Annotated in this window: 56 protein-coding genes; 2 read left to right on the top strand and 54 right to left on the bottom strand. The window is 41.0% G+C overall.

Going from position 1 to position 56,590, the window contains the following annotated elements:
* Window positions 1-51: 51 nt before the first annotated feature.
* From Q7P97_RS08480 to Q7P97_RS08280, 41 genes are all read right to left on the bottom strand, one after another.
* Window positions 52-663 carry a MotE family protein gene (locus Q7P97_RS08480; protein ID WP_303968774.1) on the bottom strand — a complete coding sequence of 204 codons (612 nt, stop codon included), beginning with the start codon at window positions 661-663 and terminating at the stop codon, window positions 52-54.
* Between the two features lies 1 nt (window position 664).
* Window positions 665-1,117 (bottom strand): flagellar export protein FliJ, encoded by a 453-nt coding sequence (fliJ, locus tag Q7P97_RS08475; RefSeq protein WP_303968773.1) that lies wholly within the window; start codon window positions 1,115-1,117, stop codon window positions 665-667.
* Window positions 1,114-2,454, bottom strand: coding sequence for a flagellar protein export ATPase FliI (fliI, locus tag Q7P97_RS08470; RefSeq protein WP_303968772.1), 1,341 nt, complete (start codon window positions 2,452-2,454; stop codon window positions 1,114-1,116). The genes fliJ and fliI overlap by 4 nt, the downstream gene beginning before the upstream one ends.
* A complete protein-coding gene (gene fliH, locus Q7P97_RS08465) occupies window positions 2,451-3,224 on the bottom strand; it encodes a flagellar assembly protein FliH (RefSeq protein WP_158232724.1) in 774 nt (257 codons plus the stop codon). Before fliH ends, fliI begins: the two co-directional genes overlap by 4 nt.
* Complete coding sequence (fliG, locus tag Q7P97_RS08460; protein WP_085428638.1) at window positions 3,217-4,230, bottom strand: flagellar motor switch protein FliG; 1,014 nt, start codon at window positions 4,228-4,230, stop codon at window positions 3,217-3,219. The genes fliH and fliG overlap by 8 nt, the downstream gene beginning before the upstream one ends.
* 14 nt (window positions 4,231-4,244) lie before the next feature.
* Window positions 4,245-5,846, bottom strand: coding sequence for a flagellar basal-body MS-ring/collar protein FliF (gene fliF / locus Q7P97_RS08455; RefSeq protein WP_303968771.1), 1,602 nt, complete (start codon window positions 5,844-5,846; stop codon window positions 4,245-4,247).
* A gap of 61 nt (window positions 5,847-5,907) precedes the next feature.
* Window positions 5,908-6,216: a flagellar hook-basal body complex protein FliE gene (fliE, locus tag Q7P97_RS08450; RefSeq protein WP_303968770.1), complete on the bottom strand. Its 309-nt coding sequence runs from the start codon at window positions 6,214-6,216 to the stop codon at window positions 5,908-5,910.
* A 30-nt stretch (window positions 6,217-6,246) separates the two neighbouring features.
* Window positions 6,247-6,708, bottom strand: coding sequence for a flagellar basal body rod protein FlgC (gene flgC, locus Q7P97_RS08445; protein ID WP_303968769.1), 462 nt, complete (start codon window positions 6,706-6,708; stop codon window positions 6,247-6,249).
* 2 nt (window positions 6,709-6,710) lie between these two features.
* Complete coding sequence (gene flgB / locus Q7P97_RS08440) at window positions 6,711-7,100, bottom strand: flagellar basal body rod protein FlgB (protein WP_303968768.1); 390 nt, start codon at window positions 7,098-7,100, stop codon at window positions 6,711-6,713.
* A gap of 518 nt (window positions 7,101-7,618) precedes the next feature.
* Complete coding sequence (gene codY / locus Q7P97_RS08435; RefSeq protein ID WP_099692667.1) at window positions 7,619-8,395, bottom strand: GTP-sensing pleiotropic transcriptional regulator CodY; 777 nt, start codon at window positions 8,393-8,395, stop codon at window positions 7,619-7,621.
* 86 nt (window positions 8,396-8,481) lie between these two features.
* On the bottom strand, window positions 8,482-9,870 hold the full coding sequence (gene hslU / locus Q7P97_RS08430) for an ATP-dependent protease ATPase subunit HslU (protein WP_303968767.1): 1,389 nt from the start codon (window positions 9,868-9,870) through the stop codon (window positions 8,482-8,484).
* 3 nt (window positions 9,871-9,873) lie between these two features.
* Entirely contained in the window at window positions 9,874-10,413 is a 540-nt protein-coding gene (hslV, locus tag Q7P97_RS08425; protein WP_303968777.1) for an ATP-dependent protease subunit HslV, read from the bottom strand.
* 8 nt (window positions 10,414-10,421) lie between these two features.
* Complete coding sequence (gene xerC / locus Q7P97_RS08420; protein ID WP_303968766.1) at window positions 10,422-11,321, bottom strand: tyrosine recombinase XerC; 900 nt, start codon at window positions 11,319-11,321, stop codon at window positions 10,422-10,424.
* 383 nt (window positions 11,322-11,704) lie between these two features.
* Window positions 11,705-13,018, bottom strand: a complete 1,314-nt coding sequence (gene trmFO / locus Q7P97_RS08415; RefSeq protein ID WP_303968765.1) for an FADH(2)-oxidizing methylenetetrahydrofolate--tRNA-(uracil(54)-C(5))-methyltransferase TrmFO — start codon at window positions 13,016-13,018, stop codon at window positions 11,705-11,707.
* Window positions 13,019-13,062: 44 nt separating this feature from the next.
* Window positions 13,063-15,141, bottom strand: a complete 2,079-nt coding sequence (gene topA / locus Q7P97_RS08410) for a type I DNA topoisomerase (RefSeq protein ID WP_303968764.1) — start codon at window positions 15,139-15,141, stop codon at window positions 13,063-13,065.
* A gap of 125 nt (window positions 15,142-15,266) precedes the next feature.
* Window positions 15,267-16,145: a DNA-processing protein DprA gene (gene dprA / locus Q7P97_RS08405; protein WP_303968763.1), complete on the bottom strand. Its 879-nt coding sequence runs from the start codon at window positions 16,143-16,145 to the stop codon at window positions 15,267-15,269.
* A 74-nt stretch (window positions 16,146-16,219) separates the two neighbouring features.
* Window positions 16,220-17,122 carry a succinate--CoA ligase subunit alpha gene (gene sucD, locus Q7P97_RS08400; protein WP_085428627.1) on the bottom strand — a complete coding sequence of 301 codons (903 nt, stop codon included), beginning with the start codon at window positions 17,120-17,122 and terminating at the stop codon, window positions 16,220-16,222.
* Between the two features lie 18 nt (window positions 17,123-17,140).
* A complete protein-coding gene (gene sucC, locus Q7P97_RS08395) occupies window positions 17,141-18,301 on the bottom strand; it encodes an ADP-forming succinate--CoA ligase subunit beta (protein ID WP_085428626.1) in 1,161 nt (386 codons plus the stop codon).
* A 134-nt stretch (window positions 18,302-18,435) separates the two neighbouring features.
* Window positions 18,436-18,723, bottom strand: coding sequence for an EscU/YscU/HrcU family type III secretion system export apparatus switch protein (locus Q7P97_RS08390; protein WP_303968762.1), 288 nt, complete (start codon window positions 18,721-18,723; stop codon window positions 18,436-18,438).
* The gene (locus Q7P97_RS08385) at window positions 18,720-20,951 is read right to left on the bottom strand and encodes a TP0910 N-terminal domain-containing protein (RefSeq protein ID WP_303968761.1); all 2,232 of its coding nucleotides are present in this window, start codon (window positions 20,949-20,951) and stop codon (window positions 18,720-18,722) included. Before Q7P97_RS08385 ends, Q7P97_RS08390 begins: the two co-directional genes overlap by 4 nt.
* Complete coding sequence (gene rnhB / locus Q7P97_RS08380; protein ID WP_303968760.1) at window positions 20,948-21,721, bottom strand: ribonuclease HII; 774 nt, start codon at window positions 21,719-21,721, stop codon at window positions 20,948-20,950. Before rnhB ends, Q7P97_RS08385 begins: the two co-directional genes overlap by 4 nt.
* 115 nt (window positions 21,722-21,836) lie before the next feature.
* A complete protein-coding gene (gene ylqF, locus Q7P97_RS08375; RefSeq protein ID WP_085428622.1) occupies window positions 21,837-22,691 on the bottom strand; it encodes a ribosome biogenesis GTPase YlqF in 855 nt (284 codons plus the stop codon).
* 18 nt (window positions 22,692-22,709) lie between these two features.
* Window positions 22,710-23,276 carry a signal peptidase I gene (gene lepB, locus Q7P97_RS08370; RefSeq protein WP_483315736.1) on the bottom strand — a complete coding sequence of 189 codons (567 nt, stop codon included), beginning with the start codon at window positions 23,274-23,276 and terminating at the stop codon, window positions 22,710-22,712.
* Between the two features lie 103 nt (window positions 23,277-23,379).
* Window positions 23,380-23,724: a 50S ribosomal protein L19 gene (gene rplS, locus Q7P97_RS08365; RefSeq protein ID WP_085133217.1), complete on the bottom strand. Its 345-nt coding sequence runs from the start codon at window positions 23,722-23,724 to the stop codon at window positions 23,380-23,382.
* 126 nt (window positions 23,725-23,850) lie between these two features.
* Window positions 23,851-24,588, bottom strand: coding sequence for a tRNA (guanosine(37)-N1)-methyltransferase TrmD (gene trmD, locus Q7P97_RS08360; protein WP_303968776.1), 738 nt, complete (start codon window positions 24,586-24,588; stop codon window positions 23,851-23,853).
* Complete coding sequence (gene rimM / locus Q7P97_RS08355; protein WP_303968759.1) at window positions 24,588-25,103, bottom strand: ribosome maturation factor RimM; 516 nt, start codon at window positions 25,101-25,103, stop codon at window positions 24,588-24,590. The genes trmD and rimM overlap by 1 nt, the downstream gene beginning before the upstream one ends.
* 77 nt (window positions 25,104-25,180) lie before the next feature.
* Window positions 25,181-25,414, bottom strand: a complete 234-nt coding sequence (locus Q7P97_RS08350; RefSeq protein WP_081244337.1) for a KH domain-containing protein — start codon at window positions 25,412-25,414, stop codon at window positions 25,181-25,183.
* Window positions 25,415-25,429: 15 nt separating this feature from the next.
* Window positions 25,430-25,702, bottom strand: a complete 273-nt coding sequence (rpsP, locus tag Q7P97_RS08345; protein ID WP_085428619.1) for a 30S ribosomal protein S16 — start codon at window positions 25,700-25,702, stop codon at window positions 25,430-25,432.
* A 92-nt stretch (window positions 25,703-25,794) separates the two neighbouring features.
* Window positions 25,795-27,150, bottom strand: a complete 1,356-nt coding sequence (gene ffh, locus Q7P97_RS08340) for a signal recognition particle protein (RefSeq protein ID WP_303968758.1) — start codon at window positions 27,148-27,150, stop codon at window positions 25,795-25,797.
* 12 nt (window positions 27,151-27,162) lie between these two features.
* A complete protein-coding gene (locus tag Q7P97_RS08335; RefSeq protein ID WP_303968757.1) occupies window positions 27,163-27,489 on the bottom strand; it encodes a putative DNA-binding protein in 327 nt (108 codons plus the stop codon).
* Window positions 27,490-27,552: 63 nt separating this feature from the next.
* Entirely contained in the window at window positions 27,553-28,575 is a 1,023-nt protein-coding gene (gene ftsY, locus Q7P97_RS08330; RefSeq protein WP_303968756.1) for a signal recognition particle-docking protein FtsY, read from the bottom strand.
* A gap of 11 nt (window positions 28,576-28,586) precedes the next feature.
* A complete protein-coding gene (gene smc, locus Q7P97_RS08325; RefSeq protein ID WP_303968755.1) occupies window positions 28,587-32,144 on the bottom strand; it encodes a chromosome segregation protein SMC in 3,558 nt (1,185 codons plus the stop codon).
* Between the two features lie 2 nt (window positions 32,145-32,146).
* A complete protein-coding gene (rnc, locus tag Q7P97_RS08320) occupies window positions 32,147-32,914 on the bottom strand; it encodes a ribonuclease III (protein ID WP_303968754.1) in 768 nt (255 codons plus the stop codon).
* A gap of 105 nt (window positions 32,915-33,019) precedes the next feature.
* Window positions 33,020-33,259, bottom strand: a complete 240-nt coding sequence (locus tag Q7P97_RS08315) for an acyl carrier protein (RefSeq protein WP_085133672.1) — start codon at window positions 33,257-33,259, stop codon at window positions 33,020-33,022.
* Window positions 33,260-33,369: 110 nt separating this feature from the next.
* The gene (gene fabG, locus Q7P97_RS08310) at window positions 33,370-34,116 is read right to left on the bottom strand and encodes a 3-oxoacyl-[acyl-carrier-protein] reductase (RefSeq protein WP_303968775.1); all 747 of its coding nucleotides are present in this window, start codon (window positions 34,114-34,116) and stop codon (window positions 33,370-33,372) included.
* Complete coding sequence (fabD, locus tag Q7P97_RS08305) at window positions 34,116-35,060, bottom strand: ACP S-malonyltransferase (protein WP_303968753.1); 945 nt, start codon at window positions 35,058-35,060, stop codon at window positions 34,116-34,118. Before fabD ends, fabG begins: the two co-directional genes overlap by 1 nt.
* Window positions 35,057-36,049 carry a phosphate acyltransferase PlsX gene (gene plsX, locus Q7P97_RS08300; RefSeq protein ID WP_085428611.1) on the bottom strand — a complete coding sequence of 331 codons (993 nt, stop codon included), beginning with the start codon at window positions 36,047-36,049 and terminating at the stop codon, window positions 35,057-35,059. The genes fabD and plsX overlap by 4 nt, the downstream gene beginning before the upstream one ends.
* 6 nt (window positions 36,050-36,055) lie before the next feature.
* Window positions 36,056-36,628: a transcription factor FapR gene (gene fapR, locus Q7P97_RS08295; protein WP_085428610.1), complete on the bottom strand. Its 573-nt coding sequence runs from the start codon at window positions 36,626-36,628 to the stop codon at window positions 36,056-36,058.
* A gap of 99 nt (window positions 36,629-36,727) precedes the next feature.
* Window positions 36,728-38,767, bottom strand: a complete 2,040-nt coding sequence (gene recG, locus Q7P97_RS08290) for an ATP-dependent DNA helicase RecG (protein ID WP_303968752.1) — start codon at window positions 38,765-38,767, stop codon at window positions 36,728-36,730.
* Window positions 38,768-38,883: 116 nt separating this feature from the next.
* Complete coding sequence (locus tag Q7P97_RS08285) at window positions 38,884-40,539, bottom strand: DAK2 domain-containing protein (protein WP_303968751.1); 1,656 nt, start codon at window positions 40,537-40,539, stop codon at window positions 38,884-38,886.
* An 18-nt stretch (window positions 40,540-40,557) separates the two neighbouring features.
* On the bottom strand, window positions 40,558-40,920 hold the full coding sequence (locus Q7P97_RS08280; RefSeq protein ID WP_303968750.1) for an Asp23/Gls24 family envelope stress response protein: 363 nt from the start codon (window positions 40,918-40,920) through the stop codon (window positions 40,558-40,560).
* A 214-nt stretch (window positions 40,921-41,134) separates the two neighbouring features.
* Between Q7P97_RS08280 and rpmB the strand changes: the two genes are divergently transcribed.
* The gene (rpmB, locus tag Q7P97_RS08275; RefSeq protein WP_303968749.1) at window positions 41,135-41,323 is read left to right on the top strand and encodes a 50S ribosomal protein L28; all 189 of its coding nucleotides are present in this window, start codon (window positions 41,135-41,137) and stop codon (window positions 41,321-41,323) included.
* A gap of 346 nt (window positions 41,324-41,669) precedes the next feature.
* On the opposite strand, the gene spoVM is transcribed toward rpmB, so the two are convergent.
* The 13 genes from spoVM to gmk all read right to left on the bottom strand — a co-directional run bounded on the left by spoVM (window position 41,670) and on the right by gmk (window position 54,194).
* The gene (gene spoVM, locus Q7P97_RS08270; RefSeq protein ID WP_303968748.1) at window positions 41,670-41,831 is read right to left on the bottom strand and encodes a stage V sporulation protein SpoVM; all 162 of its coding nucleotides are present in this window, start codon (window positions 41,829-41,831) and stop codon (window positions 41,670-41,672) included.
* A gap of 14 nt (window positions 41,832-41,845) precedes the next feature.
* The gene (locus tag Q7P97_RS08265) at window positions 41,846-42,499 is read right to left on the bottom strand and encodes a thiamine diphosphokinase (RefSeq protein ID WP_303968747.1); all 654 of its coding nucleotides are present in this window, start codon (window positions 42,497-42,499) and stop codon (window positions 41,846-41,848) included.
* On the bottom strand, window positions 42,496-43,164 hold the full coding sequence (rpe, locus tag Q7P97_RS08260; protein ID WP_303968746.1) for a ribulose-phosphate 3-epimerase: 669 nt from the start codon (window positions 43,162-43,164) through the stop codon (window positions 42,496-42,498). Before rpe ends, Q7P97_RS08265 begins: the two co-directional genes overlap by 4 nt.
* Window positions 43,165-43,166: 2 nt before the next feature.
* Window positions 43,167-44,048 carry a ribosome small subunit-dependent GTPase A gene (gene rsgA / locus Q7P97_RS08255; protein ID WP_303968745.1) on the bottom strand — a complete coding sequence of 294 codons (882 nt, stop codon included), beginning with the start codon at window positions 44,046-44,048 and terminating at the stop codon, window positions 43,167-43,169.
* A gap of 12 nt (window positions 44,049-44,060) precedes the next feature.
* Window positions 44,061-46,070, bottom strand: coding sequence for a Stk1 family PASTA domain-containing Ser/Thr kinase (gene pknB, locus Q7P97_RS08250; RefSeq protein WP_303968744.1), 2,010 nt, complete (start codon window positions 46,068-46,070; stop codon window positions 44,061-44,063).
* Window positions 46,067-46,825 (bottom strand): Stp1/IreP family PP2C-type Ser/Thr phosphatase, encoded by a 759-nt coding sequence (locus Q7P97_RS08245; protein WP_303968743.1) that lies wholly within the window; start codon window positions 46,823-46,825, stop codon window positions 46,067-46,069. Before Q7P97_RS08245 ends, pknB begins: the two co-directional genes overlap by 4 nt.
* A 28-nt stretch (window positions 46,826-46,853) precedes the next feature.
* Window positions 46,854-48,194 (bottom strand): 16S rRNA (cytosine(967)-C(5))-methyltransferase RsmB, encoded by a 1,341-nt coding sequence (rsmB, locus tag Q7P97_RS08240; protein WP_303968742.1) that lies wholly within the window; start codon window positions 48,192-48,194, stop codon window positions 46,854-46,856.
* Complete coding sequence (gene fmt / locus Q7P97_RS08235) at window positions 48,191-49,129, bottom strand: methionyl-tRNA formyltransferase (protein ID WP_303968741.1); 939 nt, start codon at window positions 49,127-49,129, stop codon at window positions 48,191-48,193. The genes rsmB and fmt overlap by 4 nt, the downstream gene beginning before the upstream one ends.
* The gene (gene def, locus Q7P97_RS08230; protein WP_303968740.1) at window positions 49,126-49,623 is read right to left on the bottom strand and encodes a peptide deformylase; all 498 of its coding nucleotides are present in this window, start codon (window positions 49,621-49,623) and stop codon (window positions 49,126-49,128) included. Before def ends, fmt begins: the two co-directional genes overlap by 4 nt.
* A 29-nt stretch (window positions 49,624-49,652) precedes the next feature.
* Complete coding sequence (gene priA / locus Q7P97_RS08225; RefSeq protein ID WP_303968739.1) at window positions 49,653-52,061, bottom strand: primosomal protein N'; 2,409 nt, start codon at window positions 52,059-52,061, stop codon at window positions 49,653-49,655.
* Entirely contained in the window at window positions 52,051-53,271 is a 1,221-nt protein-coding gene (gene coaBC / locus Q7P97_RS08220; RefSeq protein ID WP_303968738.1) for a bifunctional phosphopantothenoylcysteine decarboxylase/phosphopantothenate--cysteine ligase CoaBC, read from the bottom strand. The genes priA and coaBC overlap by 11 nt, the downstream gene beginning before the upstream one ends.
* A 77-nt stretch (window positions 53,272-53,348) precedes the next feature.
* Complete coding sequence (gene rpoZ / locus Q7P97_RS08215; protein WP_085428595.1) at window positions 53,349-53,573, bottom strand: DNA-directed RNA polymerase subunit omega; 225 nt, start codon at window positions 53,571-53,573, stop codon at window positions 53,349-53,351.
* A gap of 3 nt (window positions 53,574-53,576) precedes the next feature.
* The gene (gene gmk / locus Q7P97_RS08210) at window positions 53,577-54,194 is read right to left on the bottom strand and encodes a guanylate kinase (protein ID WP_085428594.1); all 618 of its coding nucleotides are present in this window, start codon (window positions 54,192-54,194) and stop codon (window positions 53,577-53,579) included.
* Window positions 54,195-54,474: 280 nt separating this feature from the next.
* On the opposite strand from gmk, the gene Q7P97_RS08205 reads away from it, so the two are divergent.
* Window positions 54,475-56,160: an Rqc2 family fibronectin-binding protein gene (locus tag Q7P97_RS08205; protein ID WP_303968737.1), complete on the top strand. Its 1,686-nt coding sequence runs from the start codon at window positions 54,475-54,477 to the stop codon at window positions 56,158-56,160.
* The last annotated feature ends 430 nt before the right edge of the window (window positions 56,161-56,590 follow it).

The following is a 56,590-nucleotide window of genomic DNA, read 5'->3' as shown; positions in this document are numbered from 1 at the left end:
CCCATTAATAGTCCTAAGTTCACTTTTTCACCTCCCTCAATTACTATTATACTACTTTGTAAGCATAGAAGTATATTTAGCGGCCTCTTCAGGGGACATTTTCTCTAGTATAGCAGCTAGTGTAGCGGGCTTTAGACTAGATAATATCTGAATGGCTTCTGCATCACCCATTTTGGTAATGACAGGAGCTGATGATTTGGCCGACATTTGCTCATATGTCGTAACAATTTCTTTGAAATCACGTTTGGATTCACTTTGTTCTAGTTTTAGCTTCTCGATCTCTTCATTCAGTTTTTCTTTTTCGATTACAAGTGTTTCATTAGAGTCTTTCACTTGAGTAAGCTCGTCTTGCACTTCAAATAATTGCGCTTCTTTTTCTTGAATTTCTGCTTGTAGAGAAATTACACGTTCTTCTAATATTAGATCTCCTTCGACTTTTTCATCAGGTACTTTTTGTTCCAAAAACGGGACTTTTGCTGTCCATTCTTTCGCCTGATCGAAAACGTTGACATCTGCTACTTTAGCTATTATTAAGACAACAGCCGTTGTGAACATGAGAGGAATGATGATCCATGCGAGTAAAATCTGAAAAAAGCCAATCGACTTTTTTTCTGATACTTCGACAGAGTCTTTAACCTCTTTTTTCTTTTTCGTTTTAGCCACTTTACCACCCGTCTTCTTTTGAACGAAACTTCATCGTCGATAGTTCGTCAATTCGATTTGCTTCCACATGTTCCATCTCGGCATCATGTTGTTCTTTACCGATTTCCTTCATCTTCTCAAACTTCTTTACTTCTATGTTCTTTTCCAACAGCTGCGTTTCATACCAATTCATTTTTGAACGGGATTTCATTACTTCTTGTTGAATGTGATCTATCGTTACATCAAGTGTAGTAATAAAACGAGAATAGTGGTGCAAGTCATCAATGGAAAAACCTGTAGTCATACGTTGTTGCTGTTCTTCCAAGATATTTTCTTTCTTTTTCATCTGGTCATACAACTGCGTGGCCACTTTTTCGAACTCTTCAATCGCTTCTTTATAAGCCATTTCCGTTTCATCACGCTCTTGTTCACGTAAATCTAAAACTTTATCAAAACGATAATGGAAAGAAGTCATTTACGCTCTCCTCCTCCAGAAGCTAACGCAACCATTTCATTTACCGTGTCTTCTAATTGGATATTCTCATTAAACTTTTGCTTTAGAAAATTGGTAATGATCGGCTCGTATTCAATCGCTTCATCGATTTCTCGTGACGTTCCTTTTTTATATGCACCTATATTGATTAAATCCTCTGATTTGTCATAGGCATAATACAATTCACGTAATTTCGCTGCTGCTTTCAGGTGTTCTGGATCCGCAATATGATTCATTAGACGACTGACACTTTTCAACACATTGATTGCAGGATATTGGCCTTTATTAGCTAGCATACGATCTAACACTATGTGACCGTCAAGAATTCCTCGCACAGCATCTGCAATCGGCTCATTCATATCATCACCGTCAACTAACACAGTATAAAAAGCGGTGATAGCACCTTTTTCATTCGTTCCACTGCGTTCTAATAGTTTGGGTAGAATAGCGAAAACAGAAGGAGTGTAACCCCTTGTTGCTGGTGGTTCACCGACTGCTAGACCAATTTCACGCTGCGCCATGGCTACACGGGTAACTGAGTCCATCATCAGCATGACGTTCAGCCCTTTGTCGCGGAAGTACTCCGCAATCGCTGTAGCTGTCATCGCACCTTTTATTCGCATTAGCGCTGGTTGATCGGAAGTGGCAGCTACGACAATTGTTTTCTTTAATCCCTCTGGCCCAAGATCACGATCGATAAACTCCCGAACTTCGCGACCACGTTCCCCAATCAGTGCGATCACATTGATGTCGGCCTCCGTATTACGTGCGATCATCCCAAGCAATGTACTTTTACCCACACCCGAACCAGCGAATATCCCGACACGCTGACCACTTCCCACCGTCAGCATACCATCGATTGCCTTTACGCCTACAGCCAACTTGTCATTAATAGTAGGACGTGTCAAAACGTTCGGAGGGCTGTTTTCCGTTCGTACTGTTGCCAGACCTTTAGGTAGGGGACTATTATCAATCGGTTTACCTAAAGAATCTAGAACTTGTCCTAGCAGATTCATTCCTACTTTTACTTCAAGTGGTTTACCTAACGTTTCCACTAAACAACCACTTGAAATATTACGAATATCCGTATAAGGCATCAGCATGACAATTTCTTCTCTAAATCCTACAACTTCGGCTTGAATTAAGGAACGTCCTTCTTCTGGGACGTTCAAGTGAATAAAGCATACATCACCTATCGATGACTCGGGACCTTCGGATTCTATTAGCAATCCTACTACACGAATAACGCGCCCAAACTTCTTTAACGTATTGATATTCGGAATGATTGGAATGAGATCTTCAGCTTTTTTCAAATTCACACACCATCTTCCATTATTTTCACCAATTGTTCTTTCAGTTCATTCAGTTGATCATCTACACTCACTACGATGCGACCATGGTTCGTTTCGATAAAACAATCTGTTGCATTGAAATCTTCATTGACAAAAATAAGGAACGGGGTTTCGGGTGGAAAAATCGAAGCGAGTTCCGACCGATGTGTCGTGACCATTTTAAACTGTTCAGTCGGTACGAATAATTTAATTTCTTTACTCTCCTGCGCTTCTTTAATGCCTTTTCGGACAATGGATAAATACGCCTCATCATCTTCTTCTATCACTCTATTAATAATTCGTTCGGCTGAGTGCATACCAATATCCAAAATGACGCGTTCTTGATTGATTAAATATTGGGTTGCGTTCTCGTAAGATAAAGTAGTAGTTTCGTTTGCAGCCTCTATCATTTCACGCATTTCAGCCATTGCTTTATTACGACCATCTTCATACCCCGCCTGAAAGCCTTCATCATAGGCTTGTTGCTGTAATTCTTCTTTTTCACTAGCCCAAGCTGCATGCATCGATTCAACATCTGCAGCCGCTTGATCTAATCGTTGTTTTATTTCGGTATCTACTATGCTTTTACGTTGCTCCATCTCCTGCAACAAGCGATTGCGTTCCATGAATACTTTACCCATACTTACCGGCTCTACTGTCTCTTCAACCGGTTGTGAAGGTTGCAAGTTACGGATTAAAATTTCTTTTGTAGGGCTTTGATTCATTACCGTACGCTCGGATCGAAACAGATTAGACAATGATGTCATCTCCTCCACCACGCGCTATAATGATTTCTCCTGCATCTTCAAGTCTACGGATGATTCCGACGATACGGGATTGCGCTTCTTCTACATCACGAAGTCGTACCGGCCCCATAACATCCATTTCTTCCTTGAATGACTCTGCCATACGCTGTGACATATTCTTGAATAATATATCTTTTACTTCTTCGCTTGATACTTTCATTGCTAAAATCAAATCTTCATTTTCACAATCACGAATAACACGCTGAATTGAACGGTTATCCAATGTGATGATATCTTCAAAGACAAACATTCTCTTGCGAATTTCTTCTGCAAGTTCAGGATCTTGAATTTCAAGCGCATCGAGAATCGTTTTTTCTGTCGAACGGTCTACACCATTCAATACTTCCACGACTGCGTCTACGCCACCCGTTTCGGTAAAGTCCTGCGTAACAGTAGAAGATAATTTTCGTTCCAGGACTGCTTCAATCTCACTGATTACTTCCGGTGAAGTAGATTCCATTGTAGCAATGCGTTTTGCTATATCTGCTTGCATTTCTTGGGGGAGTTGTGACAGGATCAATCCTGCCTGCTCCGCTTCCAAATAAGATAAAATCAACGCAATGGTCTGTGGGTGTTCATTTTGTATAAAGTTTAGTATTTGTGATGGTTCTGCACGTCTGGCGAAATCAAACGGTCGCACTTGAAGTGAAGAGGTTAGCCGGTTAATGATAGCTTGGGCATGGTCTTTTCCGAGTGCTTTTTCAAGAACTGTCTTGGCATAGCCAATACCGCCTTGAGAAATATAATCCTGCGCAAGAGCGATATTATGAAATTCTTCAATAATTTCTTCTTTTACAGAGGATTCGACTTTTTTCACACCTGAAATCTCTAACGTCAGTTGCTCGATCTCTTCTTCATTCAAATGCTTATAGACTGAAGCCGAAACTTCTGGTCCTAGAGAGATGAGCAATAGGGCAGCTTTTTGTTTACCTGACATGACTTTGTCTTTCTTAACCAACTAAAACCCCTCCGTTACTCCTTGGCAATCCATGTTCGCAATAATTTCGCGAATTCTTCCGGTTTATCTTTGGCCATTTTTTCTAGTTGTTTTCTTCTTGCGGTCGCCTCTGTTTCTGTTTCCAAGTTGATGTCATCAACTTGCACGGAATCTAATTGGGCCTGAGCTTGTTCCATTGCGAGCTCCTCTTCCATTGCCGCTTCATTACGTCTCTTGCGCAAGAACAGCACCACAAGGACAATTACGGCTAGCAGTAATACACCGCCAATTAAATACGCCCACCAAGGAATCATTGTCTTCGGATCTTCAAACGCAACATTCTTGCCTTTAAGTGGTTGAACGGAAACCGCGATTTTTTCGGCCAGTATTTCATCCGTTAATTCCCCAGCTGCTTCTTTATCCAAAGATGTACGTACAATAGTCTCTAAAATACGTTCGACATCTTGTCTAACTTCTGGAGCTAATGAAGTTGGATCATCTGCAGTTGGAGGTTCGATCATAACTTGAATACCAATATTGCTGATTTTGTACGGGCTCTCTACTATATCTTTTTTTATTCTGTTCACTTCATTATTAATTGTTTCTTCAAGACGTTCGTAATCTCCATCTCCGCCTTCACCTTCTACATAGGTAGTACGGTTATCCGTAGGGTCTTCTCCTTCAGGTGTTCCACCTACTGCCGGATTCGTACCCGAGAAAGATTCCGTGATACGTTGCACACTGAGAGCAATACCTTCCATGTTTTCGGGATCTACTGGCGTAACCAAGTTTTCTTCACGTTGTTCTTTTTTAAAGTCAATATCTGTCGTGACTGATACAACTACTTTGTCTTGTCCCATCAATGTACCGAGCATCATTTGAACCTGTCGTTGCAAGTCGCGTTCAATGGTCTTTTTCACGCCCATTTGATCCGTCACACTAGCTCCATAAGAGTCTCCTGAATCTTTTAGATCAAAGTACTCAAAGTATTGGTTCTGTATGACGATATTATCATTAGATAGGTTAGGTAAGCTTTTCGAAACTAGATTATAAAGTGAAGTGATTTGTTGTTCCGAAAAATTTTGTCCCGGATTCGTCTTCAACATGATCGCTGCACTAGCTTCTGATGTAGTATCGTTTACGAAGATCCCTTCTGTCGGTAAAGTAAGCATAACTTTTGCGTCCTTAATACCTTCTATACCCTTTATTAGATTAGCTAATTCTGTTTGCATCGCAGCAAGCTTAATCATATTGAATTCATTATCTGTAGTACCAAACCCTGCGTTATCCGAGAAGAATGAATAATCGATCAGTCCAGAATCTGGGAAACCTTCTGCCGCAAGTGAAACACGCAAGTTATCCAGTTGCTTTTCAGGCACAGATATCGCTGTACCGCCAGGCTCTACAAGATAAGGAACGCCCTGACCGTCTAGCACTTCTTTTATGCGACCGATTTCAGATGGTGATACTTCTGAATAAAGTGTTACATACGTAGTACGTGACAAAGCCACTGTTAAAAAAACCGCCAGCGCGATTACACTGGCCGCCGTCACAATATATATGATTTTTTGATTTTTTGTTCGACTTTCCCAGAAGGCTTTAAGATCTGCTCTGAGTTTTGTCAATCTTTCTTTCATTCTAATCCCCCGGTCAGCCTCACTAGGCACGATTCCACTTCTACCCAGTGCTTTCTATCTGTTAGACAGGCATTCTAATGATTTCTTGGTATGCTTCTACGACTTTATTACGCATTTCTACTGTTGCATTTAATGCGATACTCGCTTTTTGTGCCGAAATCATTACATTATGTAAATCGACATCTTCACCTTTAACAAGTTTAGCTGTCATAGTATCTGAGACTTTTTGTGTTTGATCCACTTGATGAATTGCATCATTTAACATTGATGAGAAATTCTGTTGAGCCTCGAAAGGTGTCTTTTGTACTTTCATGTCAGATTGTTGAATCGACATAGCAGGCATTGCACCTGTAATAGATTGAATCGCCATCTAGTTCACTCCTAATAAATTACTAGTATATTATCTTCCGATCTCCAACGCTTTCATCAGCATCGATTTGTTTGCATTCAACGCCGTTACGTTCGCTTCATACGATCGAGTGGCAGACATTAAATCAATCATTTCGCGTAAAGGATCAATATTTGGCATTTCAACATACCCTTCATCATTAGCATCTGGATGTGATGGGTCGAATACCAATTTAAATGGAGTTTCTCGATCTTCTTTGACACGTGTTACTGCCACACCATTTCCTGCATTGCCATGCGAATGAACTCCTTTAGCTACTTGTAGGAATGAGGAGAATTGACTTTCCTTCGGTTGTAACGTAACTGTTTTCCTTCTGTATGGTTGCCATTCGCCATCTACTTGTTTCGCCCTAGTTGAATCGATATTCGCCATATTGGATGAGATAACATCCATCCGTAACCGTTGAGCTGTTAATGCAGAAGTCGACGAATTTAGACTATGAAATATACTCATGATCAACGACCTCCTTTAATAACACTCTGTAATGAATTGAATTTGCCGTTTAATCGTTCAATCAAAGCAGAGTTGTATATTTGATTAGCTGCTAAATCCGCTTGTTCTTTGTCCATATCTACACCATTACGATCTTGTCGATAACGCAAAGCAGATACATCGAATATTTTACTCGATGCTGAGTGGGTAAAGTCTATATGTTTTGAGTCAGTTTTATAAGCTTCAAGACCTTTACTTTTTTCACTGGAAAATACTTCTTTAAAATTCGCATTCTTCGTTTTATAGTTCGACGTGTCTACATTCGCTATATTTTGCGAAATTGCCTTACCTTTCGCAGATGAATAGTCCAAACCTTTTTCAAGCAGGTTGATGGTACCACCATAAATCTCCATCGTCTCCCACCCTTCCCTCATTTAGTTCAATTTTCATGGTTTTTACTAGAGTTTTATTGAGTAATGTTATTCTTCACTAATAACTTTGTAGAAAAAGGTTATTTTTTATGATACTACTACTCTATTGTAGCGGAGATTAATGATTTTTGTCCAATCATTTCTAAAACAATTTATAGTATAAAGTAACCATTTTACTGAATTCAGAATAATGAACACAAATCAACTCGTTATTTTATATCATATAAATCAGTATTTCGATATACACATTCGGTCTGTTAATGAGTTAATTACATTATTTTGTCATATAGGCTAATATAATGTCGAAATATTGTTTTCAACGGAAAAAATTCTTTATTATCTCTGATTTTTAAATAATGACCTATCACTTTTTACTAGCATAGTACTTCCATACCAGAAATAATAACACATAATTATTTCTAAAATAAAAAAACTGAAGTAAAGTCCGTAGTTACGGATCTTACTTCAGTTCTTAGATATTTTTTTAGCGACAATATTTTTTAAGAATTATGCTTTTCAAGTTCTTCAAGGAATTTATCATTCAATACTTTAATATACGTACCTTTCATTCCTAAAGAACGTGATTCAATAACGCCAGCACTTTCTAATTTACGAAGCGCATTTACGATGACTGAACGCGTAATTCCAACTCGATCTGCAATTTTAGAAGCTACAAGTAGCCCTTCGTTACCGTCTAATTCTTTGAAGATGTGCTCGATTGCTTCGTGCTCACTGTAAGACAATGAGTTGATCGCCATTTGTACGACCGCTTTACTGCGTGCTTCATGTTCAATCTCTTCAGATTTCTCACGTAAGATTTCCATACCAACTACTGTCGCGCCGTATTCAGCAAGAATTAGATCATCTTCTGTGAATCCTTCTTTTAGTCTGGCAAGAATCAAAGTACCCAAGCGCTCGCCGCCACCAATAATCGGTACGATCGTAGTTAAACCATCTTGAAATAGTTCTTTGTTTTCGATAGGGAACACTGTATGTTCACTCTCGATATCAATGTTTGGAGATGTCTCATTAATCTGGAACAAGCGAGTCGTATACTCCTCAGGGAATTTACGATCTTCAAACATTTTCTTCATACGATCATTGTCGATTTGGTGATGAATTTCTAAACCAAGCAACTTACCTCTTCTACTTACGATGAACGCGTTACAATCAATTACGTCACTTAGCTCTTCCGCCATCTCTTTAAAGTTAACAGGACCGCCTGCACCTTTTTGTAACATTGCATTAATTTTTCTTGTTTTAACTAATAAACTCATTTCTATTGTTCCTCCTCAAGGATTTCTTCTGACTTTAATGAATATTCTAAAGGTTTTCAATCGTTAAATAAACTATTACGACTTCCTTATAGAATAAAATGTGACAAATCTTTGTTCTTTACAATTCCATCCAGCTTTTCGTCCACATAGGCTGGTGTAATCTTAATAGATGCAGGACCGATTTCTGCCGCTTCGAATGATAAATCTTCTAGCAACTTCTCCAAAATCGTATGCAATCTTCTAGCACCAATATTTTCTGTTTCATTATTTACCTCGTATGCAATTTCAGCCAGCTTGCTGATTGCTTCGTCTGTAAATTCAATTTCAACTTCTTCTGTCGCAAGAAGGCGTTCATATTGTTTTAATAAAGAAAAATCCGGTTCTCGCAGTATGCGCTCAAAATCATCTTTTGTCAATTTGTCTAATTCTACACGAATCGGGAATCTACCTTGAAGCTCCGGAATGATATCAGAGGGCTTCGACATATGGAATGCTCCAGCAGCAATGAACAAAATATAATCTGTCTTGACAGCCCCATATTTTGTTGTGACTGTAGAGCCTTCGACGATTGGCAAAATATCACGTTGTACACCTTCGCGAGACACTTCACCAGAAGACTTCTGGTTGCTACTTGCGATTTTATCCATTTCATCAAGGAAAATAATTCCCGCTTGTTCTGTTAATTCAATTCCCTTGCGTGCCACTTCATCTTGATCAATTAACTTATCCGCTTCTTCTGCTTCCAATACGATTCTCGCGTCTTTTACTTTCATGCGACGCTGAACTTTCTTCTTCGGCATGAGTGACGATAAAGCGTCTTGCATGCCTGACATTTGATCCATACCCGACCCTTGCAACGCATCAAATAAAGAAGGTTGTTGCGCTTGCACTTCTACTGTCACCATTTTTTCTTCTATTTGACCATTCGCTAGCTGATCTGCAATATCTGAACGCTTTCGTCTAATCTCAGATTGATCTTCTGTTTGCACTGGTTCAGGTTGTGTCTTTTGACCAAAAAACATTTCAAACGGATTTTGACCTTCTGTATTCTTTTTTGCTTCAGGAACAAGTAATTTCACTAAACGTTCTTCCGCCAGCTTTTGAGACTGTGTTTTAACTGCTTCGCGCATATCTTCTTTAACCATACGCACGCCCACTTCAGTTAAATCACGTATCATAGACTCAACATCTCGCCCTACATAGCCTACTTCCGTAAACTTTGTCGCTTCCACTTTTACGAAGGGTGCATGAATTAACTTTGCAATTCTTCGAGCGATTTCTGTTTTCCCGACACCTGTAGGCCCAATCATCAAAATGTTTTTGGGTATGACTTCTTCCTGTTCTTCAGGTGTTAATTGCATACGGCGGTATCGATTGCGCATAGCAACTGCCACTGCCTTCTTTGCTTTTTCCTGCCCAATAATAAAACGGTTTAAATACGCCGTGAGCGCTTTAGGAGTCATTTCTTGCTTCATTAGTTAAAGCACCTCCACGATAATATTATGATTAGTAAATACGCAAATGTCGGCTGCTGTTTCAAGTGAAATCTTTGCAATTTCTTCTGCTGTCAATTCACTGCTATGTTTTTTCAATGCACGTCCAGCAGCTAGAGCATAATTACCACCCGATCCGATTGCCAATACCCCGTCATCCGGTTCTATTACTTCGCCAGTACCTGAGACAAGCAATAATGTATTTTCATCCATAACAAGTAACAATGCCTCAAGTTTACGTAGTATACGATCCCCACGCCATTCTTTCGCTAGTTCAACAGAAGCTCTTTGAAGATTGCCATCGTATTCATTAAGTTTAGCTTCAAACAAATCAAATAACGTAAATGCATCTGCCACAGAACCAGCAAAACCAGCTAAGACTTTACCATTAAACAATCTGCGAACTTTCTTTGCTGTATGTTTCATGACGACTGATTCACCCATCGTCACTTGCCCATCTCCTGACATAGCACATTGCCCGTCATGATGAATAGCAAATATCGTTGTTGCATGAAATTTCATTATAGTTCCTCCTAAGCACGAGGGTGCGTTTGTAAATAAGTCTGGCGTAAGTGTTCATTTGTGATATGGGTATAGACCTGAGTTGACGACAGATGACTGTGCCCTAGTAGTTCCTGTACTGTCCGAAGATCAGCACCAGCACTGAGCAAGTGTGTCGCAAACGTATGACGGATCATATGTGGTGAAATATTGGTATGCAATGATGCCTTCTTCATCAAGTCATCTAGTACATAGCGTACCCCACGATCTGTTAATGGATCCCCACGTAGATTAACAAATAACTTCGCATGTTTCTTTTGCTTCATTAATCGTGGACGACTACTGTCTATATAGTTCTGCAGTGCTTCGCCTGCAAAACTCCCGAACGGCACAAAACGTTCTTTTCGTCCTTTACCCATTACTTTCACAATTCCTAAATAATGATCCACATCTTGCACTTCGATTTCCACCAATTCACCTACACGGATACCGGTTGCATAAAGCATCTCAAGTAGAGCGCGATCCCGTAATGACCGAAAATCTTCACCCATCGTGGCATCAAATAATTTCTCCAACTCTTGTTGATAGAAAAAAGCAGGAAGACGTTCTTCTTGCTTCGGATGATACAATAATCGAAATGCCTGATCTTCAATTCCATATCGGGCATTGATGAATTTAAAAAAAGATCGGATAGCTGATATTTTTCTAGAGATACTCGTTCTAACGTACGAACGATCATATAAACGGGTAACATACAATCTAGCTACAGGGTAATTAACATCATCGAACGTATCGATTTTCTCTTGCTGCAAGAACAATAAAAAATCTTGAAGATCTTTTTCATATTCTGCGACAGTATAAGATGAATAGTTTTTCTCCAGACGAATATAGGATACGTATTCTTTTGCTAGTTGTTCTATTTCAGGAATCATTTTATCACCTCGATACGAATTTATCATCGTACAACGTGCACCTGAAGCTTCGAAAGATTATTGGTTGCAAATAATTGGGAATAGAATATTTAATCTAAATGTTGTCCATAAAACACTATACAATAGCAAGGAAATTTGGGCAACTTTGAAAACTGATTCCTGATCATATCTGAGTTTATGAAGTATTTCCGTCACATAACGGTCAAATTAGTTTAACTTTCAACTATTTATCCATTATATGTACGATCGTTTCTTCCTAACTACAAGACGTTATAACAATGAAGAAGTTGCACCGTTTAAATACAACTCAAAAACTGAAGATAGAACTCCGATTAGATGGAGTCCTATCTTCAGTTTAACTTCAAACATATTAGATGATGTGATCAGTCTATATTTGTTGTTGATTTAAATTCTTGTAATGAATCTAACGCACGTGTCGCATGTTTGTTTGCACGTTCAGCTTTCGTTCTATATCGTCTATTTAGTTCAGGGAACAACCCGAAGTTAATATTAATTGGCTGGAAGTTATTCGGATCAGCTTCCGTGATATAGCGAGCCATGCTACCGAGGGCCGTTTCTCTAGGGAATCGAACAGGCTTTTCGCTCTTCGCCAATTGTGCGGCATTAATACCTGCTATCAAGCCTGAACCTGCTGATTCTACATAACCTTCTACGCCAGTAACTTGACCTGCAAATAGGATCGTTGGTTTTGATTTCAGTTGGTATGTGCAGTTCAATACTCTAGGAGAGTTGATGAATGTATTACGATGCATGACTCCATAACGCACAATATCTACATTTTCCAACCCCGGGATCATCTGTAATAGTTCTTTCTGCGCTCCCCATTTCAGATGTGTCTGAAATCCGACCAAATTATACAACGTTCCCGCTGCATTATCCTGTCGTAACTGAATAACGGCTTTTGGTTCTCTTCCTGTTTTAGGATCTTCAAGACCAACCGGTTTCAATGGACCGAATAACATCGTTTTCACACCGCGCTTCGCCATTTCTTCAATCGGCATACATCCTTCAAAATACAGTTCTTTTTCAAAGTCTTTTAAAGGGGCTACTTCTGCTGAAATTAACGCTTCATAGAAACGTTCGAATTCTTCTGCATTCATAGGGCAATTTAAATATGCCGCTTCGCCTTTATCATAACGTGACTTCAAGTACACTTTATCCATATCGATCGAATCTGCCTCTACAATCGGCGCCGCTGCATCATAGAAATATAAGTAATCTTCACCAGTCAGTTGTCGTATTTCTTCCGCTAACGCCGGAGATGTCAGTGGACCTGATGCAATTACCGTAATGCCTTCCGGTAATTTTGTTACCTCTTCATTGATCACTTCTATGTTCGGATGGTTACGGATCTTTTCAGTGACGTTGTTAGCGAATTCATGACGATCTACTGCAAGCGCGCCGCCAGCAGGTACAGCACAATCATCCGCGGCTTGAATGATCAAAGAATTGAATTGGCGCATCTCCTCTTTGATCACACCGACTGCATTTGTCAGATTGTTGGCACGTAGGGAATTGCTGCATACTAATTCCGCAAATTTATCTGTGTGATGGGCGGGCGTTTGCTTCACTGGGCGCATTTCAAATAGTTTCACCTGAACTCCCCTATTAGCTAATTGCCAAGCAGCCTCGCTACCGGCTAAACCTGCACCGATCACATTTACAGTTTGCGTCATTTCAACTACCTCTTTCTCATTATACTGAATTACTTTGATGTTTTTTAGCTTTGTGGTTCTTCTTTGTAATCACATTCTGTACATTGGATCTGAACACCTTTTTTCAAGCGTTTTTCTACCATTGTATTCTGACATTTTGGACAAGGTCTCGAAATCGGTTTATCCCATGATACATAATCGCATTCAGGATATTGATCACATCCGAAGAAAATTCGTTTCGTCTTACTCTTACGCTCGACAACTTCGCCTTCTTTACACTTCGGACATGTCACGCCAATCGGCTTAATAATGGCTTTTGTATTACGGCAATCTGGGAAATTAGAGCAAGCCATGAATTTTCCATAGCGGCCCATCTTATAAACCATCGGAGAACCACATTTCTCACAATCTTCACCTGCTGGTTCATCCTTGATTTCAATTTTCTCCATTTCAGCATCTGCAACTTCTACGTGTTTTTCGAAATCACGATAGAATTCATCGATTACTGTTCGCCACTCTATTGTGCCTTCTTCTACATGGTCAAGACGCTGTTCCATCTGTCTCGTAAATTCAATATCAATGATATCTGGGAAATATTGATTTACCGCCTGATGAACGATTCCGCCAAGTTCTGTTGGAATAAAGCGTTTAGCATCCAAGGTAACATAGCCACGTTTTTGAATGGTATCAAGTGTCGGTGCATACGTAGAGGGTCTACCTATACCTAGTTCTTCAAGTGTCTTTACTAGGCGAGCTTCCGAATATCTAGGTGGCGGTTGTGTGAAGTGCTGTTTCGGATCCACGTCTGCGTATTTAATACGTTCTCCTTCTTCAAGAGGCGGTAGAATATTTTCTTTTTCTTCTTGTTGATCATCATTGCCTTCGATATAAACTTTCATGAAGCCCGGAAATTTAACTTGAGAACCCGAAGCTCTAAATCGAATATCTCCATTTAAGAAGTCTGCGGTTACAGTATCTAAAACAGCTGGTGCCATTTGACTTGCAACAAGCCGTTCCCAAATGAGTTTATATAATCGATACTGATCTCTTGATAAGAACGCTTTCATCGCATCTGGTGTCCGCATAGCAGAAGTGGGTCGTACAGCTTCGTGCGCGTCCTGCGTCTTTGCTTTAGCTTTCGCCTTTTTGGTATTAGTTGAAATAAACTCTTCCCCGTACATCGTGTGGATGAATGATTTTACTTCTTCTTTTGCTGTATCGGAAATTCTTGTCGAGTCTGTACGCATATACGTAATTAAACCAACTGTACCCTCTTTTTTCCCAATTGCAATTCCTTCATATAATTGTTGCGCGAGCATCATCGTTTTTCTTGCACGGAAGTTCAGCTTTCGGGCTGCTTCTTGCTGAAGCGATGAGGTGGTAAACGGTAAAGCTGGATTGCGTTTACGTTCTTTCTTTACTACTTTCGATACTTCAAATTCATCAGGCTTGATTGAATTCACTATATCTTCTACTTGTTCTTGATTCGTCAGTTTGACCTTCTCAGAAGCATCGCCATAAAATTGCGCTTCAAAAGTTTTATCACCTTTAGTGAACTGGGATGTGATCGACCAGTACTCTTCCGGTTCAAATGCATTGATTTCATTTTCTCGGTCAATGATTAAACGCAATGCAACTGACTGTACTCGTCCCGCGGATAATCCTTTTTTTACTTTCTTCCAAAGGATCGGGCTAATATTATAGCCCACTAATCTGTCTAGGATTCTTCTAGCTTGTTGCGCATCCACTAAATCCATATTAATAGGGCGCGGATGCTTAAATGATTCTTTGATTGCATCTTTTGTGATTTCATTGAAGACTACGCGGCAATCTGATTCGATATCCACACCTAATTGATGCGATAAATGCCAAGCTATTGCTTCCCCTTCGCGATCCGGGTCAGCCGCGAGAAATATTTTTTTCGCTTTCTTTGCTTCTTTTTTTAATTCTTGAAGTATCGGACCTTTTCCACGAATCGTTATATACTTCGGTTCATAATTATTTTCGGTATCTACTCCCATTTGACTGCGGGGTAAATCACGTAAATGACCAAGTGATGCGCTAACTTTATACTTTTTTCCTAAGTAACGTTCAATCGTTTTCGCTTTAGCAGGCGATTCCACTATTACTAAGTAATCTGCCATATCGTTCCCTCCTCAGAGAGATTTCTTTATATTTATTCAGCAAAAGAATATCTGTTGCAAAATGTATAACAGTTTTCATGATAATGCAACCTTTTAAACATTTTACAAAAATAGGATACATCGATTCACTGTAGAGAATCAATAATTTGATAACCACTCCACAATGGCTTGGCTCCTTCATCTAAGAGCCTATTCGGACCTGCAGAAAGAGGAGAATCTATAGCGCCTGGCACTGCAAAAATTTCTTTTCCGTGATCAAGCGCATGCTCGACTGTACTCATCGTTCCGCTTCTTTCGACAGACTCCGTAATGACAAGCGCGCTGGATAATGCACTGATGATCCGATTACGCATAGGGAAGGTCCATTTTGCAGGTGGAAAGTACGGTGGGTATTCAGTTACCAGCAAGTGATTTCTCGCCATTTCTTCAGCTATTTGCTGATTTTTTTTGGGGTACATATGAGAAAACCCATGACCTAGTACACCGATCGTATCCCCGCCATATTCAATCGCTGCTTGATGTGCCATAGTGTCTGCTCCGTCTGCTAGCCCTGACACAATCGGTATGTGATGATCAACAAGTGGCGGAACAATAAACGCTAGCGCTTTCCTAGAGTAGTCAGTAGCTTTGCGAGAGCCGATTATTCCCACACGGGGATGCATTTTCAATAAATCAATATTTCCTTTGCCATATAGCACAGCAGGTGAATCGCATAATTGTTTTAATTCTTCAGGATAATTAGAATGACAATATGGAATAGGAAAGCATCCTATTCCTCTCAATAGTTCCACTATAGGTAGTTCGGATATTTCCTTAAATTTCATAGGAAACTCTTTAGTTTTCGCTACTGGTAAGTTAAAAATATACGACCAGTGAAGCGCAGAATAAGAATGTAAGTTTTCTAATGAAGGATTTTCTTGTAACAACTTAGTGAAACGATTAATTGGTACAGGATGAATATAATGTAAGTTAAGTAAATGACGTTGCTGATTAGTATATAGCATCGAATTCTCCTTTATTCGACACTACAAGCATGAGCACGAAAAAAAGGAGTAGCGATTAAGCTACTCCTTTCAGTTTACTTCGTTTTACATTTCTCGTATAGTCCTTTTTCTTTCAGAACCTTGATTAATGTTTCACCTATGACGGAAGGTGTCTCTGCAACTTGAACATCAGCTTCTTCAAGAGCTTTAATTTTATCAGCGGCTGTACCTTTACCACCGGAAATTATAGCTCCTGCGTGTCCCATGCGCTTACCTTCAGGCGCCGTTTGACCACCGATAAAGCCTACAACAGGCTTCGTCATATTTTCTTTAATCCAAGCGGCTGCTTCTTCTTCTGCAGTACCGCCAATTTCACCGATCATGACTACTGCATATGTCTCTGGATCTTCATTGAATGCTTTCAAGACGTCGATAAAGTTTGTACCATTTACCGGGTCTCCGCCAATTCCGACAGCTGTAGTTTGACCAATTCCTTCTTGTGTTAACTGATGAACCGCTTCATACGTTAGTGTACCTGAACGAGAAACTACGCCCACGTGACCTTTTGTATGAATATAGCCAGGCATAATACCGATTTTTGTCTCGTCTGCAGTGATAACACCTGGACAGTTTGGACCGATCAATCGAGTATTTTTCCCTTCCATATAACGCTTCACTTTAATCATATCAAGTACAGGAATGTGCTCGGTAATACAGATGGTCATTTCAAGTTCAGCATCTACACCTTCCATAATTGCATCCGCTGCAAATGGTGCAGGAACATAAATGATGGAAACTGTTGCGCCTGTTTCTTTAACTGCTTCTTCTACAGTGTCAAATACCGGCACGCCTTCCACCGTCTGACCGCCTTTACCAGGCGTTACGCCAGCGACAATTTTCGTACCATATTCCAACATTTGCTGTGTATGGAACAGGGCAGTGGAACCTGTAATTCCTTGTACAATTACTTTTGTATCTTTATTTACATAAATACTCATGATTTGTACCTGCCTTTCTTATCCTATCAACTCGACGATTTTTTTCGCGCCTTCTGCCATGGAATCTGCAGCAACAATATTGATGCCGGATTCTTTCAGCAAGGCTTTCCCGCGTTCTACATTCGTTCCTTCAAGACGTACAACAAGTGGCACTTGAAGTCCTACTTCTTTAGCAGCTTCAATTACACCTTCAGCAATTACGTCACATTTCATGATTCCGCCAAAGATATTAACAAAAATACCTTTTACTTTTGGATCTGATAAAATAATTTTGAAAGCAGCCGCTACTTTTTCTTTCTTTGCGCCGCCCCCAACATCCAAGAAGTTAGCGGGTTCTCCGCCGTAGAAATGGATCGTATCCATTGTAGCCATAGCTAAACCGGCTCCATTTACCATGCAACCGATATTTCCATCTAAAGAAATATAGCTTAAGTCATGCTTGGATGCTTCGATTTCTTTCGGATCCTCTTCATCATAGTCACGTAATTCCATAATGTCTTTATGACGGAATGTAGCATTATCGTCAAAGTTGAATTTCGCGTCCAATGCAAGTACACGATCATCTTTCGTTACGACAAGTGGATTAATTTCAACGATTGATGCATCTTTTTCGCTGAATACTTTATATAAACCTAAGAAGAAACTTACTGCTTTATTGATTAGATTACTTGGGATTTCCATATTGAAAGCCATACGACGTGCTTGGAAAGGAACCAACCCGACTACCGGATCGATCACTTCGTAGAAAATCTTCTCAGGGCTATTTTCTGCCACTTCTTCAATTTCTACGCCACCCTCTGCAGATCCCATCAATGTTACACGATCCGTTGCCCGGTCTACGACAAGGCCAATATAAAATTCTTTTTCGATATCGATTCCTTCTTCAACAAGAAGACGTTTGACTTCTTGTCCTTTAGGACCTGTTTGGTGTGTTACGAGTTGCGTACCGATTAAATCAGCAGCTACCGCACGCACTTCATCAAGACTTTTCACGATCTTGACTCCGCCTGCTTTACCGCGTCCACCCGCATGTATTTGCGCTTTTACCACAATAGGCTCTGTACCGATTTCTTTCGCTATTGTCATCGCTTCTTTTGGCGAAAATGCGACACGGCCCTTCGAAACAGCCACTCCGTAATCTCTTAATAGCTGCTTCCCTTGATATTCATGGATGTTCATACGTACTGCCTCCATTCGATTTACAATTGCTTGAAGCTCAACTACTGTTTTATTGTAATCAAATCGTCACACATTGTCCAAGAATCACTATTGTAAAACTAAATTCTATAATTTCCAATAATTCAAATGGACTCTTATTGTTTACCGCTTTTCTCACGATCTAAACGATATATATAAGCAAACACTTCGGAAACCGCCTGATATAATTCTTCAGGAATTGTTTCGTTAACATTTAATTGACCAAGTAACTCCAGTAGACTTGGATCTTCTTGTACAGGAATGTCATGCGCTAGTGCACGTTCAAGAATATTCTCTGCGATTTTTCCTTTTCCTTTAGCCAGTACTTTCGGCGCGTCCGAAACTTCAGGGTCGTAGGAAAGCGCAATAGCTTCTTTTCGTGTAAATCGCTGTTCTTCTTTCATATTCTGAAATCCACTCCTCCTTCATCCAAATGGAAGGGGTTAGTTGGCTTTTGAGCAATTTGTTGCTGTTCATTGAAGGGCTTAAAAGTAACACCAGATAGTTTATAACCCGCTCCTTCAAGACCTTCTTTTAACAAACTTTGGAAAGTTGAACCGATTGTTTTTAACGAAGGTAATTCGTTAAATATCGTCAAGTTAACCACTTTGTTTTGCACATGCATATCAACTAACGTAGTCGACAATGACTCCAATTCCAAATAAAACAATATTCGGGCGAATGCAGGATCAATTTTGCCATCTTCTTTCATACGACCATTCCATTGCAGAGTGGCATCGATTTTTTTGCCGAACATTTCAAGTGGTACTTGCATAATTAGTTGTTGTTGTAAGCCTGTATCTCCCGATTGGAGTACTGTGCCATTCATACGCAACACCATGGTCTCTGCTGCATCACGGAGTGGCGGTGATAAAGAAGGATCTTGTAGCATGGCCAGTAATTGCGGTTTTAATGTACTTGCTAAATTAGCTAAGTCAGGTTCTTTACCACCAAGCACTGCTTCATAATTCATACCTAATGTACTCAATACATGTTGCAGTGCTTCTTTCATGATAGGTCCGTTCATCGTTTGCGATACGCGTACTTCAGCTGCCTGAATCATTTGTTTCACTTGAGCATTTTCCGACTTTTCAGCGGACTGCATTAATGCACGAATGGCTTCATCAACTTTTTCAACGGGCACTATAAGCGATGGGATGGATTGTTGTACTTCCTTTGTGGCAGCTTGTTGCTGGAGAGGCACAGCAGTTGTTTCTTGTTTGCTGGCTTGTTGTACCACTGTCTGGCTAAGCTGTTCGACTAATGTTGATTTAGCCCCCTCTGTCATAGGTTGTTGCGCAAATTGATTCAAGACATTCTGCAATGCGGTTTTCATCGATTCTGGCATCACTGGACTAGAATGCAATTGTTGCATTACATTCTGCACAATCGCTTTGACCGCTTGGTGATCTGCAGCAGGCGTTTGGCTTAATTGTCCGATAGCTGCTTGTACAGATTGTACGGTAGCGGGGGCATTTGTAGCTTGTTGCGCTACGTTATTTAATGCTGCAGGTGGAGTGGTTACTGATGTGTTAGCTTGAGTAAATACTTTATTAAATTGCTCTACGATAGCTGCTTTAGAACTATCTGTCATCGGTTGTTGTGTTAACTGATTAATCACAGTCTGCAAGGCATTTTTCACAGGTTCAGGAAGTGCGGTAGTAGTTAATTGCTGCGTGATATTTTGTACAAGAGCTTTTACTGTTTGTTGATTTGATATAGGTGTTTGGCTCAACTGATTCAGTAGGGACTGTATCGTTTTACTCGTTTCCAATTGATTTGTCATGGGTCTTGCTGAGTTGGGAGATTGTACACTCGCTTTCGTTACTAATTCAGCCAACACTTGCGGTAAATTAGCCAATGAAGTTTTCGCTGGCAGTAAGTCGGCATTTTTTAATAGTTGTAACGCAGCAAATCGATCTGTTTTCCCCGCTTGTGGATCCAGCAACTGAGCTAAACTTTGATTAAGCAGTTCTTTTCCTACCGTTTGATTAAGAGGAGATGATAAAGCTTGCATCGTCGTTAAAAGCTCCTGCCGCATCGCTAGAGGCAGATTAGGTTCACTTTGGATAGCTGCAAGCAAAGTCGTGAGTTGTTGCCCAATCGTGCCTGTCTGCGTTTGTAGTAGCGATTGAAACACAGCGGGTGTGAAAGGCAGTCGCCCTTCAGCAATTTTCCCAAGCGTCGCGAGTGCGTTTGCTTTCATTTCAGTAGGTACAGATTTTAGAAGATTGACGGCTTCAAGCATATTCTCTTTCGTCATAGGAATTTTTTGCTTGATGATCGTAGCAAGAATATCTTTCATTTCTTGTGTTTTAGGTAAATTTAACGATTCCATTAATTGCGTCAGTTGAGCAGATTGACCTTCTCCACCGCGCATCGGGCCCGAAATAACCTGTAATTGTAATTCAGGTTCTGTACCGTTAACCTTGAAGTAATAATTGTCTCCTGCTTGCATAGGCACTTCCAGCTTTGCATACAACTGATGATTTCCTACTTGTACTTGTGCCATTTGACCAGGAAATAATTGTGTGATCTTTCCGTGTATCATTTGTCCTTCTTTCAGAGAAAGCGGTTGAGTTTCCGCAGCCGTAGCTCTTGCAGGTGAGGCGGACAAAGAGTTTAAATTCATTGTCGATCCCTCCACATTGTTTTGATTGGCTCAAATGTTTTACGATGATGTTCGCAATACCCATGTGTTTCAAGCCCTTGTAAATGTTTTGCTGTTCCATATCCCGCATTTTCATTAAATGCATACCAGGGAAACTCTTCGTGTAATTCATTCATCAGGGCATCACGGGTTGTTTTAGCTAATATAGAAGCGGCTGCGATAGTTAAGCTTTTTTCGTCTCCTTTGATGACGGAGTAACACGGACACGGGGTGTGTAAATTCATTGCATCAGCCACTACTGCATGAGGAGCTATCTCTAGTTGACTTACAGCTGTCTCCATTGATTGTTTTGTCGCTTGATAAATATTCAAATCATCTATCGCTTTTGCCGATTGAACGTGTATGGAGTATGCTACAGCCTGTTCTTTAATTAGCTGAGCGAATTCCTGTCGTTTCTCTTTAGAAATCTTCTTCGAATCATCTACTCCAATGAGAGCAGAACAATCTTCCGGTAGAATAACAGCTGCCGTTACTACCGGCCCTGCTAGAGGTCCCCTTCCCGCTTCATCAATTCCTGCCAATAACAAGACTTGTGTGGATTTATACGCATCATCAAAGTCTTTTTTCTTTTGAAATTCTTGAATGAGTGCCTGCTTTTTATTATATCGAGCGCGCCATTGAATAATCGCTTGCTGGACACCTTTTCTAGTGTCGTTTTCTAGCTCTGTAAGCCACTCATTCGGTTCTTGTAATTCTACCAATTGATCTTTTATTTGCTGTATCGTTGTCATTTACTTCACCTGTCCATCTGAAATATGTTTGTCTATATAGTATATCGGTTTCTAAATGATTTTTTCGACAAAAAAGCAACGGTTCGGAAACTGAGTTCCTAGCCGTTGCTTCTGATTATTCAAATTCCTCAGGAAAATCGAATGTTAATTTGCCTACTTGCTGGTCGCGGATATCTTGTACGATCATTTCTGCTACTTTATCATAATCAATTTCTCCGCCAACTCCATATACTTTTCTACGTTCACCGATTTTATCAAACAATGTTTGAATATTGTCCCCCACCGTTGTCATTTCGTAGCGCTGTGCTAATCTATCGGGGTAATGGGATTCTAAAAACTTAAGTGCATAGACCGCTAGCTCTTCCATATTTAATACAGAATCCTTGATCGCACCTGTTAATGCCAGTTTATAACCCACTTGTTGATCTTCAAACTTCGGCCACAATACACCTGGTGTATCAAGAAGTTCTAGTTCTTTTTCGAATTTAATCCATTGTTGTGCTTTTGTTACACCTGGTTTATTGCCAGTTTTCGCGATGTTTTTCTTCGCTAATCGATTAATTAAAGTAGATTTCCCCACGTTCGGTATGCCGACAATCATTGCACGGATTGCGCCAGGACGTATGCCACGTTGCTTCATACGGTCATACTTCGGTTGCAAGATTTCTTTTGCCGCTTTTGTAACCGTTTGTAGGCCTTTGCCTTCAAATGAATTGATCGCGACTGTACGTAAGCCTTGCTTCTCAAAGTATGTAATCCAACGCTTCGTTTGCATTTCATCAGCCAAGTCCATTTTATTCAAAATAAGCAGTCTTGGTTTATGCTGAGTTACTTCGTCTATCATGGGATTACGTGAAGAAAGTGGCAGTCTCGCATCTATTAATTCAAATACTATATCGACTAACTTCAGTTTTTCTGTGACTTCCCGTCTCGCTTTCGCCATATGGCCTGGAAACCATTGAATAGTCATTCGAATTGCCCCCTTTCGTTATTTCACAAGACCGAAATCTTTAATCGGCCAGAATACTACACTCGTACTACCGATTACTTCATCGATTGATACGGCTCCAATATGTCTAGAATCTTTACTCTTCCGACGGTTATCGCCCATTACAAATATGTGATCTTCAGGCACAGTTTGGGCATCGATTTGCGGCACGTCTTGCAGTGTGAAATCTTCCGTCAGCGTTCCATCTTGAACCTCTGATTTGTATTGATCCAGATATGGTTCTTCATACGCTTTATCATTTACATATAGTACATCATCTTTATACTCTACTGTGTCTCCTGGCAGACCGATTACACGTTTAATATAATCCTTCTGCTCAGGTGCGTGGAATACTACGATATCAAAGCGATGTGGTTCACCAATCGTGTAACCGATTTTATTGACGATCATACGATCTCCATGTTCCAATGTTGGCATCATGGAAATACCGTCAACAACGATTGGTGTGAATAAAAAGATACGAATAATGGCGGCTAATCCAAACGCTATTAACAGTGCTTTAATCCATTCTAATCCTTCACTTCTCGTTTTTTTCTCTTCCATCAATCCAGCCTCCTGCCTTGTCTGTTATTATTGTACAGTCAATTGTCTTTCTGAGCAAAAAGAAAGGAGGCCAAGTGCAAGGCCCCCTTCGTTTCTGTTTATCTTATTAGCGTAGTTCTTTGATACGAGCTGCTTTACCGCGTAGCTTACGTAGGTAGTACAACTTCGCACGACGAACTTTACCGCGACGAGTTACTTCAATTTGAGCTAGTTTAGGTGTGTGTAATGGGAATGTACGCTCCACTCCAACACCGTTTGAAATTTTACGTACTGTGAAAGTTTCGCTAATTCCGCCACCACGACGCTTAATAACGATTCCTTCGAATAACTGGATACGCTCACGAGTTCCCTCGATGATCTTCACGTGCAAGCGAAGTGTGTCGCCAGGACGGAATGAAGGGTGTTCAGTGCGTAACTGATCTTTTGTAATATCTGCAATTAGTTTTTGCATGTTTTTCTCTCCTTCTTTTCTGATGTTCTTGCACGTCTTGAATTGCAGCGGAACAACAGTAAAATAGGCGCTCTTAAAAAGCGCTTAGTAAATCATAGCATATGCCTGTTAACGAATCAAGCAAATTCAGCCTCTTTTATGCTTCCATTGTTGAAAGAGTTTTTGTTGATGTTTCGTTAATGGTGCATCTTCAAGAAGTTCAGGACGACGCTCTGCAGTGCGGAGGAATGCTTGCTCTTCTCTCCACTTCTCAATCTCTGCGTGATTGCCCGATAACAGCACAGGAGGCACTTCAAGGCCGTTGAATGTAGCAGGTCGAGTATATTGTGGATGTTCCAGCATCCCCGTCGAAAAAGAGTCGTGGACAGCCGACTGGTCGTTCCCAAGAACATCAGGGAGTAACCGTACTACACTATCAATGATTGCCATGGAGGCAACTTCTCCGCCTGTCAGTACAAAGTCACCAAGTGATATCTCATCAGTCACTAAATGTTCACGGATTCTCTCATCATATCCTTCATAGTGGCCACAGATAAACACTAGATGCTGCGCTTCGGCAAGTTCTTCTGCCTTCTTTTGCGTAAATCGCTCACCTTGTGGACACATTAAGATCACACGCGGTTTACTGTCGCTAGTGCAAGTGACGTCTTCTACAGCAGCAAAGAGAGGTTCGGGTTTTAATACCATCCCCGCACCGCCTCCATAAGGATAGTCATCCACTTTTCTATGTTTATTTGTTGCGTAGTCACGAAAATCCGTCACCTGAAAGGATGCGGCCTGTTGTTCTTGCGCTTTCTTCATGATAGAGGAATGAAGTACACCTTCAAACATTTCAGGGAACAAAGACAGGATATCAATTTTCATCATGAAAGTAATCCGTCCATTAGTTCAATTTTGATGACTTGCTCATCGATATCGATGTCTTTTACAACATCTTCGATATACGGGATATAATGCGGCTTACCTTCAGCTGGTGTTACTTCCCACACATCATTTGCACCTGTTTCAATAATTTCAGAAACCGTGCCGATCTCTTCTCCTGTTTCTGTAATCACACGACATCCAATGATTTCATGATAGTAAAACTCATTTTCCTCAAGTTCTGTTAATTCTTTCTCAGATACTTTAATTACGCCGTCACGAAACTTTTCGACGTCATTGATGTTTGGATAACCTTCGAACGTAAGCAAATCAAAGTTTTTATGCTTGCGGTGACTTGTTACTTTCACAAAAGTAGGAGCTTTTACTTTCGGCATGAAAATCGCGAGCTCACTTCCCACTTCATATCGCTCATCCGGAAAATCTGTTTTGGACATTACACGGACTTCACCTTTGATACCATGGGTATTCACGATCGTGCCTACATTAAACCATTCCATTATTTCGCCTCCAATGTATGAATAAAAGTATTTATACGTGCAAAAAAAGGAAGGAACCGGGGCTCCTTCCTTTTGGATCAATCCAAGATATCCAAATACACTTTTTTGCCGTGGTGGCTGCCTGCTGCTGAGTAAACAATCGTACGGATCGCTTTTGCCACACGACCTTGCTTCCCGATCACTTTACCCATGTCTTCCGCATTCACTGATAACTGATAAACGACTCGTTGAGATTGTTCTTCAGATACCACTTTCACGTCATCTGGGTAATCGACTAACGGTTTTACAATTGTTTCAATCAGCTGCTTCATGTCCACCCCTCCAAATTACTTGCTGTATTTAGCGTTATGGAATTTTTCCATGATACCTTGTTCTGAGAACAAGTTACGAACTGTATCAGATGGTTTAGCGCCATCTTGAAGCCATTTCAAAGCCAATTCTTCATCGATCTTAACTGTTGCTGGTTTTGTAAGTGGGTTGTATGTACCAACCTGATCGATTTGACGGCCGTCACGTGGTGCACGTGCATCAGCTACTACAATACGATAAAAAGGAGATCTCTTAGCTCCCATACGTTTTAGACGAATTTTAACTGCCATTATTATCTACACCTCCGAATAGTTTCACACAAGATAGTATATTACCAAGGTTTTATTTGTTTGTAAAGGTTTTTTTCTTAACACCCTCTATTTTATTTAAAAAACGCATCAAAACCAGGCATTTTACCCTTCTTCTTACCTTTTTGTTGCATATTGGTCATTTGCTTAACCATTTTTTTCATTTCTTCAAACTGCTTTAGCAAACGGTTCACTTCCTGGGTGGAAGTTCCAGATCCTATCGCAATTCTTTTTTTACGGCTCGCGTTGATAATTTCCGGGCTTTCCCGTTCAGCAAGTGTCATGGAATAAATGACCGCTTCTACGCGACCCATTTGACTCTCATCCACTTTGGCATTATCGAGGCCTTTGATTTTATTTGCACCCGGCATCATTTTTAAAATTTCGTCGAGTGGCCCCATCTTTTTCACTTGTTGCATCTGATCAAGAAAATCATCAAGCGTGAAGCTTTGTGTGCGCAACTTCTGCTCAAGTTCTTTAGCTTTATCTTCATCCACATTTTCTTGTGCTTTTTCAATCAACGACATGACATCGCCCATGCCAAGGATTCGTGATGCCATACGCTCTGGATGAAATGGCTCAAGCGCGTCCATCTTCTCACCCATACCGACAAACTTAATTGGTTTTTCAGTGACCGTACGAATTGATAAAGCAGCACCACCACGAGTATCTCCATCAAGTTTTGTCAGGATGACGCCAGTGATTCCGATTGTATCGTCGAAATTTTTCGCAACATTGACTGCATCTTGACCTGTCATCGCATCCACTACAAGGAACACTTCATCTGGATTCGTTAACTCACGAATATCTTTCAATTCCTGCATTAACGCTTCATCTACATGAAGTCGACCCGCAGTATCAATAATTACCACGTCATTATGCTCACGTTCCGCTTCTTCCATTGCTTTATGTGCAATTTCAACAGGAGACTGGTCCGTTCCCATAGAGAATACAGGAACTGTGATTTGCTTGCCTAATGTTTCAAGTTGTTGGATCGCTGCCGGCCGATAAATGTCCGCTGCAACAAGCAAAGGTTTTTTATTATGCTTTTTGCGTAAAACCGTGGCCAACTTACCGGTCGTTGTGGTTTTACCGGCACCTTGCAATCCCACCATCATGATAACGGTAGGTGATTTACGTGCGAATTGGATAGGGTTTTGTTCTCCGCCCATCAGATTCGTCAATTCATCTTTAACAATTTTTACAACTTGCTGGCCAGGCGTCAAACTCTTCATGACGTCCTGTCCTACTGAGCGTTCGCTGACCGTCTTGACAAACTGTTTAACGACTTTCAAGTTGACGTCCGCTTCGATTAGAGCAAAACGAACTTCGCGCATCATTTCTTTTACGTCAGCTTCGTTGATTTTACCTTTGCCTGTGATTTTATTCATCGTTCCTTGCAGGCGTTCGGCTAGACCTTCAAATGCCATAGACAATCCCCCCTATTCAAAATCCTTTAAGGTATGTAGCAACTCCATGAAGCGATCTGGATTTACAGTAGGAACCATTTTTTCTAGCTTCTCTACGGTTTCCAGACGACCTTCATGTTTTTCGAACAGATTGAGTTTCTTCTCGTAATCCTCGAGCATAGCCTCAGTCCGTTTAACATTGTCATACACAGCCTGTCTCGATACGCCGTACTGCTCTGCGATTTCACCGAGAGAAAGATCATCTAAATAATATAATTGCATATATAAACGTTGTTTGTCAGTTAATAATGATTGATAAAAATCAAAGAGGAAGTTCACTCTTGTCGTTTTTTCAAGCATGATCACGACCTCCTTCAGTCACCATTATATATTATCCTGCATACACACCACTGTCAAGTATATTTACTTGTCTTCTTTAATTTCCTCTTCATCTTCTTTAGAATCTTCCATTTCCAATCCGTCCGCAAATAATCCATAGACATATTTCTCTGGATCGAAGGGTTGTAAATCATCGATACCTTCACCAAGACCGACAAATTTCACTGGTATGTCAAGCTTATTACGGATCGCCAACACGATACCGCCTTTTGCCGTGCCATCTAGTTTTGTCAATACAATACCTGTGACATTCGTTACCTCGTTGAATGTCTGGGCTTGAATCAATGCATTTTGTCCAGTCGTCGCATCCAATGCTAATAACACTTCATGAGGTGCGCCTTCAATTTCTCGACCAATGATACGATGGACTTTTTCCAATTCATTCATCAAGTTCACTTTATTTTGTAAGCGGCCTGCGGTATCACAAATAAGAACATCGACATTGCGCTTCTTTGCTGCTTTAACTGCATCAAAAATAACCGCAGCTGGGTCTGAACCTTCAGCCTGACGAACGACCTCTACACCCGTTCGCTCTCCCCAGACGACAAGCTGTTCTATCGCCCCTGCGCGGAACGTATCCCCAGCAGCGAGCATGACCGTTTTGCCTTCCTTTTTTAACCGTGATGCCATTTTACCGATCGTTGTCGTTTTACCGACACCGTTCACTCCAACCATCAAAATTACATTCAGTCGACCTTCTTCCAAATTCAAATCATTGGAAACTTCTTCACCTGAATTGTAGATTTCTACAAGTTTTTCAGATATCAGTGACTGCATACCGGTTGTATCTTTAATGTTTTTACGCTGTACTTCTTCTTTCAGTAAATCAATTAATTCCATGACTGTTTCAAATCCAACATCTGCTTGAAGCAATACTTCTTCGAGCTCTTCAAAGAATTCTTCATCAACCACACGGAATCGGAATACTAAATCATTCACTTTCGATGTAAATGAATCTCGGGTCTTTGTCAGACCATCTTTAAACTTCTCTGTTACTGCTTCGTTTGTACCTGAAATCTTATCTTTTATTTTCTTAAAGAAAGACATTCCATCACTCCTTAGCTACTGATTTCTTCTGCTACTTCAGACAATTTCACGGAAAGTAGTTTGGAGACGCCTGATTCCTGCATCGTGATGCCATAGAGGACGTCAGCGCCTTCCATCGTACCTTTTCGATGCGTAATTACAATGAATTGGGTTTGCTCCGACACTTTCTTCAAATAATTACTATACCGTACTACGTTCGCTTCATCCAGCGCTGCTTCCACTTCATCTAGAATACAGAATGGCACAGGGCGGACTTCCAATATGGAAAACAGCAAGGAAATTACAGTGAGCGCACGTTCCCCACCAGATAATAGGCGTAAGTTCTGTAATTTCTTCCCTGGAGGTCGTGCTACGATATCAATTCCTGTTGTCAGTAAGTTAGCAGGATCTGTTAAGACTAGGTCCGCTTCTCCGCCACCAAACATGTCTTTAAACACACGACGGAAATGACTTCGGATCGATTCAAATGTTGTTTCGAAGCGACTTTTCATTTCTTGATCCATTTCTGCCATTGCTTCTTGCAACGTATTTTTTGCTTCGACCAAGTCATTACGCTGTGACTGTAAAAATTCATGGCGCTCTGATACTTCCTGGAATTCCTGAATCGCATTGGGATTGACAGGCCCGATCTTTGCAAGTTGTTGCTTACAATCTTCTACCGTTTTGCGAAGTAGTGGAATGTCCGACGACTCAATCTGCAACTCGTTTGGTCTTAAACCATATTCTTCTTCTAGGCGATCTTTGACTATTTCATATTGCGTATCTAATCTGGACAACTGGATCTTCACCGTATTCAAGCGCTCAGAAATAGAGTCCACTTGTCGCCTAACTTTTTTCATATGCTGTTCGTGCTCCTGAACACGTTTAGCTTGCTGCAGACGTTTAGTTTTTTCTACCTCTATCGTTTTCAGCAATTTTTGTTTCGCTTCAGTTGCTTGATGACTTTGTTTTTCAATTTCCTCCGGTGTTAATTCTTTACCGATTACAAACTCTTGCACGTATTGCTGTTCTTCTTGCAGTCGGCTAATTGTCAAATCCAATTCCTCTAATTGCGTGACGGTCTCCAACATACCCGTTGAATGATAGGCATCTTGTTCTTTTAACACAGCACTTTTTTGTTGCAAATCATGTAATCTCTTTTGCAAGGACTGCTGTTCTTCCCGTCTATTCTCTACTAGTCTTTCTAAACTCTCCAACTTTTCTAGCATCTGTTGAAGTTCATTTTTTAATGCTTTGTGACGAGTTTGCAAATCTTGTTTTTTGGTCGTTAATTGTTTTTCAGCAGATACAGTATCAGAACGTCCAACTTCAATTGTAGAGATTTCCATTTCTACAGATCGCATTTCCATTTCAGTTTCCTGAATAGACGAATGAATAGAGGACTTTTTCTGTTGAACATCTTCTAGCTTTACGCGTAATTGATCACGTAAATGTAGACTATCACCGACCTGATTGCGAGTTTCAGACGTTTGGGCAGTAGCTTGCTGAATAGATTTATCCATTTGACGCAATTGATTGGAAAGCGTCTCCAACTCTGCCTTTCGGGAAAATAGCGTGGATTGGCCTTTTGCACCACCACCTGTCAACGAGCCCCCTGCATTGATAATATCCCCATCCAGCGTGACGATCCGATAGCGATGTCCTATTATTTTTGCTAAACCTGATGCGGTTTGTAAATCACTAGCAATGATCGTTTGACCTAATAAATTTTTAGCGACCGACTCATATTCCATAGAAGTTCGGATGAGTTCAAATGCTGTACCGATGAAACCTTGTTGTTGAGTGAGTACTTGTCGGCTATTCATTGGCAATTCACGCGGTTTCAAGATATCCATCGGAAGAAACGTAGCGCGACCGAAATTTCTTGATTTCAAATATCCGATAGCCTGTCTGGCATCATGCTCAGTCGTAGTTATAATATGCTGCATGGCAGCGCCAAGAGCTGTTTCAATTGCTTTTGTATAAGCTGGTTCCGTTGTGATAAGTTCGACTACAGCACCTTCGATACCCTGTATATGTTGCTTTTGCTTTGCATGAAGTACTTCTTTGACACCTGAATAGAACCCTGAAAAATCTTTTTCGAGACTTTCTAGGGCACGCAGTCTTCCTTGCATTTCGGACTGTTTGCGTAATGCTTTTTGAAGAAATTGCTGCTGAGTCGATAAACGTTGCTCTTCCTCTGACAATTTTTGTTGACAGGTTCTTGCTGACTTCTCCAACTCGTCTAACTGTTGCTGAACAGCTTCTTTTTGCTTGATCTTCTCCTGCTGTTCTTTGGTGAGTTGTTGTTTTCTCTCGGAAAGCAGGGCTGTCTGAACCGTAATCTTTTCTGTAGAGGACTTTTCACCTTGTAGCCGTTCTTCTACATGTTTAATTTCGTTGCGAACTGTAGCTTCTTCATTGAGCCGCTCAATATAATCAGATTTCAACTGTTCGATTTGCTGTTCTGTTTCTTTTAGCGAACTGTTCAACAGAGTCATGACTTGTTTACTTTCTTTCGTCACTTCTTCAAGTTCATACCGAATTCCCTTCTGTTTATTCTGCATGGAACTCAGTTTTTCTCTTGCTATATGTTGCGTTTGTTCAGCAATTTGTAACTCGGACTTAATTCGTTTTACTTGTTGCTCCGTATTGCGAGTCTTTTCTAGGGACAATAATCTTCTACCATCCCACTTCTCCGCTTCTGCCGTTTTATTAATCAATTCGCTTTGAAATTCATCCAGTTGAAATTCTATTTTCCGAAGAACTTGTTTATCATGATCTAGTTCCTCTTCACTTTGTGCAAGTTGAGCCGAAAACTTTTGCCGTTCTGCTTCATCACTTTTCATTACTACCGTTTTTTCGGAAATCTGCTGTTGTAATGCAGACGCGTCATGATGAAGTAATTGAACGTCAGCCTCACGAAGAGTCGAACGCAAATCAGAAGATTTACGTGCCAAAACCGCTTCTTTTTCTAGCGGCACAAGACGATCATCGATTTCCTTTAATATATCCAGTACACGATCCAAATTATCGGTCGTCTCAAATAGTTTATGTTCCGCCTGAAGTTTATGGGTTTTGTATTTCAATACACCCGCAGCTTCATCGAAAACATTTCGTCTCTCATCTGCACGACTGTTCAAGATCTCGTCTACACGACCTTGTGAAATAATAGAAAAGGCTTCTTTACCTAATCCCGAATCCATAAATAGCGTCGTGATATCTTTTAACCTACAAGTCTGTCCGTTCAATAAATACGCACTATCACCAGATCGAAAAACCCTTCTAGTTACACTGATTTCTGTGTAATCGAGCGGGAATAAGTTTTGTGCATTATCTAAAATAAGGGTGACTTCTGCAAAATTGACTGCTTTTCGTGAATCGCTGCCTGCAAAAATGACATCTTCCATTTTACTGCCGCGCAATGATTTTGCAGACTGTTCACCCAGTACCCAACGGATGGCATCGATAATATTACTTTTCCCGCTTCCGTTAGGTCCAACGATGGCCGTTACCCCTGGCACAAAATCTATATGGATTTTTTCCGCAAAAGATTTAAAGCCTGCAATTTCCAGCCTTTTCAAAAACACGATTAGTTCTCCCCTTCGTTTGTCTGCATCGATAAATGTTCAATCGCACGACGGGCAGCTTCCTGTTCCGCTTCTTTCTTGGATTTACCTATTCCTTTTCCAAGTTGTTGATCATTGAGATTGACTACGGTAACAAACTTTTTCGCATGTGCAGGACCTTTTTCTTCTATGACTTCGTACTGAAGAGGTCCGTTATTTTTTTGCTGCACTAACTCTTGCAGGCGACTTTTATAATCTGTCACATGCGAAAAAGCTCCGATACTAATTTTCGGAAAAACGATTCGTTTTAGAAACTCTTCAACGACTTCCATGCTCTGATCCAAGTAGAGCGCACCGATATATGCTTCAAACACATCCGCAAGTAATGCTGGACGCATTCTTCCACCAGTCAATTCTTCCCCCTTACCAAGAAGAATATAATCACCGAAGTTTAATTCATTCGAAAACTTAACAAGTGATGGCTCACATACAATCGCTGCACGAAGTTTCGTAAGTTCCCCTTCGCTTTTTGCAGGTTCTGTGCGGAATAAAAACTTTGATACTCCAAGTTCCAAAACAGCATCTCCAAGGAATTCCAATCGTTCATTATCGGAAAACTTCTTGCGACGGTGTTCATTGACATAGGATGAGTGGGTAAATGCATTGTACAATAGATTCTCATCTTCAAATTGAACGCCTAGTTCTTGCTGTAGCATGGTGAATTTCTCGCGTACAGCTTGTGGCAATGCAGGATGGGATGCTTGATCTTTCGATGTTCTTTTATTTTTCATAAACTACTCTGCCTCTCATCTATTAATTTTATATATGCGCTTTAAAGCGAAAAGAGACGCTTTCTTCTTTTCAGATGAAAGGAAGAAAGTGTCTCACCTAAAAGATCATTCGCCTACTTTTGCTGTAATATACGTTACTGCATCTCCGACAGTTGCAATTTTCTCTGCATCATCATCAGAAATTTCCGTTTCAAACTCATCTTCAAATTCCATAACAAGTTCTACTACATCTAGTGAATCAGCTCCAAGATCCTCACGGAAAGAAGCTTCAGGTTTTACTTCGCTTTCATCGACACCTAGACGGTCGACAACTACTTTTGTTACGCGCTCAAGTACTGTTGACAACATAGTCACCTCCTCTCAAGGCCAAATCGGCTCATTAGCTACTATTGAATTATAGGGGTTAGTCCCCTTGTTACGCAACCATAAATAGCGCTTTCAAAGAAGTAGATCAATTACATCACCATACCACCATCTACATTGATGGTCTGACCGGTAATATATTTTGCTTCATCGGATAGTAAGAAAGCGACAGTGCTCGCTACATCTTCAGCACTTCCAAGCTTACCTAAAGGAATCGTTGACAATAGTTGTTCTTTCATGTCATCGCCCAATTCATCCGTCATATCTGTTGTGATAAATCCTGGTGCTACAGCATTCACTAAAATATTACGTGCCGCCAATTCTCTTGCTGTCGTTTTAGTCAAACCAATGACGCCCGCTTTTGCCGCCACATAATTTGCTTGTCCTACATTTCCAACAACGCCTACAACGGAAGCGAGGTTGACGATTCTTCCTGAACGCTGACGCATCATTTGACGTGTGACAGCTTTAGTACATAAGAATACGCCTTTTAGATTAATGGATAACACATCATCCCACTCATCTTCCTTCATGCGCATTAATAAGTTATCTCGCGTAATGCCAGCATTATTGACAAGGATATCAATACTTCTGAAATGTTTGATCGTCTCGTCCATCATAGCTTTCACTTGATCAGCATCCGATACATTTGCTTGAATGACGAGTGCTTCTCCACCCGCCGAACGTATTTCTGCCGCTACGGTTTCCGCTTTGTCTTGACTACCGCTATAATTGACAACTACTTTTGCACCTTCTGAAGCCAAGCGTAAAGCAACAGTGCGTCCAATCCCTCTAGAAGCTCCTGTGACGACTGCTGTTTTTCCATCAAACCTTCCCATCATGACCACCCTTTCGCCTCTTCTAGCAACTTCTCAAGCGTTTCTTCATCATAAACCGGGTACACTTTAGCTGTACGATCTATTTTACGGATCAACCCGCTCAATACTTTTCCTGGTCCACACTCTACGAAACGAGTAACACCAAGTTCAAGTAGCTTTTCAATAGACTCTTCCCAACGTACAGGAGAGTAAAGTTGCTCTACCAATAATTTTTTTATTTCATCCTGCTTCGTTACTTCATCTGCAGTAACGTTTGCAATGACCGGAATTTCTGCATCCTTCATATCGATAGCTTCAAGCGTTTTTTGTAATTCTTCGGCAGCCGGTTCCATGAGTATAGAGTGGAACGGTCCACTGACATTCAATGGCAATGCACGTTTTGCACCCGCTTCTTTTAAAGCTATACATGCTTTATCCACGCCAACTTTCGCACCTGAAATAACAATTTGTCCAGGGCAGTTTAAGTTTGCTGCTTGTACTGGATGTCCTGACTCTGTGATATTGGCCGTAATCGATTCCAAGACTTCGCGATCCATGCCAAGTATGGCTGCCATTGCACCTTTGCCTGCAGGTACTGCTTCATTCATATATAGACCACGCTTATGAACAGCGACCACTGCATCTTCGAACGAAAGTACCTTAGATTCAACAAGCGCTGTATACTCACCCAGACTGTGTCCTGCTGAATAATCAGGTATAATGCCTTCTTGCTCCAAACGTGCCGCGATCATCGCACCCACAGTTAGTAAAGCGGGTTGCGCATTATAAGTCAACGTCAACTCATCTTGCGGACCTTCAAGTATTAATTTACTCAGTTCGAAACCAAGCGCTTCATCTGCTTTCTGCATAAACTGCTTAGACGACTCATTCTTCTCTGTGAATTCTTTACCCATCCCCACGGCTTGAGAGCCTTGTCCTGGGAAAACAAATGCCAGTTTACTCAAGATTCCTCTTCCTCTCCGATTGTTTCTTTAATCTTTTCGCATACTTGGTATTGTACCATGGTTCTCGCTTGGCGAACTGCATTGAAAAGTGCATTAGCGTTGGATGAACCATGCGCTTTGATGACGGGTTGATTCAGACCAAACAATCCTGCTCCACCGTATTCCGAGTAATCCATTTTCTTTTTTAATCCTTTAAGATCATCTTTAACTAATCCTGCCGCAAGCTTGGTTTTCAATGATGACATAAATACGTCTTTAATCATGGAAAACACATTCATTGCAGTTCCTTCAATCGTTTTCAGCACCATATTCCCTGTAAAGCCATCCGTGACCACGACATCAGCCACACCATTTAACAAGTCACGTGATTCCACGTTACCGATGAAGTTGACTGGTGCAGCTTGCAACTCGGCATAAGCGAGTTTCGTTAGCTCATTCCCTTTACCAGCCTCTGTGCCGATATTTAATAATCCAACACGGGGTTTTTCAATACCGCGCACTTTTTCTGCATAGATGCTGCCCATAATTGCAAACTGCGCTAGCTGAGATGGTTTACTATCTGAATTCGCTCCCACATCTAGCAAAACAAAACCACTACCATCAATCGTAGGCAAGGTCGGTGCCAGTGCCGGTCTTTGGATGCCATCTAAGCGTCCCACGATAAAGAGTCCTGCTGACATGAGCGCACCCGTATTACCCGCTGACACACACGCCTGTGCCTCACCATCTTTTACCGCCTGCGCCATACGTACCATGGAAGCATCTTTTTTCTTTCGAATTGCGCGCACAGGTTCATCATCCGGTTCAATGATTTCCGAGCAGTGCACAACTTGAAGGCGTGGATGCGGTTCGAGGAATGGTGCCATTTTTTGCTCATCACCAAATATATGTATCTTGATGTCATCAAATGCATGAAGGCTCTGTATTACTCCTTTAACAATCTCTCCAGGAGCATTATCTCCACCCATTGCGTCTACTGCAATAATCATCTGTACTTACCTACCTTTTTTTGTCGTACGATACATCTGAAACTCTCCTGAGAAAACAGGCTCACTCTCTACTGTTGACAGAACATCGACGATCGTACTTTTATTTTTTAAGGTTTCCTTACGCACTATGGCACGAGATACCACACGATCTCCCGCCCTCACCGGTTTTTGGAAATGAAGCGAAGAACGGACAGTCAAAGCCAGATCATCATCCAAAACCGCAACAGCCAATGAATTCGCTTGTGCAAATAAATGATGTCCTCTGGCAATACCATTTCTCTTGAAGACATGTGCTTCCGTGACGTCGAAGATCGAAAGTGCTTTATTATCTAATTCCACATCGATAATTTCACCAAAGATCTCTTCTGTTTGCATGGATTTTACTGTACCTAATATTTGTTGTGACGCTACCGATTTCAACCGCTCTCTCAACTCTGGGATACGGCATTCCATTCGATCAAGTCTGACGGTTTGGATACTCACGGAGAAATGCTGGGCAATGTCCTCGTCCGTCAGAAATGGATCTTCTTCAAGTAGCGTTACGAGTAATTGTTGCCTCTCATGTTTAGGAACTTTCAATTACTACACCCCTCCAGATTAGCACTTGGTATTAACACTAAGTATATAAAGAGCTAAAACAGATTGCAAGAGGAATAGAAAATACTAGTTGTACAGCTATCAATCTATCCTCTTATCAGTGAGTGCACCTGATTGCTCAAGCCGTTCACGTAAAGTAGCGTACTCGTTGCCTGTCCAAAATGCATCCGAATTCAATAACCGTTCCGCATCATCACGTGCTATAGTGAGCACTTTAATATCATGGACCAAATCAGCCATTTTAAATTCTGGCATCCCGCTTTGTTTCTTGCCGAAAATATCGCCTGAACCCCGTAACTCCAAATCCTTCTCAGCCAGAATAAATCCATCGTTTGTTTCCGTCATTGACTGCATACGCATCTTGCCTTCTTCTGAAGATGGATTCGCAAGCAATACACAGTATGATTGATCAGAACCACGTCCTACACGTCCCCTAAGTTGATGTAGCTGGGCAAGACCGAATCTAGTCGCATCGTAAATTAGCATGAAGGTTGCGTTCGGGACATTGACGCCAACTTCTACAACAGTCGTTGAAACGAGTATGTTCAACTGTCCTTCACTGAACTCCCGCATGACTTGATCCTTTTCAGTCGAAGGCAAACGACCATGCATTAGGCCTACCGTATAGCGACCACCAAAATAATTACTTAGTTCCGCGTGTACTTCCACTGCATTTTGGACATCCAATTTATCTGATTCCTCGATCAAAGGACAAATGACATAGGCTTGTCTTCCTGCCCGCAACTCTTTTTCCATCTTTTGTAGCACGGGTATTAAAGAATCTTCTTTCAGCCAATGTGTTTCAATTTCTTTCCGACCCGCCGGCAATTCATCTAAGATAGACACATCCATTTCACCGAATACCGTAATTGCCAGTGTTCTCGGAATAGGTGTGGCTGTCATGAATAGCACATCAGGATTTAAACCTTTATCACGCAAGACACGACGTTGTTGCACGCCGAAACGGTGTTGCTCATCTGTCACGACAAAGCCTAGTTTATGAAACTGCACTTCAGGTTGGATGAGTGCGTGCGTTCCAATCAGCAAGTCAATCTCTCCGACCTGCAAACGTTCCAGCAACTCTTTTCTCGCTTTCGCTTTAGTAGATCCAGCTAGAAAAGCGACAGTAACACCGAAAGGTTCAAACCAATTGGCCAATAATTCGGCATGCTGCTCAGCCAAAATTTCAGTTGGTGCCATCAATGCTCCTTGAAAACCCGCCGTAACCGCCGCATACAAGGCTATAGCTGCTACAGCCGTCTTTCCTGAGCCCACATCTCCTTGCAGTAAACGATTCATTCGCAGCGGTGATTTCAGTTCCGCGCATAATTCATTCACTACACGTTTTTGTGCATTTGTTAGTTCAAACGGCAATGTACTGATGAACTTTTTCAGCAAATCTAGATCGTATTGAATAACAAGTCCTTTTTCCTGCTCTTTACGTAATTTTTTCATGCCTTGAATCTTTAATTGAAATAGTAATAGTTCTTCATAAACAAAGCGTCTACGAGCATGCTTGACATCTTCAGGCGTAGTCGGGAAATGGACCATTTCTAAAGCTTGTGAAATAGAAGGTAATTTGTACATACTGAGTATCTCTTGTGGCAACGTTTCTTTTACATATTGCGCTGTTAGATCGATTACAGTTCGCATGTAGCGCCTGAATGTTTTTTGATGCATAATTCCTTTTAAACTATACACCGGCTCGAAGTCAGTTTGCTCGCCAGTATGTAAACGATTGACCGTAATCACCTGACGTCCACGGTCCCACGCCCCAGTAACATTAATTTGCATCCCTGGAAGCAGACGATCCTTTAAATAATGCTGATTGAAAAATACAGCTTTTATCAAATGATGACCGACTAATAAACGGACCTGCATTCTTGAACGATTTTTTCCGGAATAAAAAACTGCAGGTTCGGACTCGACTCGTCCTTCCACAGTGACGCGTTCGCCATGCGGTGTTTCAGTCAAGTCTTTCATACGAAAATCTTCATGGCGGTATGGGAATGTATACAGCAAGTCTTCGATCGTCAAAATCCCTAATTTCCCAAATTGCTCTGTCGTTGCTTTACCTATTCCTTTTACAGTTCCGACACTATTGTTCAAAATGTTTTCCATACGAAATCTACCTCCTCCCCATATCAAGTTAGAAAACGGATGTTCTTCTTTTAAGTTTACCATGAAAAGACAGGAAAATAAAAACGTTGCCCCACTTACAGGACAACGTGATGTGTTTATTCTACAGATATAATGTATGGATAAAGCGGTTGTTTTCCAGCATATAATTCTATATCGATATGATCAAATTGTTCTTCAATATAGCTACTGACTTTTTCCGCTTCTTCAGTCGTCACGTCTTCACCATAAATAATCGTGACAATTTCATCTTCCTCATCAATCATGGAAGATATTAAGTTCTTTGCCACATCTTCCAATGAAGGATTGGAGCTAGTAATTTTCCCTTGAGCGAGTCCCATGAAATCATCTTTACGGATAGTTATGCCATCAATCGATGTATCACGAACTGCGTAAGTAACTTGTCCGGTTTTTATAGAAGAAGATGCTTGTAACATCGTTTGGGCATTCTTCTCTACTGTCGCTTCCGGGTTGAATGCCAAAATAGCTGCTAAGCCTTCTGGTACGGATGTCGTCGGCACAACCGCCGCTTGAATATCCAATACTTCAGCTGCTTGTTCAGCCGCCATTATAATATTTTTATTGTTTGGCAAAATCAATACTTTCTCCGCACCAATTTCTTGAATGGCTTTGACTATATCCTCTGTAGAAGGATTCATCGTCTGACCACCTTCAATCACTGCAGATGCTCCGATACTCTTTAGAAGCTCAGCAATTCCTTTACCCATCGAAACGGTTACAATCGCATATTTGTGTTGAGTCGGTCTCTGTGTTGACACTTCATCTCGATCCATAATATCGCTATGTTGTTCACGCATATTATCGATTTTCATCTTTGTTAACGATCCATACTTCTGTCCGTAAGACAAAGCGTCTCCTGGTTCCTCTGTGTGGATATGTACTTTTACTACTTCATCATCTGAAATAACAAGCAATGAATCACCCAGCTTGCTTAAGTCTTGTCGGAATACAGCTTCATCAAAAGGTTGATCCAAAAGCTTATCTGAGTCCAGTTTGACCATGAATTCTGTACAGTAGCCAAACTCGATGTCTTCTGAGTTCATAAAGCCCTGTATACTACGATGATGCTCGGTATTCACTAAGTCATCCATTGAATGCATAACTACCTTTTCAGGTAATTCTTCACCTTTTAGACACGCCAAAAACCCTTCATAAACATAAACAAGACCTTGTCCACCACTGTCTACTACGCCAACTTCTTTCAAAACAGGCAATAGATCAGGCGTGCGTTTCAATGAAGCTTTAGCCTCTTCCACAATGATTTCCAGCAAAGCAATTAAATCAGACGCATCTTCAATATGTTCCACTGCCGCATTGGCAGCATCTTTGGCAACCGTCAAAATAGTTCCTTCTACAGGCTTCATTACAGCTTTATAAGCTGTATCGACACCGTACTTCAGCGCTTCTGCAAATTGTTTTACGTTTACGTCTGCTTCTTTTTCAATTTGCTTACTAAATCCTCTGAATAACTGGGATAAAATCACACCTGAATTTCCGCGTGCACCCATAAGCAATCCTTTTGAGAATGCCTGTGCAGTCAAACCAATATGTTCTTGTGCATTTCTTTCTGTTTCTTTCGCGCCGGATGTCATGGATAAATTCATATTCGTTCCCGTATCACCATCTGGCACCGGGAACACATTTAAAGAATCCACATAATCCGCATTTTGATGAAGATGATGCGAACCCATTTCTACCATCTTCGCAAATTGCAATCCATTAATTGAAGTCATTGACTTGAAGGCCTCCTTTTACACGTTCGTTACACGAACACCCTGAACAAAAATATTTATAGAACTCACTGATAGTCCCAACGTCGTTTTCACTATATATTGCACTTTTGATTGTACTTGATAGGCTACTTCAGTAATTTTCGTGCCATAGCTCATAATAACGTAGATATCAATATGGAATGCATCACCTTCGTTACGCACAATCACGCCACGAGAAAAGTTTTCTTTGCGGAGGATTTCCGTAAGCCCATCGCGAATTTGGTGTTTGGAAGCCATCCCCACAATTCCATAACACTCGACCGCAGCCTCACCGACTACTTGTGCAATTACATCATTCGTAATATCTATCGTTCCATGCTCATTTTTAAGTTCGATTGACATTCCTCTTCTCCTCCCCATCCCTAGACACATCATACGTACATTATACGGTAATTCATCAAGAATGAAAGTATTGAAACCCTTAAAAGATAGTGTAAAGGAAAAAACCTTGAAAGTATCAAAATAAATTGTTGCATCGATTCAACGCTTATGATAAAGTACTATGGTATGCGAATTGTAACGTGAATCGCTAAATAATTCACGAGGAGGAACTAAAATGGCTAAACAATGTGTTATAACTGGACGAAAAGCTCGTGCTGGTAACACTCGTTCACACGCTCTGAACTCTAGCAAGCGCACTTGGGGCGCTAACCTTCAAAAAGTTAGAATCCTAATAGACGGCAAACCTAAACGCGTTTGGGTATCTGCAAGAGCTCTTAAATCAGGCAAAGTACAACGAGTATAATTAAAAGCTGAAAGCGCCTCGGTAGCCTCGACAAATGTTGGAGGAATTGCCGTAAAGGCGCTTTTTTGCCTTTATGGCAATTTTGAAACATTCCAAGAGGCTGGCGCTTGAAGCTGGATATAATTAAAAGCTGAAGACGGCGATTAGCCGCGACAGGCACTGGAGGGCTAGAAAATAAAGGCGGGTTTTGCCTTTATCTTCTAGCCTGAAGTGTCCCGAGCGGTTGCCGTCTGAAGCTAGATATGGTTTAAAGCTGAAAGCGCCTCGGTAGCCTCGACAGATGTTGGAGGAATTGCCGTAAAGGCGCTTTTTTGCCTTTACAAAAAGAAAAAACACAAAGCACCACTTAGGCGCTTTGTGATTTTTCTTTTTTGCGTTTTTTTGTCTTGCCGGCTTTTGGATTGGCAGCAACGGTTGATTTCGTACGGCTGTCCTTTTGGAAAGCTACTGCGCACTTTCTCACAATGTTACTGACAAACTTCGGCAATGTGAATGTATATACTCGCAAATCCCCAACTCCTTTCAGGAATCTGAACTCCTTACCATTAAGCATATGCCCTCACGGAAAGAGATAGTACAAACATCCGCCACTGTTTCATTACTCGTAAAGCGAGTAACGCCGATTTCCAATCGTTCATTCACCGTTTCATACTTGAATCCTGTCAACGTCAGCCCTGTCACGACGGGGCCAAACGAGAAAAAGGATGTATAAGGATAGCGTACATCCTTCTTTACACGTCTCACACCAGGAAGCATGACACGAATATCATTTGTGGTATTGTGTATTTTGAATTTCACTTTATGATTTTTCGATTGCATACGATACAATAAATGCAATGCGGACTGTAAGTGATCCAAACGACCACCCGTCACGCCTGTTAAAATAATATAATCTGGTTCATATGAAAGCGCTCGCTGCACAGCAAGTTCCGTATCTGTCTCATCTTTATCTTCATTTGCACGATGGACAATTTCTACATTCGAATTGATTTTCTCAAACTGTTCTTCTGTTACAGAGTCAAAATCACCAACCGCTTCAGTGGGCTGAATCCCTTTTTCCAATAAATACAATGCACCCCGGTCTACACCGATATACACCGTATCTTCTTGATCGTATTCAGCTAAGTCGACCACTTCTTCTATAGGACCTGCTGCACACACGATGGCGTATTTCATTTTGCCATCACACTCTCGCCTGCAGACTTAATAGCTTGTAGCGCTTTAGCACGGTCTTCTTTACTATAAATTGCAGATCCCGCTACAAATATTGTCGCACCAGCCTCTACGCAAGGCTTAATAGTTTCTTCGTTAATTCCACCATCGATCTCAATTTCAATGGAGAGATTGCGCTCTTTGATGAGTTCAGCGAGTTGTTTCACTTTGGGTACAACGGAATGGATAAACGACTGACCGCCAAAACCTGGATTAACCGTCATAAACAATACCATGTCAATATCTTCGAGGACATGCATGATTTGCTCAATTGGCGTATGCGGATTCAATACGACACCTGGTTTCACACCCGTCGATTTGATCAACTGCAAAGTTCTATGCAGGTGAGGGCAAGCTTCCACATGTACCGTAATATAATCAGCACCTGCTTTCGCAAAGTCCTCAATATAGGCGTCAGGATTCTCGATCATCAAATGGACATCAAGTGGTAATTCAGTCAACGGACGTAACGCTTCAACCACGATTGGTCCCATCGTAATATTCGGAACAAAATGTCCATCCATTACATCGATATGAATCAGTTCTGCTCCTGCTTTCTCTACTTCCTTCACTTCTTCTCCAAGTTTTGCAAAGTTTGCTGCTAAAATAGACGGTGCAATTTTTATCATACTTAGTACCTCGGCTTTCTATCCATAATTTCTTGCAAAAATAACATATAGTTTTTATAACGACCTTCTGAAATTATTCCTTGCTCTACCTGCGCTTTCACTGCACAGCCTGGTTCTTTCATATGGAGGCAACCTCTGAATTTACAACTTTCACCGGCTTCTGAAATCTCCACAAAATAGTCTCTCAGCTCTTCTTTTTCGATATGTTCAAAATCTAATGAACTGAATCCAGGCGTATCGGCGACCAATCCATCGGCTACTTCAAGTAACTCTACGTGGCGCGTAGTATGTTTTCCGCGACCAAGTGCATCAGATATCACACCTGTTTTTAATTGCAATTCAGGCAAAATCGTATTTAATAATGTGGATTTCCCCACTCCTGACTGGCCGGCAAGTACAGTGGTTTTGCCACTGAAATACGGGCGAAGCGTTTCAAGTAATGAATCTTCATGATCGATATTACGCAAGATGGTATACCCTATTTTTTGATAATAAGCTAGATTCACTTCATTGTCTTCTAGCTTTTTCGTGTTCGCGATATCTTCTTTGGAAATATATAAAATTGGTTCCAACTGATGAGATTCAATAACTGTCAAGAAACGATCGAGTAAACGGAGACTCATATCCGGTTCAACAACTGAAAAAACCAAAAGTGCTTGATCTACGTTCGCAATTGGCGGTCTGACTAATTCGCTTTTTCTCGGATGAACTTCCGTAATCGTTGCATCATTGTTTCCATCTGGTACATACGTAACAAAATCTCCTACCAACGGATTAATTTTCTTGAGTCGGAACACTCCACGACTTTTGCATTGAATCAATTCACCATTATGCTCTACATAATAAAAACCACTGATGGCTTTTCGAATCTGGCCTTCTGCCATCGAACTCCTCCTCTATTCTAAATCTTTATAGTCATACTTATTTTCTTCAATAACTGTTTGATCTCGCATGATTTTATATCCACCACGATCACCTTCTTGAAGTTCAATGGTAATCTTGCGTGTTGTATCTTCCGTAATTTCAAATTCTTCTATTGGATCATTCATTGTGTGTGTACGATCTTGTACATAAATTTGAATTTTTTGCGGAATTAGTTCTGGCTCAGGTTTTGTTTGAGGATTGTTATCGGTATCTATTTCACCATTTGTACTGTCCTCTTCTATTGGTTCTTCAGGGGTTTCATATGGAATGGTAATGTTTTTTACCAATAGTTTGACCGGCTTAGAAGCAGGTCCTTTTGACACCACGACATCCACTCTTTGTCCCTTTTCCATTTTTTCGCCTTTAGAAGGTTTTTGAGAAACTACATGTCCCTTTGACACTTTGTCCGAGAATTCTTCGCTAACGATATGAATTTTCAATCCAGTTCTCTTAGCATAATCCTCCAACTGTTTTGCAGACATGCCCGATAGATCATCCAATGATTGGAGCTCTTTTCCTTTGCTTACTGTGAAGATTAATTCTGTTTCTTCAGGAATGACTGGTTGATCAGCTTCAGGTTGTTGACTAATGATCGTACCTTTTGGTTCATCAGCATAAACTTCGACCAATTCAATGGGCAAAAATCCGTAACCTTCTAAAAAGCGTTTAGTCGCTTCAAAGTTACGTCCTGTATAATCGCTCAGAATCATCGTATCTTTTCCTGTACTGACAAATATTTTGACACCATCGCCCTCTTTGCGCTTCTTCCCCGCTTCAGGTACTGTTTTCGTTACTTGACCCATTGTATATTCATCGGACGTCTCTTCAAAACGTTCATCTATAACAAAGCCTTCTTTTTCAAGTATCTCTGTAGCTGCAAGTTCTTCTTCCCCAACTACTTGAGGCACGATAATTTCTTTAGGTTTCATCAACATAACCAGTACGATTACGAGTAAAGAAATCAATAGAATACTACCGATTAAAATAAATGGCCATTTCTTCTTTTTCTTTTTCTTTTTCACAGGACTTACCGGCTCAGTTTGTACTGGATTAATTTTCATAGTATCTTCTGCAACGACAGATTTCGGTACATCTTTAATTACAGGAATAGCCATGGTTTTATCATCATCAAAAGGCAAGGCGAATTTACTTTCATTCAATCGATCAGCAGATAAAACGGTTAGTAAGTCATCATACATATCATCTGCGGTAGCGTATCGATAGATTGCATCTTTAGCAGTAGCTTTTAAAATAACGTTTTCTACGCTCTGAGGGATGTCAGGAAATTGATCACGCACAGATGGCGTTTCTTCTTGTAAATGCTTCAACGCAATTGCCACCGCAGTCTCTGCAGAAAAAGGTAGCTCCCCTGTAAGTAATTCATAAAATACGATACCTAGTGAATATATATCTGATCGTTTCGTAGCCATACCGCCTCTGGCTTGTTCAGGGGACAAATAATGGACCGTTCCAATTACAGAGTTCGTCTTCGTATGCGCTGTGGAATTTAAAGCCATCGCAATTCCGAAGTCTGTTATTTTCACATCGTCTTCACCATTCATTAACACATTTTGAGGTTTAATATCACGATGCACAATGCCATTATGGTGCGCATGTGATATGGCGGAGACAAGCTGTTGCATAATTGACACTGCATGTTCTGCCGACAATGCACCATGAGTATGAATATAGTCTTTCAGTGTTTTGCCGGCTATGTATTCCATCACCAAGTAATGGAGTTCATCTTCTTGGCCGACATCAAAGATATTTACAATATGTGAATGTGTCAGGCTCGTCGCGGATAGCGCTTCCCGCTGAAATCGTTTTTTTAACTCCTCTTCATTGGCAAAGTCATAATGTAGTACTTTAATCGCTACATCGCGGTCCAGTATTACATCATGCGCCAAGTACACTCTGGACATTCCCCCATCACCGATGACCCGAATAATTTCGTAACGTTTACCAATTCGTTTTCCAATCATACGTGAGTCACCTCGATTTCAGGAATCGCCAATAGTATAACTGTAATATTATCTTCACCACCGCGATGATTCGCTAGTTCTATAAATTTGTCTGCTTTTTCTGCCAACGAACTTTCGTGCAACATAATATCAAGCATTGTTTCCTTTTCGATTTTATTGCTTAAACCGTCTGTGCAGAGTAGCAAAAAGGAGTGGGCTAATAATGGAAACGAATAACGGTCAGGTACGATAGACTTCTCAGAGCCCACAGCTTTCATAATCCAATTTCGTTGCGGATGTACTTCGGCTTCCTGCTCCGTAATTTCTCCACTATCAATCAACACATTTACAAAAGAATGATCTTTTGTTATTTGACGAATCGCTTTGCCTGTTACTTGATAAATCCGGCTATCTCCTACGTGAAAGACGATGCATTGATCGTCCAAGATCAATGCAAGATCTAGTGTAGTTCCCATGCCTTTATACGTGTCATCTTCTTGAGCAGTTATGAATAAAAACTGATTAACATCCACTACTGCGTCATACAGCAAGTCGACCCAGTCCTGCTCCGATACTACGTCCCTGTCAGCAGACATGAATTGCTCGCCTATCATCCGTACAGCTGTGGCACTAGCGTAATCTCCACCTTTGTGACCACCCATTCCGTCTGCAACCACCGCGAGTATCGTCTGTTTTTCAGAATGAACGAATACCGCAGCTTCATCTTCATTTACTGTTCGTTTCCGTCCTGTATCAGAGCGTATTTCATACTCCATGGGCTACCCTCCATTCCAATTGGTCTGGTTAGTTGATTCTTTTTAACGTCGCGACAAAGAAACCGTCACTTTGATGATCATGAGGTAAAATCTGTAAGTAGCCATTCTTCGTTTCATTCTCAAGAATATGGAGTGGAACTAGTACAAAGTCTGGTTGCTCTCTCAAGAACCATTCTACAATCTCTTCGTTTTCGGACTTATCGATTGTGCATGTACTATAAACTAAAAGACCATCCTTCTTCACTAGTTGACTAGCAACTTCAAGTAGTTCTTTTTGAATGACTGTAAGATTTTCAATATCTTTAATAGTTTTTTTGTATTTGATTTCAGGCTTTCTACGAATAACCCCTAATCCACTACACGGCGCATCTACTAATACGCGGTCAAAAGATTGAGGTTCGTATGTTTTCAATAATTCCCTACTATCTCCACTATTTGTATGAATGGAACTCAATCCAAGTCGTTCTGCATTTTGCTCAATTAAACGTAATTTATGTGCATGCAGATCATGTGCCTGAATTTCCCCTTCATCTTTCATACGCTCTGCTATATGAGTAGTTTTACCACCTGGCGCAGCACACATATCCAATACGCGCATACCCGGTTCTACTTGCAATGCAATGGCAGGTAGCATAGAGCTTTCATCTTGAATCGTCAACAACCCTTGTTTGAATACTTCTGTAGAAGCCAGATTTCCTGACTCCACTTGGATACTACTATCTGAAAGAGTACCCGCTATTGCAGTAATCCCTTCTTTTTTTAGTAAGCCAATGACTTCACCAATATTCGTTTTGGTTCTATTGATTCGAGCAGTTGTGATAGGTGGTTGATTATTGACTACTGCGGCTGCGGTAGCTTCTTCCATGCCGTATTGCTCAATCCATCTTCGAATCAACCACTCCGGGTGACTAGTCTCAATTGATAAACGAGTAATCGGATCTTCAATTTCATCTAATGAAGGTACACCTTCACGGTAGATTGAGCGAAGAATACCGTTAACCATGGACGAAACGCCTTTATGGCCTCGCTTATTGGCAATTTTCACTGCTTCGTTAACAATCGCGTGCTCAGGTATTTTAGATAGATAAATGATTTGATAGACAGACAGACGAAGTAACTGCCGAACCCATGGCTGCAATTTCCCTCTCACAAACGGTGCTAAATAATAATCAAGCGTCATTTGCTGCTGTAACGTACCGTATGTTAACTCTGTCAATAATGCACGGTCTTTTAGTTGAAGATCATAGATTTCAATCGTTTTATGGAGCAATAAATTACTGTAAGCTTGCTCTTCTTCAATTTGCATTAACATTGATAATGCTGCATCGCGTACATTACCTCGCCAAATCTTCTTTTTATAATTTGTCATTCGAATTTGTCTCCTACTTGCCATTTTGCTCCGATTCCATTTAAGAAAACGGTGGCCGTCATTCGTTTTTTACCTGCTGGTTGTAAGTCTGTAATGGCTATAGTGCCTTCACCTGTTTGTACTATAATACGATCTTTTTCCAGACCGACAATTTCTCCGGGCGTTGCATCAGATAATTGCTCCTCCAGCTGAGTCCACCAAATTTTCACTTGGTCACCGGAAAACTTCGTATAAGCGACTGGCCACGGATGTAACCCTCGTACTTGGTTATATATTGAACGTGCTGAACTTGTCCAATCAATTCGCTCTTGTTCTCTTGAGATGTTTCTGGCAAATGTCACTTGCGTCTCATCCTGTACTATACGCTCATTTGTACCAGCAAGGATGGATGGTAATGTTTCTTTTAATAATGCAGTACCTGCTTTGGACAATTTTGTAAACATCGTACCTGTATCATCAGTCTCTTCAATTGGTGTAATGACTTGCGAAATGATATCCCCCGCATCCAACTTCTCTGCCATATACATGATCGTAACGCCCGTTTCTGTCTGACCATCCATAACCGCCTGATGAATGGGTGCACCACCACGATAGTTAGGCAATAAAGAAGCATGAACATTTATACAACCAAATTTTGGTGCTTCGAGTAGTTCATTCGGAAGCAATTGACCGAATGCAGCCGTTACGATCAAGTCCGGTTGGAGGTCAAGAATTTCCTGTAACTCCGCAGAACCTTTCAGCTTTTCCGGCTGAATAACAGGCAATCCCAAGCGTACTGCTTCTTCCTTTACAGGAGGTGGTGTCAATACACGCTTACGGCCTACTGGACGATCTGGTTGTGTTACGACTGCAAGAATTTCATATTCTTCATTATGTAGCATCGTCAAAACACCTACAGAAAATTCAGGAGTTCCCATGAAAATGATTTTCGTCATTCGTCATCCTCCTCTTCGTCATCGTCTTCAAATTCAGATGGATCAACCACGCGTGTAATCTTTTTATCGAATAGAATACCATTCAAATGGTCGATTTCATGTAAGATTGCCCGTGCTTCGTAACCTTCTGCTTCTAATTCATATAAACTGCCGTCCCGTTCTTGTGCTTCAATCTTCACGTGGAAAGGACGTTCTACTTCTCCGAATAGTCCTGGGAAACTTAAGCACCCCTCGACTTCTACTTCAGATCCTCCAATTGCCGTAACGACAGGATTGATCATTTCAATAATTTCTTGTTCTTCATCGAAGTCTACAATGGCTGCACGTATAGATTTGCCCACTTGCGGAGCTGCTATCCCCACGCCGTCATGCTCTACCATTGTTTCGTACATATCATCTAGTAAAACACCCAGTTTTTCATCAAATACAGTAACTTCCTCGCATGGAGTCGTCAGGATAGGTGATGGATGCCTAACGATTTCTAATATAGTCAAAATAATTTCCTCATTTCTTTATCGAAAGGTTAAAAGATCGATGTTGGTTCACGGTTAATTGACATAACCAAACCGTCTTTTGCCCAACTTGTTTTGTAGTGTTTCAAAAGTTGTTGCAGAACCGGAATTAGTGCAGGTTCTTGTTTGTATTTTATCAAACTTTGATAACGATATCTATTGTTGAGGCGACTGATTGCCGCAGCTGTTGGTCCAATGATGACCGTTCCCTGTGATAGACGCTCCGCCATAAATGCAGTGCCTTTATGTGCATAGTCTGCAGCTTTTAATACATCTTCATGACTGAACTGTACAACCGTCACATAATAGTAGGGTGGATAGCCAAGCATTCGCCTTCTATCCATCTCCATATCATAAAAAGGCACGTAATTCTGTGTCTTAGATAACTCAATTGCATAATGCTCAGGGTCATATGTCTGAATGACCACTTCACCCGGTAACTGATCACGTCCTGCTCTACCACTCACTTGTGTTAAAAGCTGGAATGTCTTCTCAGCAGCCCGAAAGTCGGCTAAATGGAGAGATGTATCGGCAGCCAATACACCTACAAGAGTGATGCGTGGAAAATCAAGCCCTTTGGCAATCATTTGAGTACCAAGTAAAATATCTGCTTTTCCTTCTCCAAAATCATGCAACAAACGCTCATGAGCACCTTTAGTATTTGTCGTATCAATATCCATCCGAATAACGCGTGCTTCAGGTACTAATTTATATAGTTCTTCTTGTGCTTTTTGTGTTCCTGTCCCAAAGAAACGAATATGCTCGCTTGTACATTCAGGACATTCAAGTGGTACCCGTTCTTCATGACCACAATAGTGACATTTCAGACTTTCGCTTGCGCGGTGATAGGTTAATGAAATATCGCAGTTTGGGCATTCAACAACCGTGCCGCAATCACGACAGAGAACAAAACTCGAAAAGCCACGTTTATTTAACAGCAAAACAATTTGTTCTTTGCGTGCCAATCGTTCGCGAATGCCTTCAGCGAGTGCAATAGAAAACATAGAGCGGTTTCCTGCTTTCAGCTCTTCACGCATATCTACCACTTCAACACTCGGCAACGCTTGATTCTTCGCTCGTTTTGAAAGGGTTAACAAGGAATATACCCCTTTGGAAGCCCGGGCATAAGACTCCAGTGAAGGTGTCGCACTACCTAAGATAACAGGACATTGATAATATTCTGCTCGCCAAATGGCTACATCTCGTGCATGATACCTTGGCGATTCTTCTTGTTTGTACGTAGACTCATGTTCTTCATCTAGGATCAACAATCCCAAATTCGTGAAAGGAGCAAATACCGCTGAACGTGCGCCAATTGCAACTTTTACTTCGCCGCGATGGATCCGACGCCATTCATCATACTTTTCGCCAGCGGATAAACCACTGTGTAAGACCGCTACTAGTTCTCCAAATCGTCCTTTAAACCGGGCCGTCATTTGAGGTGTCAATGCAATTTCAGGTACTAATACAATTGCTTCTTTACCTTGTTTTAACACATGGTCGATGGCCTGCAAATACACTTCCGTCTTTCCACTTCCTGTAATACCATGAAGTAAAAACGTCTCTTGAATATACTTATCACTCGAATGTTCAATAGCAGAAAGCGCAACTTGTTGCTCTTCTGTTAGCTGTTCCGGTTTACCGCTATCCTTCATTTTTGGTGATTCTAACTCACGATACACCTCGACTTGTGATTGCTCGACTATCTCTTTATCTACAAGTGATTTCAGTACACTCGATGCTACACCGGATTCATTGAGAAGCTTACTCGCCTCTACTGATTCTGTCGGGTGAAGCAATAACCAGCTGAGTAGTTCACGTTGTTTTTTAGCATTGGGATGCGTTTCTTCCAATGCAGTTTCAAGTCGAGTGGCATCCGGTATATGAATCATACGTACTTTTTTCATCTTAGTTTTCTGTTGGATCGCCGTATCGATTTCAACAATTCCCTGTTCGTTATACTTCTTTACTTCATTTAATAAATTAGCATCTTGAATTGCTTTTAACGTCATTTGCTGGCGGTTACCTAAAAATGCGCGAAATGATTCGGTGAGTTCATCCGGTTTGATGACGGTCATAATCTTTTCATATTTAGCACGCATAGCAGCGGGTAACATTACTTGCAATGCATCGATTTCATAAGCGATCGTTTCCGTTGCCACCCACTTCGACAGTGCCAATAACTCCGCAGATAACACCGGTTCTAAATCTATAATTTCGGCTAGTGGTTTTATCTTGTTACTATCCAGCTCGCTCTCTTCTTTGATCGCTGTAACATAGCCCGCAACTTTCCGCGGACCAAAAGGAACTTTAACCCGTAAGCCTGGTTCCATCACATGTTCCCACTCAACAGGAACTGCGTAATCAAATGGACGGTCGATGGGATAGGCTGCTACATCCACAATGACTTCAGCGATCATGCAGCTTACTACTTTCTTGCTGAATAATCATTTCAAATAACCGTTCGGCTAATAGATCTTTTGGCATTGCTGAAAAAGGGATTGCTTCTCCTTCTCTAGAAAGTAATGTCACAACATTCGTGTCACTACCGAAACCGCCGTCTGGGTCAGTCACATCATTGACAATAATGTAATCCAGATTTTTAGACTCCAGTTTCTTTTGACCGTAAGCTATCACATCTGTAGTTTCAGCAGCAAAACCAACTAATAATTGATTTTCTTTGCGCTGACCTAATGTTTTCAGGATATCAGTTGTCCGTTCCAATTCGAGTACATCGTCGCCATCTTTTTTCTTCATTTTCTGACCATGAATATTTTTCGGACGATAATCAGCAACGGCTGCCGACTTTACCACAATGGAAGCATCATCATAATGACTAATTACAGCATCAAACATTTCTGCAGCACTTTCTACATATATCACTTGAACGCCAGTAGGAACCGGTAGCTCGACTGGTCCTGAAATCAGCACAGTAGTAGCACCTAGTTTCTGTGCAGCTTCCGCCATTGCATAGCCCATCTTGCCACTTGAAAAATTGGATACATAGCGGACGGGATCTATACGTTCACGTGTCGGTCCAGCTGTAATGACTACTTTTTTGCCGCGCAAAGGTTGATAAGTAATTCCATTGAAGTGGTTGCGAATTAATTCAGTAATTTTTTCAGGTTCTTCTAAGCGACCCTTACCTACATAACCACAAGCTAAAAAACCTTCTGAAGGTTCGATAAATTGATAGCCATCCGCGTGTAATTGGTCAATATTACGCATAACGGCAGGGTGCGCATACATATGTACATTCATGGCAGGTGCAATCCACACATCTGCTTCTGTCGCTAGTAAAATAGTCGTTACCATATCGTCGGCAATTCCGTTTGCAAGCTTACCAATTACGTTAGCGGTAGCAGGTGCTACAACCACTAAATCGGCCCAGTCCGCTAGATCGATATGTGCAATGACACGAGAGTCTTTTTCATCAAATGTATCAAAATATACATCATTGCGTGACATCACTTGAAAGGATAATGGTTGAACAAACTCTTTTGCTGAATCCGTCATGACGACTTTTACATTAGCTCCAGCTTGGGATAATTTGCTGACAAGCGCAACGGCTTTATATACTGCAATACCACCTGTTACGCAGAGTAAAATATTTTTATTATCTATCTTCATGAAACTCATTTCCTTTCCGAAAATAATAAACTCCCTGAGAACGGTTGAATTCTTAGGGAGTTGTTTTTTATTTCAAATCAAACTTCATCTTCATAAATGATTGATTCATCTGCTGCTTCATTGATCAAAACGCCTGCTGCTACTTCTTCAAGCGCTCTGCCCACACTTTTCACTGAACGATATGAGTGAAGTAATTCATTTTCTTTTTCCTGTAGCTCACGTGCTCGCTTAGCTGCCAGTGTGACTAGCGTGTATTTAGAATCTACTTTTCCCTTTAGTGAATCAACTGATGGATATAACATAGTTTATTCTCCCTCCAACATCTGTAAGTATCTCTGTTCCACACGTTCTCTTCTGCAATGCTCTGCCGTAACAATCGCATTGACCCGGTCACATGCTTTGGAGACCTCGTCGTTCTCTACTACATAATCGTACAGGTGCATCATTTCGAGTTCTTCTCTTGCTTTCAATACACGGTCTGCAATAATATCGGATGCTTCTGTACCTCTACCAATCAAACGACTTTCTAGGTCACTTAAACTTGGAGGTGCTAAGAAAATAAACAGGCCGTTCGGTACTTTTTCACGTACTTGTGCTGCGCCGACTACTTCAATTTCTAGGAAAACATCACGACCAGCGTCTAATGTTGCGTTGACATAGTCAAGTGGTGTTCCATAGTAGTTCCCTACGTATTCTGCGTATTCGAGAAGTTTTCCTTCTTCAATCATTTTTTCAAATACTTCTTTTGAACGGAAGAAGTAGTCGACACCGTCGACCTCCCCTTCACGCGGGTTTCTTGTGGTCATGGAGATGGAATATTCGTAATTGGTGTCCGGGCTTGAGAATAATTCTTTCCGAACAGTTCCTTTTCCGACGCCGGATGGACCAGAAAGGACAATTAGTAGTCCACGATGTTTGTACATGTAATCCCTCTTTGTTATGTATTCATTAGCACGCCATTCCTAATTATAACCTATACATACGACAATTAAAGTAGATAGCCCCGTTGATTTCCCTTCCAGGTGGACGCTTTCCACTACAATCAACTAGATATCATATAAATACATTTAGAATCGAAAGAACAATTCATAAAGATTTGTCTAGTTAGACTACGTAGGCCCATGTGTGCAATCTGTTCATATTATACCATAATCATACGATGAGTGCTAAAATGGAACAAAACGAAATGAAAGAGGAATCCGTATGGCATTTGATGGTTTATTTACGAAAGCAATAGTAAGCGAACTGCAGCAACTGAAAACTGGTCGGATTTCGAAGATTCATCAGCCGAATTCACAGGAGATTATTTTTCAAATCCGAGCCAATAATAAAAATCATAAGTTATTAGTATCTTTGCATCCTTCTTTTTCACGGTTGCAGTTGACTGAAGAAGTGTTGACGAATCCCCCTGAGCCACCGTTGTTTTGTATGGTGTTGCGAAAGCAGCTGGAAGGCGGGATGATTACGTCAATTGAACAACATGAGAATGACCGAATTGTGAATATTAGTGTACAAGCGAGAAATGAATTGGGTGACCAAATCGAGCGAAAACTAGTTATTGAGATAATGGGGCGACATAGTAATCTGATTTTACTTGACGCTTCACGCGATATGATTATCGACAGCATGAAGCACTTGCCGCCTTCCGTTAATAGTTATCGTACTGTTTTACCTGGACAGCCCTATATTCCTGCACCTCCACAAGATAAACTAGATCCGTTTGAAGTAACAGAAACAGAATTCAATACACTTGTCGGAGCGCTTCACGAACCAAAAGACATTGTGAAACAATTTGCGGGCTTCTCCCCTTTAACTGCGGCTGAATTATTGTACCGCGTAAAGCAAAATGAGCCTTCCTTTACTATTTGGCGCGAGTTTCTCAATAGCTTCCATGTAGATACTATGAAGCCAACAGTCGTGGAAAACGACAAAAAAACTCTATTTTCGGCCATTGAATTGACACATACAGAAGGAACAACGCAAACATTCTCTACACTTGGCGATTTGCTGGATAAAGTATATTTTGCCAGAGCCGAACGCGAACGTGTGAAGTCACAAGCTATTGACCTCGAACGCTGGTTATCGAATGAAATTGCAAAACTAGAAAACAAAACAAAGAAGCTTCAAAAAGAGGAAGAAACCGCACAAGACTTGGACACGCTAAAACTATATGGAGAGCTGTTAACTGCAAACAGCTATAAGTTGCATAAAGGTGATAAAGAAGTGACGGTAGAAAACTACTACGAACAAGGCACAACTGTCACAATTCCGCTAGATCCAAGAAAATCACCAATCGATAACGCACAACGCTTTTTCTCGCGTTATGCCAAAGCAAAAACTGCACTGATTCGGATTGCGGAACAACTTGAAAAGACTAAAGACGATATTGAATACTTTGAAATGGTTAAACAGCAAGTTTACCAAGCTTCCCCAATCGATATAGAAGAAATACGTCAAGAACTAATAGAACTCGGATTTATGCGTGCCCGCAGAAGCAAAAAGAAAGCAAAACTGAAAAAACCAAAACCGGAAGCCTTCATTTCTTCCACAGGCATCCCAATCTCAGTCGGAAAAAACAATAAACAAAATGACTACCTAACATTTAAACTAGCAGCACGCGATCACATATGGCTACACACAAAAGACATACCTGGCTCCCACGTCGTCATACACGACACCGATCCAGACGCTCAAACAATCGAAGAAGCAGCCGCACTATCCGCCTACTTCAGCAAAGCACGCGAGTCATCATCTGTTCCAGTAGACTACACAGGAATCCGGCACGTCAAAAAACCATCCGGCGCAAAACCCGGATTCGTCATCTACTTCGAACAAAAAACCGTATTCGTTACACCAGACGAAGATTTGGTCCGTAAACTAAGAAAATAAAGTATTTTCTAGATATAAATTTCAAACTAATTAAGATAGAAGAGAATTCCTGCTATTACAGGTTTCTTTTCTATCTTTTTTCAAAAAATAATGCATCATAGTTCTACGTTTTAAAAAAGACACCAGTTGATCGTAAGTGGAAGGCGGCGACTCCCGGAGGATCGGCGTGCGCCTTGAGACCCTGGACTGAACGAAGTGAGGGAAGCGGCTCAAGCCACCATAGCTGTCAACTTAAGAAATAGGTGTACTTCTTTCAAAAAGATGGTAAAGATACATACCATCATTTTTGAAAGGAGTTCTTTATATGTCTATCAACCATCATTTTGACATGCTTGAACAATTACTTTCATTGATCCATCCTGAAAGAGTGGATGCTTTGGCTAAGGAAACCGGTTTTATCAAGCGTAAAAGACAAATCACTGCTGGTGAT

The sequence above is a fragment of the Sporosarcina ureae genome (assembly GCF_029267015.1).
GTDB classification, from domain to species: domain Bacteria; phylum Bacillota; class Bacilli; order Bacillales_A; family Planococcaceae; genus Sporosarcina; species Sporosarcina ureae_D.
The sequence above is the reverse complement of the archived record's forward strand: the minus strand, read 5'-3'. Positions and strand labels throughout refer to the sequence as shown.

What these genes read in the sequence shown, in the direction of transcription:
- fmt (WP_303968741.1), bottom strand. Translation starts at nt 49,129, where the DNA reads ATGACGAAAATCATTTTCATGGGAACTCCTGAATTTTCTGTAGGTGTT.
- Q7P97_RS08245 (WP_303968743.1), bottom strand. Translation starts at nt 46,825, where the DNA reads ATGGAGTATGAAATACGCTCTGATACAGGACGGAAACGAACAGTAAAT.
- rsmB (WP_303968742.1), bottom strand. Translation starts at nt 48,194, where the DNA reads ATGACAAATTATAAAAAGAAGATTTGGCGAGGTAATGTACGCGATGCA.
- rsgA (WP_303968745.1), bottom strand. Translation starts at nt 44,048, where the DNA reads ATGGCAGAAGGCCAGATTCGAAAAGCCATCAGTGGTTTTTATTATGTA.
- Q7P97_RS08265 (WP_303968747.1), bottom strand. Translation starts at nt 42,499, where the DNA reads ATGAAATACGCCATCGTGTGTGCAGCAGGTCCTATAGAAGAAGTGGTC.
- fliF (WP_303968771.1), bottom strand. Translation starts at nt 5,846, where the DNA reads ATGAAAGAAAGATTGACAAAACTCAGAGCAGATCTTAAAGCCTTCTGG.
- coaBC (WP_303968738.1), bottom strand. Translation starts at nt 53,271, where the DNA reads ATGAAGATAGATAATAAAAATATTTTACTCTGCGTAACAGGTGGTATT.
- rplS (WP_085133217.1), bottom strand. Translation starts at nt 23,724, where the DNA reads ATGCAAAAACTAATTGCAGATATTACAAAAGATCAGTTACGCACTGAA.
- sucC (WP_085428626.1), bottom strand. Translation starts at nt 18,301, where the DNA reads ATGAACATCCATGAATATCAAGGGAAGCAGCTATTAAGAGATTACGGA.
- fliE (WP_303968770.1), bottom strand. Translation starts at nt 6,216, where the DNA reads ATGGCGATTCAATCTATTACAGGTGCAATGCCTGCTATGTCGATTCAA.
- dprA (WP_303968763.1), bottom strand. Translation starts at nt 16,145, where the DNA reads ATGCTATATACTAATCAGCAACGTCATTTACTTAACTTACATTATATT.
- rpe (WP_303968746.1), bottom strand. Translation starts at nt 43,164, where the DNA reads ATGATAAAAATTGCACCGTCTATTTTAGCAGCAAACTTTGCAAAACTT.
- recG (WP_303968752.1), bottom strand. Translation starts at nt 38,767, where the DNA reads ATGGAAAACATTTTGAACAATAGTGTCGGAACTGTAAAAGGAATAGGT.
- ylqF (WP_085428622.1), bottom strand. Translation starts at nt 22,691, where the DNA reads ATGACTATTCAATGGTTTCCAGGCCATATGGCGAAAGCGAGACGGGAA.
- flgB (WP_303968768.1), bottom strand. Translation starts at nt 7,100, where the DNA reads ATGGAGATTTATGGTGGTACCATCAACCTGCTTGAAAAAGGTTTGGAC.
- Q7P97_RS08285 (WP_303968751.1), bottom strand. Translation starts at nt 40,539, where the DNA reads ATGACTTCAATTAATGGATTGCAATTTGCGAAGATGGTAGAAATGGGT.
- priA (WP_303968739.1), bottom strand. Translation starts at nt 52,061, where the DNA reads ATGATCGCTGAAGTCATTGTGGATGTAGCAGCCTATCCCATCGACCGT.
- rpsP (WP_085428619.1), bottom strand. Translation starts at nt 25,702, where the DNA reads ATGGCAGTTAAAATTCGTCTAAAACGTATGGGAGCTAAGAGATCTCCT.
- Q7P97_RS08280 (WP_303968750.1), bottom strand. Translation starts at nt 40,920, where the DNA reads ATGTCAATCGAACTTAAAAATGAGCATGGAACGATAGATATTACGAAT.
- Q7P97_RS08390 (WP_303968762.1), bottom strand. Translation starts at nt 18,723, where the DNA reads ATGAAAGAAGAACAGCGATTTACACGAAAAGAAGCTATTGCGCTTTCC.
- rpoZ (WP_085428595.1), bottom strand. Translation starts at nt 53,573, where the DNA reads ATGTTATATCCATCAGTTGATTCACTAAAGGGAAAAGTAGATTCTAAA.
- pknB (WP_303968744.1), bottom strand. Translation starts at nt 46,070, where the DNA reads ATGATTGGAAAACGAATTGGTAAACGTTACGAAATTATTCGGGTCATC.
- flgC (WP_303968769.1), bottom strand. Translation starts at nt 6,708, where the DNA reads ATGAGTATATTTCATAGTCTAAATTCGTCGACTTCTGCATTAACAGCT.
- gmk (WP_085428594.1), bottom strand. Translation starts at nt 54,194, where the DNA reads ATGTACAAACATCGTGGACTACTAATTGTCCTTTCTGGTCCATCCGGC.
- codY (WP_099692667.1), bottom strand. Translation starts at nt 8,395, where the DNA reads ATGAGTTTATTAGTTAAAACAAGAAAAATTAATGCAATGTTACAAAAA.
- rpmB (WP_303968749.1), top strand. Translation starts at nt 41,135, where the DNA reads ATGGCTAAACAATGTGTTATAACTGGACGAAAAGCTCGTGCTGGTAAC.
- Q7P97_RS08335 (WP_303968757.1), bottom strand. Translation starts at nt 27,489, where the DNA reads ATGCTTGAAAAAACGACAAGAGTGAACTTCCTCTTTGATTTTTATCAA.
- trmFO (WP_303968765.1), bottom strand. Translation starts at nt 13,018, where the DNA reads ATGACGCAAACTGTAAATGTGATCGGTGCAGGTTTAGCCGGTAGCGAG.
- ftsY (WP_303968756.1), bottom strand. Translation starts at nt 28,575, where the DNA reads ATGTCTTTCTTTAAGAAAATAAAAGATAAGATTTCAGGTACAAACGAA.
- rimM (WP_303968759.1), bottom strand. Translation starts at nt 25,103, where the DNA reads ATGGAATGGTTTAATGTAGGCACGATCGTGAATACCCATGGTATCAAA.
- fliJ (WP_303968773.1), bottom strand. Translation starts at nt 1,117, where the DNA reads ATGACTTCTTTCCATTATCGTTTTGATAAAGTTTTAGATTTACGTGAA.
- Q7P97_RS08350 (WP_081244337.1), bottom strand. Translation starts at nt 25,414, where the DNA reads ATGAAGCAGCTGATTGAAACAATTGTAAAACCGTTAGTCGATTACCCA.
- fabG (WP_303968775.1), bottom strand. Translation starts at nt 34,116, where the DNA reads ATGGGAAGGTTTGATGGAAAAACAGCAGTCGTCACAGGAGCTTCTAGA.
- sucD (WP_085428627.1), bottom strand. Translation starts at nt 17,122, where the DNA reads ATGAGTATTTATGTAAATAAAGATACAAAAGTAATTGTACAAGGAATT.
- hslU (WP_303968767.1), bottom strand. Translation starts at nt 9,870, where the DNA reads ATGAAGCAAGAAATGACTCCTAAAGCGCTCACGGCGTATTTAAACCGT.
- rnhB (WP_303968760.1), bottom strand. Translation starts at nt 21,721, where the DNA reads ATGACAACGATACAGCAAATAAAAGATCAATTGGTAGAATTACAAGAA.
- topA (WP_303968764.1), bottom strand. Translation starts at nt 15,141, where the DNA reads ATGGCAGATTACTTAGTAATAGTGGAATCGCCTGCTAAAGCGAAAACG.
- Q7P97_RS08205 (WP_303968737.1), top strand. Translation starts at nt 54,475, where the DNA reads ATGGCATTTGATGGTTTATTTACGAAAGCAATAGTAAGCGAACTGCAG.
- Q7P97_RS08385 (WP_303968761.1), bottom strand. Translation starts at nt 20,951, where the DNA reads ATGAATTTAAACTCTTTGTCCGCCTCACCTGCAAGAGCTACGGCTGCG.
- trmD (WP_303968776.1), bottom strand. Translation starts at nt 24,588, where the DNA reads ATGAAAATTGATATCCTGTCTTTGTTCCCTGAAATGTTTGAAGGTGTA.
- rnc (WP_303968754.1), bottom strand. Translation starts at nt 32,914, where the DNA reads ATGAAAAATAAAAGAACATCGAAAGATCAAGCATCCCATCCTGCATTG.
- ffh (WP_303968758.1), bottom strand. Translation starts at nt 27,150, where the DNA reads ATGGCATTTGAAGGTCTAGCCGAACGCCTGCAAGGAACGATGAATAAA.
- plsX (WP_085428611.1), bottom strand. Translation starts at nt 36,049, where the DNA reads ATGATTATTGCAGTAGACGCAATGGGTGGAGATAATGCTCCTGGAGAG.
- xerC (WP_303968766.1), bottom strand. Translation starts at nt 11,321, where the DNA reads ATGATTCCTGAAATAGAACAACTAGCAAAAGAATACGTATCCTATATT.